Raw genomic sequence first — 57,671 nt, forward strand, 5'->3', positions numbered from 1 at the left:
CTGTAGTCGGTCCCAAGGGTTGGGCTGTTCGCCCATTAAAGCGGTACGCGAGCTGGGTTCAGAACGTCGTGAGACAGTTCGGTCCCTATCCGTCGTGGGCGCAGGAAATTTGAGAGGAGCTGTCCTTAGTACGAGAGGACCGGGATGGACGCACCGCTGGTGTACCAGTTGTCTTGCCAAAGGCATCGCTGGGTAGCTATGTGCGGACGGGATAAGTGCTGAAAGCATCTAAGCATGAAGCCCCCCTCAAGATGAGATTTCCCATAGCGTCAAGCTAGTAAGATCCCTGAAAGATGATCAGGTTGATAGGTCAGAGGTGGAAGCATGGTGACATGTGGAGCTGACTGATACTAATCGATCGAGGACTTAACCAAGTCAATAATATTAGCGAACTCATTCTTACGAATCTTCTTCTGTATTATCTAGTTTTGAGGGAATGAACCTCAAATAATATAGTCCGGCGGTGATGGCGAGAAGGTCACACCCGTTCCCATACCGAACACGGAAGTTAAGCTTCTCAGCGCCGATGGTAGTTGGGGCAGGCGCCCCTGTGAGAGTAGGACGCTGCCGGGCTGTTTTATTTAAATAATTTTTATTATCGCGGGGTGGAGCAACGAGCGTTTCTTCATCGAATAGTCTGCGAGTTGTACCGACTGAACTGCTGCTTGAATATGCATTCTGAAGTCGGAACAGTCCTTGTCACTAAGGGCATGAGTTAAACTTTATAATTTTCTATTATCGCGGGGTGGAGCAGTCCGGTAGCTCGTCGGGCTCATAACCCGAAGGTCGCAGGTTCAAATCCTGCCCCCGCAATTTGGTCTGGTAGTTCAGTTGGTTAGAATGCCTGCCTGTCACGCAGGAGGTCGCGGGTTCGAGTCCCGTCCAGACCGCCACTTAAATAAAAAAGCAGGTACGAAACATTGTTTCGGCTTTTTTTATTTTAAAAAACAATTTTTATATATTTTACATACTAAATTATTCTCCTTAGGAAACATCCTAAGGTTTTTTTGTATAAAAATAAGGTAAAATGAAGATATAGATTTTTTAAGTAAAATAGGTGATTAGATGGCCGAATATGAATTAAAAACAAGGAATTCTGATGAGACATCCCAATTTGCAGAAAGACTGGCTGCCTTTTTACAGCCAGGGGATGTTATTGCCCTTGAAGGCGACTTAGGGGCAGGTAAAACAACTTTTACTAAGGGGTTAGCTAAAGGACTGGGCATTAAGAGGACTGTAAATAGCCCGACTTTTACAATTATCAAAGAGTATCAGGGAAGACTGCCTTTATTTCATATGGATGTATATCGGGTAGCAGATTCATTAGAAGACCTCGGGTTTGATGAATACTTTGAGGGTAATGGTGTCACAGTAGTGGAATGGGCACATTTAATTGAAGAGCAGCTGCCAGGCGACTTGCTGACTATTTATTTATACCATGAAGCGGAAGGGCAGCGGAAAATTGTTCTTGACCCAAAAGGTCCAAGATATGAGCAATTATGTAAGGAGATTTTTCAATGACAATTTTGGCGATTGATACTTCTAATAATCCATTAGGAGTAGCGCTTATCGAAGAAAATCAAGTGCTTGGTGAATATATTACAAACTTAAAAAAGAACCATTCGATTCGCATCATGCCGGCGATTCAGACAATTATGGAAGATTGCGGGAAAAGTACGGCAGATTTAACGAAAATCGTTGTAGCAAAAGGACCGGGGTCTTATACAGGAGTCAGAATTGGCGTGACGATTGCTAAGACATTGGCATGGTCTTTAAATATTCCACTTGTCGGTATATCCAGTTTAGAGGTGCTGGCTGCCGGCCCTGCCAGGCATTTTGAAGGGTATGTAGCGCCAATATTTGATGCTAGAAGGGGACAAGTCTATACTGGATTGTATCAGTATCAAAATGGCAGCCTAACAGCTGTTGTACCGGATTTGCTGACGATGTCAGTGGATTGGGCATCCAAATTAGCAAATCTGGACCGGCCAATTTTATTTGTTGGAAATGATATACCGCTTCATCGAGCTGCATTTGAGGAGCAAATGGGGGATAACGCTGTTTTTGCCAATGCAACTGAGCAAAACCCGCGTCCGTCAGAACTGGCCTGGTTAGGGAAAGATAAGCCGGGGGAAGACGTACATACTTTTGTACCGAATTATATCCGCTTAGCGGAAGCGGAAGCAAAATGGTTAGAGAAACAGGGAAAAATTTAAAATGGATAGGACTTAGAAAGATGGAAGATTCATATATTTTTCGCTATATGCGGGAAGAGGACATTGATCAAGTATTAGAGGTTGAGCATGCATCCTTTACTTTGCCATGGAGCAGGGAAGCTTTTTATAATGAATTGCACACTAATAAATTTGCTGTTTATATCGTGCTCGAGCATGACAATAGGATCATCGGCTACTGCGGTGTATGGATTGTGATTGATGAGGCACATGTGACCAATGTGGCCGTTCTTCCGGAATATAGGGGAAAAAAATTGGGGGATGCAATGATGCGAAAGCTGATTGCTGTCTCCCGTGAAATGGGTGCAAGAAGCATGACGCTGGAGGTTCGTGTGACAAATCATATTGCCCAATCGCTGTATCGGAAGATGGGATTTCAAAATGGCGGCATTCGGAAAAATTATTATTCGGATAATCAGGAAGACGCCTTAGTTATGTGGGTGAACTTATGAAAAAAGATCAGTTAATTTTAGGAATAGAAACAAGCTGTGATGAAACGGCTGTGGCCATTATTAAAAACGGGCAAGAAATTGCCGCAAATGTCGTGGCATCGCAAATTGAAAGCCATAAGCGTTTTGGCGGGGTAGTACCAGAGATTGCTTCAAGGCATCATGTCGAACAAATCACGATTGTTTTGGAAGAGGCGCTGAAACAGGCGAATGTGACAATGGCTGAAATTGACGCGATTGCAGTGACAGAAGGCCCCGGCTTAGTGGGAGCCCTTTTAATAGGAGTGAATGCGGCAAAGGCACTGGCGTTTGCCCACCAAAAGCCGCTTGTGCCGGTCCATCATATTGCAGGTCATATTTATGCGAACTGGCTTGTGACAGAGCTTCAATTCCCGCTGTTAGCGCTGGTCGTGTCTGGAGGACATACCGAGCTGGTATATATGAAGGAACATGGGCATTTCGAGGTAATTGGAGAAACGCGTGACGACGCTGCTGGAGAGGCTTATGACAAGGTAGCAAGGGTATTAAATATGCCGTACCCAGGCGGTCCTCATATTGACCGTTTAGCCCACGAAGGCAGCCCAACGATTGATTTACCGCGGGCATGGCTTGAGGATGGCTCCTATGATTTCAGCTTCAGCGGTTTGAAATCAGCGGTAATCAACACGGTTCATAATGCGGAGCAGCGCGGTGAAACAATTCCCCCTGAGAATCTTGCCGCAAGTTTCCAGGCAAGCGTAATTGACGTTTTAGTCAAAAAAACTATGGATGCTGTTGCTGAATATAGGGTAAAACAGGTAGTAGTCGCCGGTGGTGTAGCGGCCAATAAGGGCTTGAGAAGCGCTTTGGAAGAGGCATTTTCAGGTTCTGAGATTGATTTAGTAATACCGCCGCTGTCTCTTTGTACGGACAATGCCGCAATGATCGCAGCGGCAGGAAGTGTAATGTTTGAAAAGGGCATAAGAGCCGGGATGACTTTAAACGCAAACCCTGGGCTGGATATTCAAATATTTAACCATGACGACCTTTCCTAAGCAGGGGAGGTCTTTTTTTAACTAAACGTTTGTTTGAAAATGGATATGTTTTGCTGAAAAATTAAACGAACGTTTATTTGAATGGTTGGAAGCCTTGGTAACTATGGAAATTAGGAGTTAAACGAACGTTTGGTTGAATTTATTGGAAAACTAAACGAATGTTTGATTAAACAATAGATGAAGCCAATTAAACGAACGTTTGAATAATCAGATGATCCATTTTTTGTGGATAATTTTTTTTAAAAAAAACATGACACTGTGGATAACTCCTATATTAATGTGTGTAATGTGGATAAGTTAAGGGTTTATTGTGGATAATGTGGAAAACCGTGTTGACATCTGTTATTTAGCTATCCTAAATGTGCATAAGTTTGTGAGTAAGTTTATCTTAAAAAAATCATAAAACAAAATCTACGAAAAAAATGAGGCAAGAGAACCGTCCTCTGCCTCATTTATCATTATTCTGCCAGCTCAGCCCATTCTTCCATCAGTTGTTCGAGCTCAGCCTTGGCCTTTTCATTGTTTTGATTAATCTCTATGACTTTTTCATGATTCTGAAAAACCTCGGGATCGCATAAAAGCTGTTCAAACTCCTGGATTTGCTCTTCTAATTCCTCAATGCGCAGCTCAATCTCTTCTAATTTACGCTTTCGCTGGCGCTCCAATTTTTTCATTTCCTTATCTTGCTGATAATTAGCCTTTTCAGAACTCTCCAAACTAGTTGCTTTTTTCTCCGAAGCGACCTGCGCTAATGCAGCCAGCTCCTCCTGCTCCAATTTTTTATCCACATAGTAATCATAGTCACCGAGGAACTCAGTACTTCCCTCACGGCTAAGTTCAACGACTTTTGTCGCAATGCGGTTGATAAAATATCGGTCATGGGAAACAAATAATAGCGTCCCAGGATAATCAATTAAAGCATTCTCGAGTACTTCCTTGCTGTCGAGATCAAGATGGTTCGTCGGTTCGTCCAAAATCAGCAGATTGGCCTTCTCCATCATCAGCTTAGCTAAAGCAAGCCGCGCCTTCTCACCGCCGCTTAATGACGAAACGTTTTTTAGCACGTCATCACCGGAAAAAAGAAAATTACCTAACACGGTCCGGATTTCCTTCTCCGGTCTGAGCGGGTATTCATCCCAAAGTTCATTCAGGACTCGCTTATTGGAGGTTAAGTTGGCCTGTTCCTGGTCGTAGTAGCCTATAGATAAATTTGTGCCGTACAGAACTTCCCCGGCAAGCGGCTCGAGTTTTTTTATAATTGTCTTTAAAAGCGTCGATTTGCCAATTCCATTTGGACCAACAAGGGCAATGCTGTCGCCGCGAAACACACGGAACGAAATGTTCTCCGATACTTTCTCGCCATTGTATCCAACCGCCAGTGAGTTAATCGATAACACATCATTGCCGCTTTGTTTTTCAATTTCAAACGAAAAATGAGCGGATTTTTCATCGCCTAATGGGCGGTCCATGATTTCCATTTTTTCGAGTTTTTTACGACGGCTTTGGGCTCGTTTGGTGGTAGTGGCCCGGGCGATGTTGCGCTGGATAAAATCCTGCAATGCAGCGATTTCCTGCTGCTGTTTTTCATAAAGCTTCATATCCCGGTCGTAATTAGCTGCCTTTTGCTCCAAATAGGCGCTGTAATTGCCGGTAAACCGTTGAATGCGATTGCGCGATAGTTCATATACTTGTGTGACAACTTTGTCTAAAAAATAACGGTCGTGGGAGACAATTAGAATAGCCCCATCATACCCTTGTAAGTATTGCTCCAACCATGAGAGCGTTTCGATATCAAGATGGTTGGTCGGCTCGTCCAAGATTAAAATATCGGGCTTCTTTAACAAAAGCTTACCGAGGGCAAGACGTGTCTTTTGACCGCCGCTCAGGCTGGATATCATCAGTGAGTGATCCCGAAAATTAAGCCCATGAAGGACGGAACGAATATCCGCTTCAAATTGATAGCCGCCAAGCTCTTTAAACTGAACCTGCAGCTGATCATATTCGTGCATAATTCGTTCATATTTTTCCGAATCGTTAAAAATACCTGGGTCTGCCATTTGTTCTTCTAGCTTGCGCAATGATTGCTCCATAACTCGGAGTTCATCAAAGACACTCAGCATTTCCTCCCAAATGGATAAATTTGATTCCAATCCTGTGTTTTGGGCTAAGTAGCCGATGGTTACATCCTTCGGTTTAATGATTTCACCGCCGTCATAAGACAGATTTCCTGCGATGATCTTCAATAATGTTGATTTACCGGCTCCGTTTCGGCCGACAAGGGCAACACGGTCCCGGGATTGTAATTCTAGCTTTATATTCGATAAAATAAGGTCAGCACCATAAGATTTTTGTAATTGATTAACTTGCAGTAGAATCATTTTTATTCACCTCTATACTAGGACTAGTGTACCGTATTCCCAGTAGGTCGGCAATAAAGAGGTTTTTTCTTCCAACCTCAAAGAAATAAGCAGGAAGGACTTGCTAGTATAAAAAAATATACCGATAGTTCAAAGTTTCACACACATAGGGATGAAAATATAGTATATTTGGAAGGTAGGAGGCATTTAAATGGCTGAATTTACGCATTTTAATGAAGAGGGAAGAGCTAAGATGGTGGATGTCAGTGATAAGCCGGAAACAGCACGGACGGCACTTGCACAGTCCAGCATCACGGTCAGTGAGGAAATTTATCAGAAGATAACCAACCATGAAATGAAGAAAGGCGATGTACTGGCAGTGGCCCAGGTAGCTGCGGTCATGGCAGCAAAGAAAACGTGGGATATCATCCCGATGTGTCACCCGATTCCTTTAACGGGTGTGAATGTCAGTTTTTCATGGGAGCCAGTTGAAGAGAATCAATATCGCCTGGAATTTGCGGTATCGGTCAAAACAAAAGGGAGCACGGGTGTTGAGATGGAAGCGTTAACAGCTGCTTCAGTGTGTGCTCTAACTGTCTATGATATGTGTAAAGCTGTGGATAAAGGTATGATTATTGGACCAACTTATTTAGTAGAGAAAACCGGCGGCAAAAACGGTGATTTTAAACGAGCAGAAAAGATTTAAATGAATTGGATGCCCCAGTCACATAACGAACAGTGGTCATTGGGTGACAGGGCTGGACTATATTAAAAGCGGGGTGTAGGAGAGATGACGAATGAAACGACCAAAATCCCACAGGCAACCGCCAAGCGACTGCCTTTATATTACCGGTTTTTAAAAAACCTGCATTCATCCGGCAAGCAGCGGGTTTCATCTGCTGAGTTAAGTGAAGCGGTGAAGGTAGATTCAGCGACCATCCGCAGGGATTTTTCTTATTTTGGAGCCTTAGGGAAAAAGGGATACGGCTATAATGTCAATTATCTGTTAACCTTCTTCCGGAAAACCTTAGACCAGGATGAATTAACAAAGGTTGCACTGGTCGGTGTTGGTAATCTCGGAACAGCATTTTTAAACTATAACTTTTTGAAAAATAATAATACAAAAATTACCTGTGCCTTTGATGTCGATCCTAATAAAGTCGGGACATCAATCGGTGATGTGCCGGTGATCGCGATGGATGATTTGGAACAGCATTTAATCGAGGAAGATATCACGGTTATTATCTTAACCGTGCCGGCTCAGTTTGCCCAGGTGATTACCGACCGCGTTGCCAAAACAAACGTAAAGGGAATCTTAAACTTCACTCCAGCAAGACTAAGTATTCCGCCATCCATTCGTGTTCATCACATCGACCTCGCCGTCGAACTACAATCACTAGTCTACTTCTTAAAGCACTACCCAAATGTGGGAGAATTAGAAGAAACAATCGCAGAAACAGTGGAAGAAGCGGCGGAAGAATAAGAAAAGACGGGTGCCTGGCACCCGTTTATTTTTTTGATTGATTCTTATATTTAAAGTGGAAAGCGATCATTTTAAAGCCAGCGCCGAAGTCGAAGGTGGCTAGGATGACGAGGAGGTAGCTGAGGAAGCCCCAGCCGTTTTGCTGGACCTCGTCGATGGCGAAGTAGGTGAATAGTGCGCCTAATACAAAGTATATAAATCCGGAAAACAAGGGTGAACGTCTCATAAGAATCCTCCGATAAAGTTTTGAATCGCTTCAAGCTCTCGCTGCAATCGTTCGATATCCTCCCGGTAAATAGATTGGACCAAAACGACCATGGTATTCATCGTCACATGAGCAAAAATTGGGACGATAATCCGATTGGTTTTTACATATAGAAAGGCGAACGTCAGCCCCATAGCGGTATAAATGATGATATGCTGGAAGTCCATATGGGCTGCCGCAAAGACAAGCGAGCTGATGAGTGCTGAAATAAAGAAATTAAAGCGGCCGTAAAGACTGCCAAAAATAATTTTTCGAAACACGATTTCTTCCAAAATAGGGCCAATGATGCTGGTGACAATCATTGTCAGCGGAAGGAGATCGATGATTTTTAAAATTTGCTTTGTGTTCTCAGAACCTGGTTTAATCCCTAATAGCTGCTCAATAATGGCGGCGACATATTGGGAAAACAACGCTAAGAAGAAGCCTAAAAATGCCCACATTATTGACTGGCTGACAGAACTTTTCTTATTGCCTCTAAGACCCGGGGCATGTCTTTCCTTTCGTAATATAAAAAGAATAATGATCAAAGCAACAGTAAAGCTGAAAACCAGCCAGGCTGGACCTGCTAAAATGATGTTCTTCCCCAAATTTTGAAACCCGAATTGAAATAAGGGCTGGCCGATAAAGATTGAAAACTGCATCACAATATAAACAATTAAGATAATCCAATAATCCTTTTTCAATATGTAGTCTCCTTTGCATGTACTCCATAGGTACTATTTTACCTTTAATATAAACCCCATTCAATTTTGAAAACTTTTGTTAACTTAATACGTATAGAACGTAATGTTTTTCCTATACTTATTAAGGTGGAAAAAAAAGAGAAAATTCTTTTAAATATTTTATGCATCTGACTTGCAAAAGATTTTAAGATTCATTATTATAATAATTGTGTTAGCACTCATCTTACCCGAGTGCTAATAATGATCGAATACACATATTTGAGGAGGTTGTTTTAAGTGTTAAGACCATTAGGTGATCGCATTATCATCGAACTAGTAGAAACTGAAGAAAAAACTGCCAGCGGTATTGTATTACCGGATTCAGCGAAGGAAAAGCCGCAGGAAGGAAAAGTGGTAGCTGTAGGTACTGGCCGCGTGCTTGATAATGGAGAACGCGTTGCACTGGAAGTTTCTGTCGGCGATCGCATTATCTTCTCAAAATACTCTGGTACAGAAGTAAAATATCAGGGTGCAGAATACTTAATTTTACGCGAAAACGATATCCTTGCTGTAGTAGGACAATAGAAAAGCGGAAGCACCCGTTTAGCGGCGTATGGCCTCCTCGAAAAAGCTAATGCTTTTTCTTCGTGCGATGCCAATGCTGCCGAAGTATTTCTTGTGGAGCGCTTCGACTGAGATAAAGGAAACACGATGAGCAAAGCGAATCGATGTTGACTTATCGTAGGGAAAAGAGCGAAGGACACTAGACGCTGGGTGCTGGAGCTAGACAGTATAAGGTTAACAATCTAAAATAGCATTTTTTTAAACATATTGAGGAGGTTTTTGAACAATGGCTAAAGAGATTAAATTTAGTGAAGACGCTCGCCGCGCGATGCTTCGCGGTGTTGATACTCTTGCAGATGCAGTAAAAGTAACTCTTGGACCTAAAGGACGCAACGTGGTTCTTGAGAAAAAATTTGGTTCACCACTTATCACTAACGACGGTGTAACAATCGCGAAAGAAATCGAATTAGAAGATGCATTCGAAAACATGGGTGCAAAGCTTGTAGCTGAAGTAGCAAGCAAAACAAACGATGTTGCCGGTGACGGTACAACAACTGCAACTGTTCTTGCGCAGGCAATGATCCGCGAAGGCTTAAAGAACGTAACTGCCGGTGCAAACCCAATGGTTATCCGTAAAGGGATCGAAAAAGCAGTTGCTGCTGCAGTAACTGAATTAAAAGCTATTTCTAAACCAATCGAAGGTAAAGAATCCATCGCTCAAGTAGCTGCGATTTCCTCTGACGACAAAGAAGTCGGCCAATTAATCGCTGAAGCAATGGAGCGCGTTGGTAACGATGGTGTTATCACAATCGAAGAATCTAAAGGCTTCACAACTGAATTAGATGTAGTAGAAGGTATGCAATTCGACCGCGGCTACTCATCTCCATACATGGTTACAAATACTGATAAAATGGAAGCAGTATTAGAAAATCCATATATCTTAATTACTGATAAAAAGATTTCCAGCATTCAAGAAATCCTGCCTGTACTTGAGCAAGTTGTACAACAAGGCAAGCCATTACTTTTGATTGCTGAAGATATCGAAGGCGAAGCACTTGCTACATTAGTATTAAACAAACTTCGTGGAACATTCAATGCTGTAGCTGTTAAGGCTCCTGGCTTTGGTGACCGTCGTAAAGCAATGCTTGAAGACATCGCTGCATTAACTGGCGGTGAAGTGATCACTGAAGAGCTTGGCCGTGACCTTAAAACAACTACTATCACTTCTCTTGGCCGCGCTGCAAAAGTTGTTGTTACAAAAGAAAATACAACAATCGTTGAAGGTGCTGGCGCAACTGAAGACATTCAAGCTCGCGTAAACCAAATCCGCGTTCAATTAGAAGAAACTACTTCTGAATTCGACAAGGAAAAATTACAAGAGCGCCTAGCTAAATTAGCTGGCGGTGTAGCAGTAATCAAAGTTGGTGCTGCCACTGAAACTGAATTAAAAGAGCGCAAGCTTCGTATCGAAGACGCCCTAAACGCTACTCGCGCTGCTGTTGAAGAAGGTATCGTATCCGGTGGTGGTGTTGCCCTTCTTAACGTATACAGCAAAGTCGCTGAACTTCAAGAAGAAGGCGACGAAGCTACTGGTATCAAAATCGTTCTTCGTGCAATGGAAGAGCCAGTTCGCACAATCGCACAAAACGCTGGTCTTGAAGGCTCCGTTATCGTTGAGCGCTTAAAGCATGAAGAAGTAGGCGTTGGCTTCAACGCAGCAAGCGGCCAATGGGTAAACATGGTTGATGCTGGTATCGTTGACCCAACTAAAGTAACTCGTTCTGCACTTCAAAACGCAGCATCTGTTGCAGCTATGTTCTTAACAACTGAAGCTGTAGTTGCTGACAAGCCAGAACCAGCTGCACCTGCAATGCCTGACATGGGCGGCATGGGTGGCATGGGCGGCATGATGTAATAAGCCGTTCCAACCCTTGATATGACTAGGCTTTGTAGTAAGATGAGAGTGGTTTGCTAACATTTTGCTACCATTTCTCTCAAAAATCTAGAGGTTTCTCATGAGTTGCGCAAACTTTTGGGAAGCCTCTTTTTTCATTGGTTGAAGCGTTACTGATGTTAGGAGCGGATTATCTTTTTACCAGGGATGATGACAGGGGTTATTCTCTCAGGTTCAAGCCCATTAACAGCCATTAAATATCAAATAGCGATTATGTTAGGTATTACTGGAACGTTTTCTATTAGTATTATTTTATTCTTATATCTGGTTATCGATCATTTTTTAATGCTAGAGCGCAATTGGTAGTAACAGAGGAAAAGTAAGCCTTCTCACATTTAGTACCTTATTAAAGAAATTACACACTTTCATTTTACTAGTGGCATGTTGTATTATCATCCGACAGCTATTAGTCTCAAAAGATTATTTTATATTATTAGTAAAACCATTTCCTATAACAAAATAGGGAGTGGTTTTTTTGTTTGAATTTAGCTATCATCCATTCATACAAACGGTTTGTTTTTTTATCTTTTCTAAGAAAATTCTAAGATTGGCCGGTTATACTGTTCTCAGTAACAAATAGTGTTATTAGGAGGATTATCGTATGAAAAAAAAGGACAAAAAGTGGGTACTCCTTTGTTCAACAGCGGTTGCAGCTGTATATGCAGCAGGTTATTTTACAACGGAAACAAATGCTGCTCAGGGACAACCACTTCATATAGAGAATAAAATTCAAACATATAACACAAATAGTGACAACACAAGCAATACTCAAAAGGTCACTCAATCGAACAGGATATATAAAGAGGGAACATTTACAGGTTCCGGATGGAACAGACGCGGTTCGATTGGTGTTCAAGTAACGATTAAAAATGACACGATTACGGATGTTGAGATTAGCGATTTTGCCATGCATTATTCGGAAAGGGACGTGGTCGGTCTCCCTGATGAAGTACTTCAGGCTCAAAGTGCTCAAGTGACCAATGTATCCGGGGCAACTTATAGCACTCAAGCATTTGAAGATGCGGTACAGCAGGCGCTGGACCAGGCCAAAACCAATCAAGGTTAAAACGATGAAGAAAACCAAATTATATATGGACACTGTTGTAGAAATTGAAGTGATCTCTAGAAAACCATCGGAAGAAATAGAAGAAAAGATAAACCGTGCATTTGCAGCCTTTCAAAAAGTAGAGCAAACCTGCAGCCGCTTTACCGCTTCGAGCGAGTTGATGCTGGCATGCCAAAAGGCCAAAACACCTGTGGAAATTAGTCCGTTTTTATATGAGCCTCTATTTTTTGCGATAGAAGTGGCTAAATTAACAGATGGATTATTTGATCCTACGATAGGCAAAATCATGGAGAAGGAGGGATTTAATCGCCATTATTTAACAGGTGAGAGAATACAATCCATTTCAGACGAATCTGTTGATTATCAGGACATCGTTCTAAATCCTGAAACCCAAACAGTAACAATCAAAAAGCCATTGGTCATTGATTTAGGGGCTGTAGCCAAAGGATTTGCAATCGACTTGGCTGTTAATGAATTGAAGGAATTTGAAGGGTTTATTGTGAATGCCGGCGGTGACCTATTTGCAGGTGGAGCAGAAGAAAGTTATAACAAGTGGACAATAGGGATTCAGCATCCCTATCAAAAAGATCAAATCATTGAAACGATTCAAATTTCCAATGAAGCCATCTGTACCTCCGGCAGTTATGAGCGGGTGAGCCCATTGAATAAGGGGAAACATCATATTATGAATCCCAAAACGAAAAGCTCCCCAAATGAATGGGTTAGCTGCAGTGTTATTGCACCTTATACGATGATGGCAGATGCTTTTTCTACCGTTGCCTTTTTACCTGGAGGAGAAATCGTTATGCAAGAACTTGAACTAAAGGGATTACTCATGACACCAGAATTACAGATAAAGAGAATAGGAGGGTTTTAATTGGGAGCAAAGAAATGGATGAAAACACCTAAGGGATATGTTTCGATTGCCATGTCTCTTTATTTGGTCATCGCATCAATCGGTACAATAACCTGGATGGGTATCATAACTAGTTTGATTGCTGTTGGGACAGCTCTATTGACAGATTACATCTACTGCACCATCTTTAAACGAAAAAGCAGTCGTGACAGCACCGTTATTACTGGTTTAATTATTTCATTGATATTAAGTTTTACAACCTCATGGCCCGTTGTAGCCGCCACTGCCTTTTTGGCTGCTTTGTCTAAGCATCTATTAGTTTATAAGAAGAAACCCATTTTTAATCCAGCAGCATTTGGATTATTCCTATCCATCTTTATCTTTCAAACAGGACAAAGCTGGTGGGGAGCTTTTGGAGACTTGCCAGTATGGACGGTTATTTTTATTTTGATTGGCGGTTATTTTGTAACTGACAGGGTAAACAAATTCCCTCAAGTACTTGCCTATTTGGGAACATCTTTTGTCTTGCTATTTTTCATGGGCCTTCTTCATATCGGTGATGCATCTGATGCACTTCGTCCGCCATTTATCAATGCTGCTCTATTTTTTGCCTTTTTTATGCTTACAGATCCGCCAACATCACCAGCGAAAAATAAAAACCAGGTTATTTTTGGTATTCTTGCTGCGGTGTCAGGCACCATTGTTTATGGGTTGTTTGGAGGGTTAACTTATTTGTATATCGGGGCCTTTATCGGAAATCTTTATAGTTATTTAAATAAAAAATCAACTTCTGCAAAGTCTGCTGCTAAAATGCAAAGAGTCAATTCCAGACATAGAGTTCTTGGAAAATGAACAATATACTAACAATAAAGTTAGGAGATGATGGATAGTCATGCGGGTATTGGTTATAGAAGATGATTTACCCTTAAGAAGCATCATTTTAAAAATATTAGAGGAAGAGCAGTACCAAGTGGAACAGGCAAAAGACGGGGAAGAAGGCTATCTTATGGCATCACTAAATGATTACGATCTTATAACGCTTGATATCATGTTGCCAATTATGGATGGCTACACGGTTATGAAAAAATTACGAAGTGTAGGCTGCAAAACACCGACATTATTTCTTACTGCAAAAGACAGGATAGAGGATAAAGTTCATGGCCTGGATTTAGGAGCAGATGATTATATCGTTAAGCCCTTTGCGACGGAGGAGCTTTTAGCAAGGGTCCGGTCAATCTTGCGCCGTGCCGGTAAGATTGGAATTGAAGGTAAAATAACGTATGGTCCTATTCGGTTAGATACCAGCCAGCATGAGGGATTTATAAAAGGGGATGCATTAAAACTAACGATAAAAGAGTACGAATTACTTTATTATCTCATTCAAAATAAAGAGCAAATCTTAACAAAAGACCAGCTTTTTCAACGAGTTTGGGGACTTGAATCGGAGACAACTGATGCAATTGTAGAACTCTACATCCATTATCTTAGGAAAAAATTAGCTCCCTTCAATTATGATGGTTTAATTCGAACCGTTCGAGGCGTGGGATACATGTTGAAGGAGTAAAGCCCTATGTTTAAACGGACAAAAATGAGACTGGTTATCCTAAATTCCCTTGTGTTTTTCATTCTCCAAAATGCCTTTGGGGCCATGATATATTTTTACATGCACTACAGTTTATATCATCAGGTCGACGAAACAATATCTGAAAAGAAGACACATCTCCTAGGCGAACAAGAGAGACTGGGCAAAGAATTAAATCCAGAGAGGGAAGAGAATCATAGAATGGTTTATTTACTTTGGGACAAGAAAAATGAACTCTATAAAATACTTCCTCAACAATCCCTCTCAAAAGCAGATGTGGAAAGATTCTCCTCTTTATTGAATAAGGAAGGGATACAAACCATCACGATGGATGGAAACTCTTATAAATATTTAAATATGTCCTTGGAGCAGGATTCGGTAAAAAAGATACAAATTATCTACAATTTAAAACGTGAAAATGAAATGTTGTCCCATTTGCTCATGGTGATTGGGTTTGGTTCCCTAATAAGTGTGTTTATTGCCCTTCTTGGCGGGATCTATCTTGCTAACAAGGCATTGATACCGATCAGAAAGTCATGGGATAAACAGCAGCAATTTGTTGCTGATGCCTCCCATGAATTGCGCACACCGCTTTCCGTAATGAAGTTGAATTTAGAGCATTTATTTCGCCACCCAGACCGTAGTATTGAACAGGAAAGTGAGACCATACATCAAGCGATACAGGAACTAAACTATCTGTCCAAAATGTCCTCGGATTTACTGACATTGGCACGTTCAGATTCAGAAGGCTTACAAGTAGTTCAAGAGCCTTTCCAGTTAGATGAAGTACTCCAGCAAATTGTAAGAGACTTTAAAGCGCTGGCTCTTCAAAAACAAATTCAGGTAACGGCGGACATTCAGCCAATTAAGATCATCGGGGATAAGGAGAGAGTCAAACAGTTATTCGTCATTTTATTAGATAATGCGCTTAAATACACCAAAGACCAAGGAAAGGTTTCCATAAGTGGAACCGTTAAAAATTCACGTGCCGTAGTTGAAATTATGGATACTGGTATTGGGATTTCAAAGTATGACCTTCCCTATATTTTTGATCGTTACTATCGTGGAGATAAATCAAGAACAAGACATATAGAGGGCTCTGGTTTAGGTCTTTCAATAGCACAATGGATCGTTCAATCCCATTCGGGGAAAATTCAAGTGAAGAGTAAAGAAGGAGAAGGAACACAGGTTATGGTTCAATTTCCTATTAAAAAATACTGATTTCTAATGGAATTAGCCCTGTTTATTTTAATAAGCGCTATGGTGTTCACCCCAATAATGGCGAGTGAGAGAGGATATGTCCTTTTGAATCTTGAGGACATTGCAAAACTCGATAAAAAGGGGAAAATGGTTAACCAGGACATTAAATTGCCACCAGGTAAAAAACCAATGATATTATCGCAGGATGATGTTAGCTATTATGAATATATGAAAAATGATGGATTTGCCAAAAACTTAACACTTGATGCCAATGGAAATGTCACAAATACCTATGTAAATGAGAAGGGGAAAGCCGTACAAGGAGCTTATGATCTAGTTCCTATCGTAGATAACTTTGTAAAAAAACATCCGGATTTTTCTTACAAGGGAGCCAAAGGAATCATTTCGTTAACCGGATATAACGGAGTACTGGGATATCGAACCTCAGAGAGTGACTATGGTCCAAATAGTGATGAGCCTAATCCAAATTTCAAAAAGGATCAGCAGCAAGCGAAAAAAGTAGCTAATGCGCTGAAAAAAGAGGGATGGAGGTTTGCCTCTCATACTTGGGGACATCTTAATGCAAAGGAAGTATCTTTGGATCATTTAAAAAAAGATACATCTAAATGGAAAAAAGAGGTAGAACCAATTGTCGGACCAACAGACACGATTATTTTCGCTTTCGGTAGTGATATTGGAGACTGGAAACAGTATTCCAATGATAAATATCACTATTTGAAAAGCCAGGGCTTTAATTACTATGCCAATGTGGACGCATCAAAGGCTTACTGGTCTCAATTAGGTCCAGATTATTTCCGACAAGCTCGTATTAATGTAGATGGTTTACGGATGCGAGAAGCAATAACCGGAGAAAACAATGTATTAAAACAATTTTTCGATGTTAAACAGATATTTGACTCCTTACGGCCAACTGCCAAGAAACTTATTCTGAAGGGGAGCAGAAACAATTCGTGATATATGGCCATTTTGGTTATTCAGCTAATAATGTGATCGATCTAAATTCATTACATTTTTTCCGGTGTTATCGGTTCATTTTCAGGAAATGACCGAAAAAAACAGGAATCGTCCAACTCTTTGAAAAATCCGTATAACACTATTCAACTTAAGGGGGCTTATCTTGAAATAAGATTTAAGCAATGATCTTCAACAATCGGGCGCTTTTCTTGAATAAGGATCGAAAAAACGCTTGGTTTATCCAAGCGTTTTTATGTGCTAATATACAGTTATTTCATATGCTAAATCTATAATGATTTAACAAAGTAGTTCTACTGTTATTTTAACTTTTCTCCACCATATTGGAACTACTATTGTATGACAAATACCTTTTAATTTTGACCACGAAACATATATAACGGGATATTATTTCATTTTCTTTTTAGAACTACTGTTATAGAAGACGTAGAGAAAAAACTAGGAAATCCGGATAAGGCTGATTGGGTACCTAATGCTAAAGGAAATTATGCTGTCTTTTCAAAATACAATGTGGTATTTGGTTTCAACAAAGGGTCACAGATTTTTGAGGCGAGATCCTTTGATAAGAAATTAAATGAATTATCACTTTCTATGGTAAAGAAAGTATTTGGAACTCCGGCATATGATGTGGAAAGTAAGGGCGAGGAAATTATTGGGTATGTTGCAAATTCGGAATACAAGATTTTGTTAGTATTTCCTAAGCCTTCTAACAGCAACCGGGACCCGGTAATGGACCACTACTCCGTGCTTTACCCTAAGGGGACCGTTAATAATATGTCGAATGATACGGGAAGACAATGGTAATAATAAATGAAACAAAAAATAACGACTTCAAACGAGCCCCGTTAAAGGCGTAAACATAATAATTAACAACTTAAATAGAGGATGAAAGGATTATGATTTCATCCTCTGTAAGTTAAAGGCTTTCTTGAATGGATTTAAAACAATAGAAATAACCATCGGAAGTTGAACTCGAAAAAATGTGAAAAAAACGTTATAAAAGCTAAAAACGAAAAGTTAGAAAGGGAAATTGGAGTATGAAAAGACAAAGAAAATCTCGAAATAAACTACTTATTTTTACGATTCCACTTTTAATTTTAGCCTTAATCATTGGCGTTTATTATTATGCAATCAAAGAAAATAGTAGTGAACAGACTACCCAAGGTAAAGAAAGTCCAATTATTACTCAACCTTCCGAAACTCAAACTTCCGGTAAAAATACAGTGGATTCGAACAATGATCGGAATTCAAATCTTGAGAAATTAGTAGAGGAAACGTTTTCCTTATCTAAGGTGGGCAAGGTTCCGAACATTTCCTTTGTTTCTGGTAAAACACAATGGAAGGAAGTAAATCAAGAGTGGGGAAAATCAGAACATATTTCGGAAACTGCTAAAGGCAGATATGAGGAATACGAAAGTCATCATGCTACAATCGGCTATGCCGATCAGACTATTAATGATATACGATTGTATGATTCTAAACTGCAAACTATCTCGTTAAATGAAATTGAGAAAACTGGTGGACAACCCGATGCCATTCGATACTATAAAGATTCAACTGTTGACCAAATGATACTTGTCTATCATGCAACGTCTTCTACTGATTTATTATGGGTTTTACCAGTTAAAACAGAGCAGCAGCCAAATCCTAAAGTTGACCATATCTCACTCTTTACACAGATTGAAAAGGAACCAAATCAACAAACACAAGTTGGAAAACCGAATCAACAGGGAAATCAATCCATTTCAGAGGTGATTTCTAAACTGAGCTTAGAAGATAAAATTGGCCAGATGATTCTTGCTGGGGTTTCCGGGACTACAATCGATGCAAACGCAAAACAATTAATAGGCCAATTCCATGTCGGGGGAATCATTTTTTACAAATATAATTTTGAAACCCCTGCACAAGTCATTCAACTTGTGAATCAGCTGAAATCTGGAAATAGTTCGAGTCTACCGCTTTTACTAGGTGTTGACCAAGAGGGTGGACGTGTGACAAGATTGCCAGGTGGACTTATTAACTTTCCTCCAAATAAACAGATTGGACAGCTTAATAATCCCGATTTTTCTTATAAAGTCGGAACACTCCTAGGCAGAGAATTAAAAGAATTTGGTTTAAATCTCGATTTTGCCCCTGTTCTTGATATTAACAGCAATCCAAATAACCCAGTAATCGGGGATCGATCATTTGGAAACAATGCAGAAATAGTAAGTAAACTTGGAATTCAAACGATGAAAGGGATTCAGTCCCAAAACGTCATCACGACAATTAAGCATTTTCCTGGTCACGGAGATACATCGGTTGATTCCCATCTGGACCTTCCAATTGTAAATAAAAGCCTTAAGGAACTTAAAGAACTAGAGCTAATTCCGTTTAAACGTGCGATTAATCAAGGCGCAGATGTTGTGATGGTGGCCCATATCTTATTGCCTCAATTAGATAAAACGCATCCAGGGACCATGTCAAAAGCTGTCATGACGGATCTGCTTAGAAAACAACTTGGTTTTACAGGAGTCATCATAACGGACGATATGACAATGGGAGCTATAACAGGACATTATGATATTGGTAAAGCAGCGGTAGAATCAGTTAAGGCAGGAAGCGATATTATTTTAGTAGGGCATGACTATAATAATGTGGTAAAGATTATCTCCTCTTTAAAAACAGCTGTTCAAAATGGGGAAATTTCCGAACAAAGATTAAATGAAAGTATAGAAAGAATTATTCAACTAAAAAGGAAATATAGCATTAACGATACGAAAGTAGAAAATCCTAACATAAATGAAATAAATCACTCAATCAATAGTCTTCTGAATAATTATTTACATTAATTATTCATATTGGTTTGTGGTTAACCTTATAATACGAAAGGGTGCTTTACTTGAATAAGTGCAACATAAGAATCCAAAACTAGGTGTGATAACTCATGAATGGCAAAAATGGTTTTGTTTACGTCTTCTTGCAAATACTTTTAAAAAATGTTAAACTTTAGAAGAATTATTTTTGTTCGGTGTAAAGGATAGTATAAGATAACCTTTCGTCTTGATGATCACTGAGTGCAAGGATAGTAACACATTGTGTGTAAAGCACACAGCAGGAGGAAACAAAATGGAACAAGGTAAAGTAAAATGGTTTAATGCAGAAAAAGGTTTCGGATTTATCGAGCGTGAAGGCGGAGAAGACGTATTCGTTCATTTCTCAGCGATCCAAGGCGAAGGTTTCAAATCTTTAGACGAAGGTCAAGCAGTTACTTTTGACGTTGAGCAAGGTCAACGTGGAGCTCAAGCGTCTAACGTGCGTAAAGCTTAATAATAAGAACAAACTAAAGCAGGCTCTTTATAGAGTCTGTTTTTTTTTATTTCTTCTTTTAAAAACAAGGAGCCCCACTCACGAATGAGTAGGGCACATGTAAACAAGTAAATCAAATGGTAAACAAAGTGTATCACATAATAACGAAATGTCCTAATTATCTTTGAATAAAAATTTTAAAGTGCTTTCGTAGAGAGTGGGAATATCTTATATTGTTTCAAGTTTTACCGACTTTCCACTTAAAAGCATCTGATTACAGGTATCCTGACAGAAATAGGTAGCTTTTTTTATTTACTTTTTTTATACCCACCTTCTACAAATCTAATCATATCACGCCCTGAGATCTTTTCTGTTTCATGATAACCTTCTTCATCACGCAAACTCAAGTACCAGTTGCTATCGCCATCTTCATTTAGCCTATATAACTTATTGGTAAAAACATTTGTATAAAAATCTCCATTTCTTAGCCTCATAATATCCCACCTCTAATGTATATAAACTGTATTATGCCCAAGATATCCACCGTGAGCCATTAGACATATACAGTCAAAAATCCCATGGATATTCAATGAATAGACATGCCAATCAAGAGGAGAGGGACAGAACATGGAAAGTTAGAATTTTTCCTTCTTCAGCTAACTGAGCAGGATAGTTGAATAAGGTTAGTCATGATTAGGAGTATTTTACTTTGAATATTGAACTAGTTGAAATAAATAGAAAGTAGTTTATTCGAAAGCGAAAAGGACTATTATTTGGTATTATATACCTTGACTACTATCGATAATAAATCAGAGGAGAATAGATGAGACAATTTTTTAAAGATAATAAGTGGATTATTCCTATTTCATTATTGATTGTATTAATCCCTGTGGGTCTAAATATCTTTTATATATATGGTGATTTAAATACAGGTAAGGATTTAGGTAATGCCGAATGGTTGGCGTTTTGGGGGAGTTATCTTGGAGGGGCAGCAACCTTAATCGCAGTGTGCTTAACATTAAGCCAAAATATGAAGGTTATTAAACAAAATGAAAAGATTTTTATTCAGAATCAAGAAAATTTAAAATTTCAAGAAGAGCGCTCAAGGATAGCTCTTATGCCGTATATAGAAGTAATGGTATCTCTTGATGAAGATATGAGTTTGCATAAAACAAAACTTCATCCTCCTAATGGTTTTATAATCTTAAAAAACAAAAATGATGCCATAAGATTTAGTTCTGATTTCCCCGAAAAGTATCATCAAACTATTGAACAGTTATGTGAATGGGGAGAAAAAAACCGTAATAATTAACTTCTTTTGTATAGATAATGAGAACCCATTTGGAAACAGAGTGAGATTAATTCAGTATTTTATATTAGAGAACAGAAAACAGTTACCTAATTGGTAACTGTTTTCTGTTCTAATAGTCGTGCCAGTAATCCTGTAGTAAAAAGTAAAGAAGTTCTACTTATGTTACAACAGGGCAGAATCCCTATAGTAAATGGGTTAGCGTCAGGAAAATTCGGATTTCAACGTAAGTAGATTCCAAGGACGCTACCCCCGTTTTTAACTACATTAAGGAAGCTTTAATGGTCTTAAAGAATCAGTCGAGGCCATCTACTTCGAATTAAAATGGCCAAATCTTAGTACAACAATAAAATACCTTACATATAAGGTGTTATAAGCTGGTTTCCTCATTAAGAAGCCTCTTCTGGTTGTGCGATTTCAAATTCACCTTCTGCATACTCTTGCTCCGCATAATGGCTTCCCCATTGACAGAGCTCCTGCAAGATAGGTTTAAGAGATTCTCCAAGTTCAGTGGATGAATATTCAACCTTCGGTGGTACTTGATTATACATCTTTCTGCTCACAAGTCCACTGTCTTCAAGCTCTCTAAGTGTTTGAATCAGCATTTTCTGAGTTATATTTGGGACAATGCGCTTTAATTCACTCGTTCTCTTTGGTCCATTCATTAAAAAGTATAATACAAGACCTTTCCATTTTCCGCCAATAACTTCCTTTGTCACTTCAAAACCACAACTAAATTTTTTCAAGTCTAAACCTCTCCATTCCACATTTATTACTTTTTAGTTACTATATCACAAAAAAGTGGGTACTTCCGTTAATGTGCTTACTGAAGGATACTATATCTTGTAAGTTGTTCTTCAAATACTTAAAGGTATTAGACATAAAATAAAATTAATTCTAAAGGAGTGTTAAGTATGGGTAAATTTGAAGGTAAAATAGCACTTGTAACGGGTGGAACAAGTGGGATTGGTCTTGCTACAGCACAAAAGTTTGTAAACGAAGGTGCATATGTTTATATCACGGGACGCAGACAAAACGAACTTGATAAAGCTGTTAACCAAATTGGTAAGAACGTAACCGGTGTACAAGGGGATATTTCTAAGCTTGAAGACTTAGACAAACTATATGACCTTATAAAGCAGGAAAAAGGTAAGTTGGACATTCTTTTTGCTAATGCAGGAATTGGAAACTTCCTTCCATTAGGTGAAATTACTGAAGAGCAGGTTGATAGAACGTTCGACATTAACGTTAAAGGAACCATCTTTACTGTTCAAAAAGCGTTATCACTATTCCCGGACAAAGTAGGTTCTATTATTGTAACGGGCTCTACTGCTGGAACAATTGGCAACCCAGCGTTTAGTGTATATGGAGCATCTAAAGCAGCATTAAGAGCACTAGTTCGCACCTGGATTCTTGACCTAAAAGGTACTGAAATCCGTGTAAATGTGGTTAGTCCAGGAGGTATTCTTACACCTGCATACGATGAGCTTTTTGGTGATGCACTTGAAGAGGTACTGGAAAATAGCAGAAATACTGTTCCAGCTGGAAAAATTGGGACACCTGAAGAAGTAGCAAACGCTGTATCTTTCCTTGCTTCAGACGAAAGCAGTTACTTGACGGGTGTTGAATTGTTCGTAGATGGCGGGCTAGCACAGGTATAATTTCACTGCGCAGAGATTACAAATAGTCCCCAAAAAAGGTTAATGGGGAATGGTGTAACGGAATCGCCGCAAAATCTAAAATTTATAGGAGGAGTCAATATGACCAATCAACAAGTTCAACTCAATATTCGTTTTAAGGCTAAACCAGGGAAGAAAGAAGAATTCCGCAAGGAGCTATTTTCCCTAATTGAGGAGATGTCATCCGAAAAGGCATTTATTAGCGCTATTGTTTCGGATAATCTAGATCAACCGGATGAACTGCTCATTTATGAAACATGGAAAGGCACGAGAGATAGCTGGCTTGATGAAGAATTTATTAAACCATACCGCAAGGATTACGAAGTAAGACTGGATGATTTAATTGTGGAAAGAAGCGTTAGCTGGTTGCAACCTAACCGTGAATGGGGAAGGCATATAACGAATGCATATTAATTTTTATAAATGAGAAATAGCATCTACAGCTGTACAAATGGGCTTATCTTTTAAACATATAACAATTAGTTCGACCATCGCTAACGCGCTGGACATGAAAGAAAATTAATGATTCCTATATTCCTAATTACAGTAGAGTGAAAAGAGATTAATCATTTACTTCTCACATTGAAAGTGGCATCTTATCATTAATTATTTTTCAAATACTTGATAAAAATAATTATAAAATATTTCCTGATTTTATGTGTTTAAATTATTTGTTTCCTGTAATAATTATGATTATCTGATGGAGCAAATAAGCTTCTGGAAATAAGCTGCGTTTTTTACGATTCTACTTTTAATGTTTGCCTTAATCATTGGCGTTTATTATTATGCAATCAAAGAAAATAGAAGTGAACAGAATACCCAAGGTAAACGAAAGTAGGAAGTCCTAAGATAAATGAAATAAATCACTCAATCAATAGTCTTATGAATAATTATTTACATTAATTATTCATATTGGTTTGTGGTTAACCTTATAATACGAAACAAGCTAATAGAAGTTACTCAGTTATTCCGTTATAGGGCGCTTTAATGGAGCAACGAAAATCCTAATTTCTCATTTTATGCTGAGAAATTAGGCAGTTTAATAACGTTGTTAATCTTTCCTGACCTATCCCTATAAGAGTTTATGCGATGTACACTGAAAACTACAATACTAGGAGTAGATTTAATGAAGAAATGTTTTACCCTGATACCGATTTTGCTAATAATAGTTTTTATGGTAGGCTGTCAGGATCATAAATCAACAACGAATATAGCGAAAATACATTCTCATTCTAGCCAAAAGGAACACCATGACAAAAAATCAAAGCCTAACAAGATACAGGAAGAGAAAAATCAAAAAGAACAACTGTTAGCACAGGCCGAGTTTTCAGCAGAACAATATGATTACCAAAAATCTATAACCCTATTAAAACAATCAGAAATTTCCAAGGATGTAGACATTCAAAGTGCCATTGATACATACGAAAAACAAATGAAAAACCTTGTGACATGGCCAGACAATAGCCAGATCTCTCATTTATTTTTTCACTCATTAATTGTCGATCCATCCAAAGCATTTGATGGAGATAATATGACTCAAGGTTATGAAGATTACATGGTGACTATCAATGAATTTAAAAAAATTATAAATCAATTATACGAGAGAGGATATGTCCTTTTGAATCTTCAGGACATTGCAAAACTCGATAAAAAGGGGAAAATGGTTTACCAGGACATTAAATTGCCGCCTGGTAAAAAACCATTGATATTGTCGCAGGATGATGTTAGCTATTATGAATACATGAAAAATGATGGATTTGCCAAAAACCTAGCACTTGATGCTAATGGAAATGTCACAAATACCTATGTAAATGAGAAGGGAAAAGTCGTACAAGGAGCTTATGATCTAGTTCCTATCGTAGATAACTTTGTTAAAAAACATCCGGATTTCTCTTACAAGGGAGCCAAAGGAATCATTTCGTTAACCGGATATAACGGAGTACTAGGATATCGAACCTCAGAGAGTAGCTATGGTCCAAATAGTAATGAGCCTGATCCAAATTTCAAAATGGATCAACAGCAAGCGAAAAAAGTAGCTAATGCGCTGAAAAAAGAGGGATGGATGTTTGCCTCTCATACTTGGGGACATCTTAATGCAAAGGATGTATCTTTGGATCTCTTAAAAAAAGATACATCTAAATGGAAAAAGGAGGTAGAACCAATTGTCGGACCAACAGACACGATTATTTTTGCTTTCGGTAGTGATATTGGAGACTGGAGACAGTATTCCAATGATAAATATCACTATTTGAAAAGCCAGGGCTTTAATTACTATGCCAATGTGGACGCATCAAAGGCTTACTGGTCTCAATTAGGTCCAGATTACTTCCGACAAGCTCGTATTAATGTAGATGGTTTACGGATGCGAGAAGCAATAACCGGAGAAAACAATGTATTAAAACAATTTTTCGATGTTAAACAGATATTTGACTCCTTACGGCCAACTGCCAAGAAACTTATTCTGAAGGGGAGCAGAAACAATTCGTGATATATGGCCATTTTGGTTATTCAGCTAATAATGTAATCGATCTAAATTCATTACATTTTTTCCGGTGTTATCGGTTCATTTTCAGGAAATGACCGAAAAAAACAGGAATCGTCCAACTCTTTGAAAAATCCGTATAACACTATTCAACTTAAGGGGGCTTATCTTGAAATAAGATTTAAGCAATGATCTTCAACAATCGGGCGCTTTTCTTGAATAAGAAGGCGTCTCTTTGTAATGAGTAAGATTCTAGAACAATACATTTAAGGGATTGGATTATGTTAACATGAAATAAGAGAAGCCCCACTCAATTGAGAAGGGCTGAATACATTATTACATCTGAATGTGTTTGCTGTTGTCCTCCGATGTTTTATATTGCATTTAAAACCTTTAAGTCGGATTTTTTATAAATGTTGATTTAGAGCCTTTTTTATACACTATTTCTTTCTATTATATATGAAAATGAATGGGCGGCATGATGTAATCTGCCCCCTCAATCCCTTGATAGATAAGGATTTGTTGGTAAGATGAGAGTGGTTTGCTAACACTTTGCTAACATTAAGGAATATAAAGGAAGCTTCTCATAAGTTCACTGAACTTTTGGGAGGCTTCTTTTTTCATTGCTTGCGAGACGTGAAGAAATTGGAAAACTATTAAAGTAGAGAAGGAGCTCATCCTGCAACTTTAGCAGGAGAGGCTTGTTCACCTACACTAAGTGGGAAGAGCCTTTTTAATATTGCACTTTCGGGTGGATCAGAAAAATAGTGGAGGATTTTAACTTTTTATAGGTGGAATTATGGAAACATTGTAAAATCATATGAAAGGGGGAAAATTATGACTTCATTTATTAACGTAAAAAATATTTCAAAATCTTTTAAAGACCAAAAAGTTCTTAAAAAGATTTCATTTTCAGTCGAAGAAGGAAGCATTACAGGATTACTCGGTCCAAACGGTTCCGGTAAAACAACCATGATTCGGTTATTAAACGGTGTTATTCTTCCTACTGACGGCGAAATTGTTGTTGGAGGTTTCGATCCAAATAAGAATGGCGATGAAATACGAAAAATCTCAGGGATTGTTACGGAAAGCACCTCACTGTATCACGAGATGAGTGCTTATGATAATCTTATGTTTTTCTCTGAATTATACGGAGTAAAAGACGATAGCAGAATCGACTACTTACTTGAACAATTTGAAATGACAGAACATAAAGATAAGCTTGTAGGAACGTTTTCAACCGGAATGAAAAAACGAGTTGCTCTAGCAAAAGCATTACTTCATAGACCTAAAATTTTATTTTTAGATGAACCAACAAATGGTCTTGATCCGGAAGGGATTCAAATGGTGATTGGCTATTTGAAAAAAATTAATAAAGATGAAAATATAACCATCCTTATTTGTACACACGTGCTTCATCAACTTGAAACTATTTGTGACCATTATCTCTTTATCCAAAATGGTATGTTATTAGAAAGCGGAAATAGACGGGAGTTGGAAGAAAAATATTTAGGAGAAATCGATCTTGTTGTAGAAACGAATTTAATTCCAAGCGGAGAGGTCTATCACAACTTTCCTTATAAGAGAATAGACGAAAGCCATCTATCATTTAGATTAAATTCTAAAAAAGATGTTCCAAGTCTACTTCGTTTGATATTAAAAGAATCGGATGTATTTTCTTCTGCATTTGCCAATAGAGATCTTGAAACATTATATTTTGCTATTCGGGGTGAACAAAATGAATAATCGTATTCTAAAGGCAATGATTAAAAAAGAGATGAAATCGATTCTTTCCTCGAAAAAATTATGGATACCGATGATTATTGTCCCTTTACTTCTCTGTGTCATTTTGCCTATTGTAGTTTCTTTCTTAGGCACTCATAGTGGAGAATTAAAAACTATTGACCCTGACATTCAAAATACGGCAGATAAGTTTGTAGAAAAATTTCCAGACGGAGAAATAAAAACACAATTTTTATCACTTGATAATATGAATTTACAATTAACCTTTTTATTTTTCAATTTCTTAATTATTCCGTTTTTCTTACTAACCGCCATTGTAAACTCATCCTTAATTGCCGCTAATAGTTTTGTAGGTGAAAAAGAAAGAAAAACACTTGAAACGTTACTCTTTTCTCCTATTAGCATAAAGGAATTATTGATTAGCAAAATGATTGCTGCTTTACTTCCATCCATCGGAATTACCTATTTAGCCTATTTGTTATGCGGTATATTAGTAAATGTTATTGTTTTTCCATCGTTTCATTTTGTATTCTTTGTTTCAACAAATTGGATAATTTTTATGTTTATACTTGTACCTTTTTTAATCATATTTAATATTTTGCTAAATATCTTTATATCTGCAAAAGTAAAGACGCTCCAGGAAGCTCAACAATTCGGTGGACTTATGGTATTACCTATTATCGCTATCATTATTAGTCAAGTATCCGGTTTATTTTTCTTAAGTCCTGTTGTTATAGGTGTGCTGGGTGTTATATTGCTAGTTGCCGATCTTTTTATTTTCAGCCTGATGATAAAAAACATTCACCGCAATACATTATTTGAGAGTCAAATTCATTAAACTCTCAGCTTACGGGCGGCATGATGTAAGGCTTTTGAGCCTTGCAAAGGAGAAATTAGTAAAGGCTATTTCTCTCCCATTTTTCAACCTTTTTGAGAAGCTGTCGTGTAATTAATTATATTCAATAGCAATAACCACTTCCTAAAAAATGAGGGAGTGGTTTTTTGTGTTAATAAAGTAACGTTGTCCGAATAGTATTAATTTAGTAAGAATGTAAGAAGGGAAGTTTGAGCTTATTCTTAGGGGAGGTATGCATTTTATGGGGATTTCAGGTTTTATTGTATTATGTGGCTGTTATTGCTAATGAATAACGAGTGGGAGGAACATTTATGGAAGCAAAACATTCCAAAGGAAATTCTTTAACGCTTAATATGTTTGGGCTTCCCCTATGGGCATGGCTTGCTGGTTTGGCAATTCATGCGTTTGGGACAATGACGAACTCCTTCCATGTGAATTTTGTCGGCAGTATTTTACTTTTATTTGTTGTTGGATTTTCCTTTGGAAAGGTTGGGGACTCACTTCCGATTTGGAAAGACTACCTTGGCGGTGGTTCCTTGCTTACTTCCCTGGGGGCTTCTTTTTTAGTAAGCCAAGGAATTATTACTGAATCCGCAGCCACAGGCGTTAGAACGCTTTTCGATACGAGCGGAATGCTTGCCTTTTTTATTGCTGTTATTGTAACCAGTTCCATTTTGTCTATTAATAAAAAGTTTTTAGCCAAGGCAATCGGCGGGTTTATTCCTTTGGTTCTGGTTGGTACCCTTTGTGCATTTATCTTGGCCATCATAGGTGGATTAATTGTAGGTGTTCCATATAAAGAAGTCATCATAAATTATGCTCTTCCAATCATGGGCGGAGGTAATGGTGCCGGTGCCATCCCAATGAGTCAAATTTGGGGACAGGTTACTCACAAAGACCCGAAAATCTGGTATTCCTCTGCTATTGCCATCTTAACAATCGGTAATGTTTTCGCTATTCTGATTGGTGCACTTTTAAATGGTATTGGAAAGAAGATGCCAAAATGGACTGGCAATGGAGAGTTAATGAAAGTCCAAGGAACTCAAAAAACAGCTAGAGTCAAAAAGGTAAATATTGTTACAATAGAGGAAGCAGCTATTGGAATATTTACAGCCCTTGCCTTCTATGGATTAGGAAATCTCATCGGAACCGAATTACTGCCAAAAATCGGCCCTTTCTCCATTCACCCATATGCCTATATGATCATTCTGCTAATCATAGTAAACTGGCTTGACATCATTCCTGAAGGTGCAAAAGCAGCGGTTAAAAAAGTTAACGATTTTATATTGGGGAAACTATTATATGTATTTTTAGCAGGAGTGGGCATAACTTATACAGATTTTAATGAACTTGTCCAGGCATTAACCCTTCAAACCATTGTTATTTCTTTATTTACGGTTATAGGTTCTGTTATAGGATGTTGGTTTTTTGCTAAAGTAGTTAACTTTTATGAAATTGAAGCAGCAATTGCTGGCGGTCTTTGCCATGTTAACCGCGGGGGCACGGGCACCCTTGAAGTCTTAAGCGCTTCAAACAGACTTAATTTAATGTCTTATGCACAGCTTGCTACCCGTCTTGGTGGAGCACTTATCCTGATGTGTGCAGGTTTTATCTTCGAAATGTTGGCTAGATAGATACATAAATAAATGAAGCAAACAAGGCAGGGGTTTTACCTTTTACATTCTTGTTTTTTATGAAGGGGCTAATGGCAAAAATGGACCAATGTACTCTAAGACGCTTGCGCATGGTGATTTGGAAACGCTGGCAAAAGGTTAGAACCCGGTTTTATTGGAAATTGGGAGTCAACAAAAGAAAGGCATGAGATTGGGCGAACACAAGAAAAGGCTACTGGCGATTTGCCGGTAGCCATATTCTAAGTAAAACCATAACAAACGAACTTTTCAGAAGAGCAAAATACATTAGTTTTCTTAAGTATTATTAGTCTGTTAGAAATCTATTTTACTGGGGTTATTGGTTTGGAGACATTATGACTGTCGACAATTCCGAAAAAGATCAGTTTTATGATCGACAGTCTTTGTGTCATTAAGATGCAGAATTTTAGAATGGAATTGCACTCCTTTCCAAGCTCGGAATATTAAGATGAAATTAACGTTTAGTATGATTTACTGTTTTTTATTTGATTAAATAACACGAATTTGAATGTACAACTTGTTCATAAACAAATTTGATCAATAATTACCAGTGATTGCTTAGTAATAGCTTTGAGAGGTCCGCAGAGCTAAGACAATTCAAACATCTATGCTACTATAGCTGTTAACCACCGGTCTGTTTTTTCTTCAAGGTTGTACCTAGTATAATTAAGGCGACATAGAGTATGATGGCAATCGTATCTATAAAAGTATCTGTAAGTGCTGAATCGTCAAGTAATGCGGTTATGCCAAGAATAACCATTAGTCGGACGATCAGGATCGCAGCGATCATCCATGCGGCAAATTGGATCTTTGATCGCTCACTTTGGAATGACATGACAATAAATGCGATGCCGAAGATCAGATTTTCCGCCGTAATAATGTGCCAAACATACGTGAAGACCGTCCGGGTATCCATGGACATCGCCCCAATGTCGAGCGTCGGCAGCACGACGGATTGTCCGTTCCATGCATGCGTAACGGCAAACAGCAGCGCAAGAATGCCTGCAATCAGATAATAAAAATTCCTAACCTTGATGTTGACCACAACCCTTCTTGGAAATTCCCAATTCATCCTCTCGAAAGTCCTTGTAAAGCGGTCGCTGTCGTTATTAAAATGGCCATTTCTTATAAAAGCATTAAAATTCTCCCTCCCCGTTTATTACCTAATTTAATTTACAAGTAATTTAGAAAGCATGTTCCCATTTCAATAATTCTATTCACTAAATCCCCCCTTTAAGTTACATTTATTCATAATCTCACATCATTATTAACATAATTATCTAGTGTAGTTTGGAAGTCTTATTTCATTAAAGGGCCAAATTCATTAATAAGGATACATTAAACGATAGACGATGAGAAAAGTAAAATTTAGCAAGATTCCTTTTTGTTTTTAAAATAAAAAGGAAATTTACTATTTCTTTACATTCCTTCCTTCTCACCTAATTCTACTTTATTCCTACTTTTCTAAGCTGCAATTGAAAATATAATGAATTTTATATGTCTAATTATCTATAAATATCTCCATATATGAATGATACGCATCGTAAATATCCTTAAAAAGGTGACAAAATTACCAATTAATAAAAATAACAAAAACCTTACCTCATCCTAAAACTAAATTAACAAACGTCTGATAAAGTGTGGATAGTCAATATAGTTTAATACTTTCCTAGCGAACTTGATTTACTTCAAAAATTAAATCTACTAAGAATGAGAGGGGATTTCGATGAGTAATCAAAATGAAAACAAGGTTTTTAACAGAAGGGACTTTATAAAAGTAGGAGGGATGAGTACACTTGCCTTAACAATAGCGTCTGCTGGAATACCAGGTGTAAATTTATTAAGTACTGTTGCTCACGCAGAAACAAATGCTAATCCTAAATTGCAATTTAATTCAGATGGAAAGTTCAAAATTGTGCAGTTTAACGATACACAGGATGATGAGCATATTGATCAGCGAACGATCCAGCTGATGGAGAAAGTTCTTGATCATGAGGAGCCGGATTTTGTCGTGCTAAATGGTGACAATATTTCAGGTGGCTGTAATTCAGAGCTTGAAATGAGACAAGCAATGAACAATGTGGCCCAGCCAATGGAACAAAGAGGGATCAAGTGGGCTGTTACTTTTGGGAATCATGATGAAGATTCAACACCAAATGGCGGGCTGGATGAAGAAGCCATGCTTAAATTTTATATGGCATACAAATACAATGTTAATCAGCCAGGAGAAACTGACATAAATGGAACAGGGAACACGAACCTGCTTATTAGAGATTCTGCAGGCAAGAAAGCGGCCTTCAACCTTTGGCTTCTAGATAGCGGCAGGTATGCCCCTAAAACAATTGCAGGACAGGATTTCAGCGGGTATCCAACCTGGGATTGGATTCGATTTAATCAAGTAAAATGGTATTACGAGACTTCCAAAAAGTTAGAACAGCAAATGGGCTATAAAGTCCCTTCTCTTATGTTCATTCATATTCCACTTTGGGAACATCGATATATGTGGTTTGACAGTGTGGACAGCAGAACTGCGGCTGATCATGCACGCGCCGCAGCAAAGCATCAAATAGTTGGAGAAAGAAATGAAGATGAGTGCCCGGGCCCAATTAATAGCGGGATGTTTTCAGCAATGCTTGACAGGGGAGATGTCAAAGGGGTCTTTTGCGGCCATGACCATGTTAATACATATATGGGCAATTATTATGGGATTTTACTAGGTTATTCGGGCAGTGCGGGGTTTGGTGCTTATGGATTGCCTGGTGCGCAACGAAATCGATTACGCGGTGCCCGTGTATTTAATTTGGATGAGAATAAAGAGGGTGTTTTAGTTGAAACACATATGGTTTTTGCAAAGGATTATGGCATAGACCTTACAGCGAACGACCAAAGCACTGAACCAGCTCCGATACCTGAAAACAAAAAACAAGAACAAGTAATAAAAAAATAGAACTAAATAAGCTCATTGATCAGAAATGGTTCATTTAGTTTTGACAACACTGTGATAAAAAACATCCTCCACTGAATTATGAGTGGAGGATGTTTTTTTAATTTTCCTTTCGAGCTCCACCTTCTGTATCCTCTGTCAGTCCAACGATAGCTTTTCCTTTCACAAAATCAGGAGGCTGGATGCCGATCAGCTGGTACAAGGTAGGGGCAATGTCTAGAGTGCTAATTTTCGCTTCAATCGTTCCCTTTTTAATACCTTTACCAACGGCCAAAAATATGGGGCGCAGCTCTTTTCTTGAAGGATTGCCGCCATGATTCCCTAAATCCCCGGGTTTCATTACCACATTACCGTCGTCTTGGGCCATATAATATCCCTTTTTTGCAACTAGGATGATATCACCGGCGTTCGGATGATTGATCTGCCCTGTCTCATTGCGATTATAGCTCCCGTTTAGAATGACTTTGTCATAAGGATGGATTTTCTTATTGGAAAAGGTGATTTTTGCCATCTCCGCAAAGCTATTAAACGAACCTGGGAGTTCTTCATTGTTATGAAATATTTTTTCCCATAATTGAGTTGGAGCGATTGTGAAAAAGGTTGCTATAGGAATTTTTGTCTCATCTACTTCGATGCCATTGAATATATTAGCAATTTCTTTTTTGATATCTTCATATTGTTTTCGGTCGACTATGCCGCCATCTTCCCGCCCTTTTAAATTGATGTAAACGTGCGCTATTGTGCCGCTGGCTACGGCGAAGGCTTTCGATTTTTTGGTATTTACTTTCCCATTGTCGTATTTCACTAGGAACCCTTTTTTCTCCAATACTTCGTTTGGGGAAAGCCGTGAATGAACGGGCTCCATTCCGTGATCAGATACTAAGAAGAGCCGGTCATTCTGTCCCATTTCTCCTAAAACTTGTCCAAGCATTTCGTCCGCCAATTTGTAAGACCAATGAATGTAGCTTAAGTATTGTTTGGACTTTTCGCTTGAATATCCTGGCTGCCTTGGGTCGGAAAGCAGGTATTTATGTGACTCATGGTCAATTTGTGGATAATAGAAGAATAATAGATCTGGCTTGTACTTCTTTTTTATATACAGGGAAACATCTGTCGTCCACTGTGCAAACCTTGTGCTGATTTCTTCATATTCCTTTCTTGTAATCCACTTTTTATCCAAAGCTTTGTCATCATCTTGGATTGGAAAATACCCAAAATGCTTATAGATATCTTCCTTGAATTGTTCTGGACCTTTGACAACTCCGGAAGATACAGCAGTCCGATACAATTTAGCATCGGAAAGATCAGGTTTAGTCGCTTTAATTTTAAAAGAAAATCCGGCCATCTCTTTATCATGGGTTAGGAATGAAAGAGACCCCCACTCATTAAGGCCAACCTTCACTTTATTCTGCATGTTTTTATCAAGGGAAAGAAAAAACTCTCCAGGCGTTCCCGCCAAAACATACACCTTGAGATTATGGCCCTTTTCTATTTTCACAGGAAAAACAGCTAACTGCCGTTTTTTAGTGACTTTTTTAAACTCAAGCGAAATTAATTCACTTTCTGATAATGTCTTCCCATAATAAATCGAATAATCCGCCTGGTTACCGTATTTAGGGTTTGAACCTGGAAAAAGGATGGTGGCCGTTTTCTTTCCTTCCTTACGAATTGTGGACCAGATCGGTTCAGCGTCCAGCCCTGAATAGAAGGCACTTTCGCTATCGGTTAACCTTTTATTCGACTTATGAAGTTCGTTGCTTACCATGCCAGTAGTGTCCGAGGCAGCACCTGTTGCTATAGCAGCATGGGAGGAGGAGGTTAAAGAGGGAAATATTGTACGGATATTGTTAGCTATTTTTCCTCTGCTCGCTACCTCTTTAAAATGGGGCAATTGTTGTTGTGCCATATATTCTTCTAAAAAATCATGTCGCATACCGTCAAACGAAATCACCATATCGGTGGAATGATTGGTTTCAGCCCCCAAAACAATAGAGGGGATGGAAAGAAAAAGAATAGTAAGTAGAGACAGCTTTAATTTCATTATGATCCACCACCTGTTGTTACATATTTACTTGTATATTCCCGCTAATTACAGCAGGGAAACAAAGTAGATGGGGGGCTATCATTTTTAAGGAAATTCAAAGAGTAATAGAAATAGGATGTTTAATATAATAGAAGGCGGGAATATAAAGAGTGTAATCGAATTTAAGTAAAAAAATGGAGGGATTTTAAATGGCTGACAAAAAACGAAATAACCATGATGACGGAAAGATGACTGTAGAAGAAGCAGGACGCAAAGGCGGCGAGGCTACTGCACAAAACCACGGCAGAGAGTTTTATGAGGAGATCGGCCGTAAAGGCGGCGAAGCTACCGCTGAAAACCATGACAAGGATTTTTATGAGGAAATTGGCCGTAAAGGCGGCGAAGCCACTTCAAAAAATCATGACAGAGAATTTTACGAGAAAATTGGAGAAAAGGGCGGCGAAGCGCGTGCTAACCAACGCGACAACGATGATCGTGATGGGAAAATGAGCAAAGAGGAAGCTGGCCGTAAAGGCGGAGAGGCTCGTGCCAGAAAGCGTGACAACGATTAAACCGTAATAAACTTTTATTGAAATAACTTCGAGTGAGGATCCAAATGAAGCGGGTATGTCTTAGGTTCCTAAAAAATCAAGAAGCTGGTGAAAAACAATTCGTTTTTCGCCAGCTTTTTTTTTGTTCTTTTTGATAAATTTTAATTGATAGAAGATTTTCTTCCCTGTTGAAACGATAATTATTTTAATATATTCTATAGTTGGAATAAATTGCATCTCCTAATTTTGTAAATATTAATCCAATTGCTAACATATAATGATTCCAAAAGATAAATTAATTAAGAAAGTAAGGGGAAGAATTGAACGATCAAAATAGAATAAAGTGGATTGAGCAATTAATACAATCAACGATGAGAACGGTTGGAATAGATATTGAACTGAAGCAAACGTTTACTGGGGTGAATCTGAGCTATAATTTTATTCTCAACTATATAGGTTACGATGTTGATCGCATAGAACAAGCAATAAAGGAAATGCAGGCTCCAGTTTCTCTCGAATCGTATATTAAAGCTTTTACAATCCACGAGTTGGGGCATGCGTTAGATCGGAAGGCTTTAATGGACTCACTGACAAAAACGATCGAATATCACGAAATGAAAAAAACTCATACAATATACGAACAATACAATGATTACACTCTTCTTGCTATGTTAATCGAAGAGCATCAAATGAATATCGGATTTGAAGAAACAGCTTGGGCGAATGCTGCAAAATTGAATTTGGAATATGGTATTGTTGACTGGGAAAGCTTTGAAAAAGTGAAGGATCAAGGAATGTCGACTTATATGGATTTATATTTAAAAGATATGCAGCAATATAACAAGCTTTTAGCGGAACAAACCGGACAAATTGCTTAATGAGTGTAAACAAAAGACGAGAATTTGAACATCTACATTCCGAACCTAACATTAGAAGTGTTAGGTTTTTTTATGCACATAAAAAAATGATATGGGGAGGACGTTGAGTAGCGGTGAGCGGCTCCCTAAATAACTAAGTTTCCTTAAGAAAGGACTTATTTTGTTTCGTATCGCTAGGCGATATGCCACTTGAAATATATCTAAAAACCTTCGTATTAAGGAAATTCGATATGCGAGGGGGGAATTTCATGTATAGCGGGTATCGCTTTCAGTGGATTCTTCTAATCATTCTTTTTCGTTAATACAAGTCTTTAGCTGTATCTTCTAGTGGCTTGTCTATATTGCGTAACGCCATAAGCGCCAAAAATTCCTTTGTTTCGATTATTAGCATTCACTTTATTTCAAATTTCAACAAATTCCCGGGAAATATCTAAAAAATATGGGTAGATATCGACAAAATTCTTTTCAACCATTAAATAAATATGAAAGTTATCTTTTGCAAAATAACTTGGCATATTTCATTATAATAAGTAAGAAAAAATAAAAGAATAAATCAAGCAAATTAAGCAGGCTGTTAGCAAAAAAAATTGAGAAGAAGTGGTGAATGAAATGGGGGTAACAGTAAAAGATTTACTGCAATTGCCATCATTCAGAGGGGCAGAAGTGTTAACCGGAAAAGATAACCTTAATCGAACGGTCTCCTCTTTATCGGTATTAGAAGTATCTAATGTAGATTTTTTCTCCCAGAGCATCCAAACCGTTCAAGAAGAATGGTATGCCGAAGAACTTGTCATTAGCTCCTTTTATTCCATTAAAGATAGTGTGGAAAAACAATGTACAGCTATTCAACATTTACATGACCTAGGGGAATTAGGTCTTATTTTATATTATGTGGGAATTATCCTGCCTGAGATTCCAGAAGAGGTGCTCCAATTAGCAGACTCTCAAGGGTTTATTATTATTTGTATGCCAAAAAACGATTATTCCCTTCGTTATAATGAAGTAATTTATGAAGTAATGGAAGCGATTGTAAGTAATCAGGCTGTTAATGATAATTTTGTTAATGAATCCCTTGAAAAGGTTTCTTTGCTGCCAGAACACTTACGGAGTGTGGAAATTACACTTAAATTTTTATCTGATCGCTTGAAAGTTAATATCCTGATGACGAATGCTAATTTTGATATTATGAACCAAGTAATGTGGCCACGAAATTCAACTTTAGATGTTTTGAAATTAATCCAAGAATTTTCACCCTATATTAAGAACGGCAAAGAGAAAAAAGAGAAATTGGAAATCAATGATATACCCTGTTTTGTTGAATATAAAAGTCTTCACCAAAAAAATGGTGAGCTCCTTTATCTATTTTTGATTAAGGAGAATATGAAATTACCGGCTAAGACCATCGAAAAAACTGGCGAAGTGGTTCAAGTGGCTATGAATCTATGGGGAGACAAGCATGCTGAAGTTAGTGAATATGCTTTAGTCAAAGCGATTGTGAATGATGAAAGTGAAAAGATGCGAAGATTAGCCAATCTGCTTCATATTGATGTTTCAGCAATCGAAATGATGTGGTTAGTTTATATTAAGGATTTGTCAGATGAAAAGGAAATTAGAGAAGAATTGGCAGAGCAACTTTCAAAATATTATAAAACTGCGGTTATTCAAACGATCGATCATTGTACGATCGTTCTATTAGGCGATTACTCCTATAAATACCATGAGTTTGAAATTGCTAGGGAGTTTATCGAAACAACAAATTACTTCTCGCAAATTTCGGAAATTGTTTATTGTCCGAAAATGAGAAATACGCTAGATGTTCGTCGAATGTATCAGTTAGTAAATAATGTAGGAAAGAAAGTTCATACAGTTTATCAAATGCGTAAATTGTATACAGCAGCGGAAATCCGATCCATGAAGCGAGCCATGGATTTAAGTAAGCAAGGGGAAGAAACAATTGAAGAATGCTTGTCAATCATTGCTCCTATTCGGCACGACCAAGAGTCTTTGAGGACATTGATGACCTTCCTCTTAGATGCAAATGGGAGTTTTGACAATTGTGCAAAACTGCTATTTATTCATAAAAATACGGTTAAGTATCGGATCAAAAAAATTAGTGAGTTGATTGGATATGATGTAACCGTTTATTCCGAGTTTTACGAAGTTTATATAGCTTGTATGGTCTATCGATTAATTAATCGGTAAATTTATCCGACTTTTTGTCAAAAACAACAAAAAGTCGGATTTTTTTTTCATTTTTGAAAAAGACTCTCCTCTATTTTTCTTTTATAATAAGAAAAATCAATTTATTAAGAAACTTAGGAGGGGCTATATGGGAAATGATCGAAAAAATCAGTCATGGTTTAGTCTAGGAATTATCTGGGCTGGGGCGCTGGTTTGCATACCAAGCCTTTTAGTAGGAAATGCACTGATAAGTGGTATGAGCTTACCAAAAGCATTATTAGCAACGTTTGTTGGATACTCAATTATAGTCCTACTCATGATTCTGCAAGGGATTCAAAGCAGTGATTTAGGTAAGCCGACTGTTCAAGTTGCAGGCCAAGTTTTTGGTAAGAAAGGGTCACGGACCATAATATCCATTATTTTGGCAATTGCCTGCTTAGGCTGGTTTGGAATCCAGGCAAATGTTTGTGGGGCTGCGTTAGCTAGTTTGTTAGCCACATTTAATGTTATTATGCCAGTTCCATTAGCCTCTTTCCTTAGTGGAATGGTGATGGTAATATCGGCTATTTATGGAATTAAAGTACTAAAGGTATTAAGTTATATTGCCGTACCTTTATTAGTTGTCATTTGTGTGTATGGTTTGGTTCAAACATTGACAGGAGATCAATTACAGGTAATTCAGAATTACAGACCTAAAGGGAATATGAGTTTTATGGATGGGCTGGCTGTAACGATTGGTTCCTTTGCATTAGGTGCGGTGATTGCAGGCGATTATTCCCAATTTACAAAAAAACGTTCAGATGTTATGAAAGCAGCAATCTTTGGAATTATTCCAGCTGGAGTCCTTATGATTGGAGTAGGAGCTGTTTTAACAATCGCCTACCAAACAAGTGATATAACAGCTGTCTTTTTAAAAATCGCAACTCCATTTGTTGGTGGTGTCGCTTTAATTTTAGCTACATGGAAAACAAATCTGGTAAATGCCATTTCGGGTGGATTCGCCTTGATAAATGTTTTTAACATTTCTAAAGAAAAGGAAAAGTTGGCAGTCGGTGTTGCTGGAACAATTGGGACCGTGTTGGCTGTAGTTGGCATATTAAATTACTTCACACCTATTATGTCCATCCTTTCTGCCATGATTCCGCCAGTAGCCGGTGTCATGATTGCTTCTTATTGGGTAATGAATAAAGGCAATAAAGATTGTTGGAAGGAAATTGAAGGCATAAATCGTTTAGGCGTTTTTTCTTGGCTTGTTGGAGCAGTAATTGCGAGTCTTCCCGTTGTTTTATCTTTATTCCCAAGTTTGCCGCGAATATCTAATCAGCCACTGATTGGGATTATCATTTCATTTGTTATTTATTATGTTGGACATCATTTTACTGCTCAAAAAACAGTTATTTTGGAGGAAAATAGATGAGATATTTAGATAAAGAGGCTATTGAAAATATCGCGGTTGGTGCTGCATTTTTAGGTACAGGTGGGGGAGGAGACCCCTATATAGGGAAATTAATGGCTCTTTCTGCAATTGAAAAAAATGGACCTGTACAGTTATATTCTGTTGATGAAATTGAAGATGAGGAATTTTTTATTCCCGCAGCGATGATGGGGGCGCCCTCTGTTTTAGTAGAGAAATTTCCAAAAGGGGACGAGTTTGTTAAAGTTTTTCAAAAGCTCGCTAAGTATTTAGGAAAAGAGAAAATTGCAGGAACCTATCCGATGGAAGCAGGCGGAGTAAATTCCATGGTTCCAATTGTAGTGGCAGCACAGCTTGGATTACCACTAATTGATTGTGATGGTATGGGAAGAGCATTCCCAGAATTGCAAATGGTAACATTTCACTTAGATGGGATCTCAGCTACACCAATGGCGATTACAGATGAAAAAGGAAACATAGGGATTTTTGAAACAATTAATAATAAATGGACAGAACGTATAGCCCGGTCAGCTACTGTTGAGATGGGAGCGAGTTCTTTGGTTAGTTTGTATCCAACGACTGGTGCTCAGATCAAAAAGAGTGGGGTTCATCATATTATTACGCTCTCTGAAAGGATTGGTGAAATTATTTCTTCAAAAGGCAGAGAGGCGAAAGAAAAACTTCAAGAATTGTTAAACCTGGTTTCTGGCTATCAATTATTCCAGGGGAAAATTGTGGATGTCATTCGTGAAACAAAGGGAGGATTTAACCTTGGGAAGATGAATCTTGAAGGAATTGACGTGAATAAAAACGAAAATATGAAGGTTCATTTTCAAAATGAAAATCTAATAGCAGAAAAAAATGATCAAGTAGTGGCTATGACCCCGGATTTAATTTGTCTAGTGGATTATGAAACATTATTACCAATTACAACTGAAAGTTTAAGATATGGAAAACGTGTCCGTGTGCTTGGATTACCAGCTCATGAAAAATGGAGAACAGAAAAGGGGATCGAAACAGCAGGCCCGAAATATTTTGGATATGATTACGATTATGTCCCGATTGAGGAACTAGTTAAAAAGGTGGTTGCAGAACATGTATAGAATTGGAATAGATGTTGGCGGAACGAATACAGATGCCATTATCTTAGATGAAAATCGTCAAATAATTCATAGTGTAAAATCTCCAACAAGTTTAGATATTAAAACGGGCATTGAAACAGCTTTACGAAATTTATTAAAAGAAGCAAACATTGATAAGTCGAAGATAACTCACGCAATGTTAGGAACTACGCAGTGTACAAACGCTATTGTAGAACGTAAAAAGTTAGCCAAGGTCGGTGTAATTCGTTTAGGATATCCTGCAACTGCTTCTGTCCTTCCATATACTGCCTGGCCGAAAGATATGGTTGAAAGACTATCAGGAAATTATGCTTTAGTTCATGGCGGTTATGAATACGATGGTCAATTATTAAGCGAACTTGATGAGGGTGAGATTAAAACACTTCTAGAGGAATGGCTGGAAAAAGTGGAATCAATAGCGATTGTTGGGGTTTTTTCCTCCATTAAGAATGATCAAGAACTCAGAGTTCGAGATCTTATACACGAAGTATATGGAGAAGAATTTCCTGTTTCTTGCTCTTCATTGATTGGTTCTGTAGGTTTAATTGAACGTGAAAATGCAACCATTTTAAATGCAGCGTTATGCAAGGTAATTGAAACGACAACCGAAGGGTTTGTTCATGCATTGGAAGAAGAGGGAATTAGCAACGTAGAAGTGTATTTATGCCAGAATGACGGAACATTAATGTCGATTGAATATGCTAAACAATTCCCTATATTAACGATTGCATGCGGACCAACAAATAGTATACGAGGTGCTTCTTATTTAGCACAGATCAAAAATACGATGGTTCTTGATGTTGGCGGTACGACTTCCGATATTGGGGTCTTACAAGATGGGTTTCCAAGGGAGTCTTCTGTAGCGGTCGAAGTAGGTGATATCCGAACAAATTTTAGAATGCCAGATATAATTTCTGTTGGACTAGGCGGAGGAAGTATTGTTCGTGTAGACAATGGCAGAATTACTGTTGGTCCCGAAAGTGTTGGATACAAGATCGGCCAGGAAGCACTTGTCTTTGGCGGGAATACACTCACTACAACAGACATCGCTGTTCGCCTTGGCTTGGCTGATGTGGGTGATAAGAGTTTAGTAGCACATATTGATGAAGAGTTTGCCAAAGGTGTTCAATTGAAAATATCAACTTTAATTGAGCAGGCCATTGATAAAATGAAAACATCCTCGGAAGATGTTCAACTGGTTTTAGTAGGTGGGGGCAGTATTATTATTCCAAATTCTATTCCCGGGGTCTCCAATATTATTAAAGCTGAAAATGGGGATGTAGCAAATGCGATTGGTGCATCCATTGCTCAAATCAGCGGGCAATATGAACAAATCTATATTTATTCTAGAGAACCACGTGAGGAATCATTGAAAGACGCACAAGCAAAAGCAGTGAAACAAGCTGTATTAGCTGGAGCGCTTTCTGATACGATTGAATTAGTTGAAGTGGAAGAAACTCCACTTGCTTATCATCCAGAAAACGCAACAAGATTAAGAGTAAAAGTTGTCGGAAGAATGGAATAGATTTAATAGTATGCATCATAAGCCTCATTTTATAAAAATAGTCGTATAAACAACTTATTTCAATAGGAAAAGCCACTAAGAAAATCCATACAGAGAATAGAGAGTGACCCACTTTCTTTATTTATTTATCAAAACAGTGGTTACCCATATGTTAAGCAACATATGGGTATTTTCTTTTTTATAAAAAAAGTGAAAGAGGAATGCGATGATAACAGGAAACGATTTATAAGATTGAAAGATTAAGCTAAAGGAATGCGTTTTTGTGATAAGCAGGAAAGCTGTACGGTTGTTTTTGAACAGTAGTTTAGGCCGTAAGGAGTCTCTAATAAAAACAAGTTTATACTAAATAGTATTCCATAAGAAAGGATTGAAGGAAGTCTACATATCGCTAGGCGATATGACCCTTGCAAATAATTCTAAAAACCTTCATAGTAATAGAAAAGGAGGTTCGATATGCGAAGCGATATAAAACCGAATGAACAAGCTTTCTCTACCAAAGAAGTAGCAGAAGAAGTAGGGATTGCAACTCCCACTGTACGGAAATATAGCCAAATCTTAGAGCGGAATGGATATGAGTTTTTGAAGGATGGGGATCGACGTATCTTTGTTCAATCAGACATCGTTGCGCTTATAGCGTTACGCGATACGGACAAGCCGCTGGACGATACAGCTAAAGAGCTTGTATATCAACAAAGAGAAAGATTAGAAGAATCTACTGATACAGGGATTACAATACCCGATACATATGAAAATTTACCTCAAGATTCTAATCAATTAAAAGAGGCCTTAATGTTCTTAGTTAAAGAACTCGCAGTTACTCGTGAAATGAATGACCGGCTGACAAACGATATGGCACAGCTCAAAACAACCGTTTCCCGACTTCAGCAGGATCATCATGTAATAAGTTCTACTATTGGAAATTCAGCTCAAAAAACGAATGCTAGAATTGAAAAATTAACCGAACAACAAAATACCAACTATGAAACCTTGCTGCAACTGGAAAAACAAAAAAGTGAACTCTTACAAAAAGAGATACAAAATATGAGGGAAGAACAGAAAAAGGAATGGAGTTCACAAAATGATTTTAATAAACGATTGGAAGAAGCGATACAAAAGTCTAAAGAAAAACGGGGATGGCTTTTCTCCCTATTCCGAAAATAAATTAATTGAGGCAGTTGATAACCCCATTCAATAATAATAGTCATCTTTAAATAGAATAGCACAGGAATGGGGCATATCAACCTTATTTTTTACTGCGTATCGGCAGGCGATATAACCTGTAAATAAATCCCTAGAACATTCAACTTTAAGAAAGATGACGCGACCGATTTGATATACATAAGGGTAAGTTGGAGTATCTTCCAATGTGGCGGCGAACTTATACTGTTCGAGAGTAAGACAAATCTTAGGGTGAAGGGGATATGAGTTATAAAAGCTGGTGATTGGCTTATCATTATTCATTCAGACATCTAAGTGCATGTATCGTTAGGCGATACATTCCAATTGTTAGGTTCACTATTTTTCAAATTTCAACAAATTCCCGGGAAATATCTACAAAATATGTGTAGATATCGACAACAAAAGCACTTAAATAATTTTGAAAAAGCGGGATTGCTCCCGCCCGTTTATTTTCCGTCAAACTTAAATATCCACACTTCCCCGTCTTCGGTTAGGTTCAACACTCCATTCTCAAAGGTTTGTACCTTGAAATCAAACTTTCTCTTTTCACCGGATAGAGGTTTTCCTAATGGTTCTGCTTTTACTTCTTCAACATTTAGTACAAGGCTTTTTGCAGTTACATTGTATTGATATTTGCCTGTGTAAATCCGGTGTTTGGTATTGTCTATATCCATGTAGAATGTTCCATCTTTTTTCAAGGAGAGAACCACATCTTTTTTCTCATTAATCCAGTATCCTTCTAAATTAGAAAGAGATAGTTTAAGACTGGTGGATGGTTCAGGCGATTTAGCTGCTATATCTTTTTGGGCTGCTTTACGGTTATCGTCAAGTTTACTATATCGGAAGGTTTGTTGAGATTCTAAGTCAAACAGTTGGATGCCTTTATCATCAAAGCGTTGAAGTTCCATATTCATCTTCTTGCGGAACTCTCCTTCCTTTTGGGCAGCACCTTTACGGAAGGATTCATTGTGATGGAACGTGACTGTCACTTTTATGTAGTTCCATTCCCATGTTCCGCCAAAGTAGTCCTTTTTACTTGGGTAACTGCCGTTTCCATAGCCTTCATAACGGCCATCTTCGTGTAAGACAATGCTGACGTTTTGTGTGCCGTTATCGTTCATAAATCCCCATTTTCCAAAAAGCTCATGCCCATCTTTGGATACATTAAGAAGAACGCTGTCCCGGTCAATTCCAGCATTTTTATCCAAGTCCTTTAAGTCCTGTGAATCAATTGTTCCATCGCTTCCTTCTACTGGTATCGGATTATTAATGGAAAGCAACCTGAACGCATGATTCCAATAGTCTTGGCCTTTTATCATATGTTGTAAGGCTTCATCGTCTTTCTTTCGATCTTCATGTTTAATCTCCTCGACATACAAATCCATCGCTTTATCAAACTCATCTAAAGCCACATTGATTTCTTCGCCAATTTGCTTTTTGTCATCAGGCGGTGCGATTTTACGGAATTCTTTAATGACTCCCCGGATCGCATCCACTTTTGCATAATAGGCTTTTTGCCACTCGCTTTGCTTCATCTTGGCATCTTGTCGAACATTCCCAAACTCTTTGATTTTTGCTGAGAAATCAGAACGCAATTTTACCGCTTGTTTGGTGTATTCCTCAAGTGACAATTTTTCAGCTTTCACTTTCTGCTGTTCTTGTATTTTCTGAACGGCATGTTTTTCAGTTTCAGTGTTTGCACTACAGCTGGCCATAAGTGCAATTGGTAAGACCATCCCCATGATCCATTTTGATTTGTGTTTCATCCCATCCACCCCAATTTTTTACTCTTTTTGTAGCAATACTAAATATTAAAGAATCTTGGTTATGTTTTTTCCAGTATATTGCTTTCGCGAAGGGAATCTTCACGACAATTAATATGCAGTTAAAACAGTCATATTCCCTCGCTCCCTATAATTGGTTATAATGAGTATATAAAAATATGGTTTATGAGAGCGAGGGGGATTGGCAAAATGCATACGGTTCTTACATATGTAGTTTCCCTTTTTGTGATTGTCATTTCAGTATTTATTACTCTTTGTGTCAAATATGAACTGGAACGTCTGTTTCACGAAAAGAAAGATGTGGCCCCTTTTCATATATGTAATGTGGTTATTATTTTGATGGTTTCTTTTGCAGCACATGCTGTAACGAATAATTACTTCCTTGGGAATGAATTCAAATTGGTCATGCCGTTATTGATTCTCACGATTATGATCATACCAATTTATATTTTTGGACACTTTGCCTTTGAAAAATATAAATCAGCTTATCGAAAATACGATACCGTTGAGAACGGGAAGGTTCTTGTGCTTAATGAAAAGTACGTGAAAAAGAAAAAACTGCCTGCAAAACTAAAGAATTATAATGCCGCTTCAAAAGAAAAATAAAAAATAAGGGGTTTTCCTTGAGTTGAATAAACTTTCGGAAAGCCTCTTTTTAATTTCTCAAGGGATTGAGCTTAATGCAGCAATCATCAAGAAGGAGATTAAAATTACCAAGCCAAAGCCGGTTTTTAGGATGGATGTCTTTCCAAAGGAAGAAGGCTGGATATCAGCGGCTTGAAAGTGTGTGCTAATGGTTAAACTTGGTGATTTCAAAAAAATGAAAAAAAAGTCCCATGTTTTAAAATGTTTATCCACTTTTTTGAGTGCGAAATCACTAAATTTGGTATCTGTTACCTATGAAATTTTTCGAAAACATAGGTAAAAAAGCCCAAAAGCAGCTGTCTTTAGATCAATTAAACAGATTTGAAGAATTTGGTAACCTATGGTAAATACATAATAGGAAGTATCTAGGATGATCTGTTCATTCTATTTTTAAATGTGAAAATGATTGAAGGAGATGGAGAAACATGGCAGGACAAATTCGTATGACCCCGGAAGAATTGAAAGCAAAGGCTACACGATACGGGCAAAGCGGGCAGCATATTGAACAAATCTTAAGGGATTTAAACAATTTGCAGAATGAACTTCGTGGTGAGTGGGAAGGCCGCGCTTTCCAAAGATTCGATGAGCAGTTTGAACAATTAAGACCAAAGGTGCAAAACTTTGCTCAATTAATGCATGACATTCATGATCAATTGAATAAAACGGCTGATGCAGTTGCTAGAAATGACGAGGAATTATCTCAAAATTTCGGGCTGCGCTAATCCATTCTTAATCATCATAAATGGAGTATTGCAAAAATAGAAATTTTGGAGTTACTTCCAAAGTGAATGCCACGCGACATTTGTTGTGTGGCTTTTGTTCATCAATAAGACAAGACAGATAACGTATCACAATATTATTTTAAAGAAATTTAGTAAAAAATCGGAATTATTTATATTATACATTGTTGCAAAATTTAGGTGGTGGTACGGATGAAAAGGTTTAAGCAGGGGCTGTTGTTGTTTTTTGTGCTTGTAATCGCGTTATCCTCAGGCATTTCTTATTTAGCCCTTAATAAAGCTGCAAAAACAAACGATGAGAAGAAAAACCAAAAAATGACCATAGCCCTGGTTAATCAGGATCAAGGGTCCGTTTTAAATGGAAAAACCTATGACTTTGGTAATGAATTTATCAAAAACATTGAAAAGGATGATCAACATAACTGGTACGTCATCAGCCGCGGTGTCGCGGAAAATGGGCTGGCTCGTAATGCCTATAATATGATGATTGTCATTCCTGATGATTTTTCAAAGAAGGCTTTATCATTAAATTCAAAAGACCCGGAGAAAGTCGTATTGAATTACAAAGTCAATACATCCGGCAATAGTACGATGAAGGTGGAAGCAGATAAAACAGCAAGCACTATTCTGGGGAATTTCAATCGGAAAATCATTGATGTTTATTTTGCTAGTGTAATAGGAAATTTACATGATGCCCAGGACCAAATCGGCTCTATTATAAAACAAGAACAAATCTACACAAACGTCTATAATAGTTCAATTCATCAGCCATTGTCGGGCTATACTTCCCAATTCGGTACGGTGCAAGAAAACGCCAATCTATCAATGGAAAGCTTTCAAGGACTTCAAGAGATTTTAAAGGGATTTGAGAATAGTCTTGGAGAAGGGGTAAAAACCGGAAGTACATACCAAACCAATTTTCTCGACTTTAAAAAAATGCAGGACACTAATCGTCTTTTAGTAAATGGTTTTTCGGATCAGCTTCGTTTATTTGATAATGGCTTGAACCATGGTGATGTCACATAGCAATGGAATGAATTATTGGCTGCGAACGAGGCTATTAATAAACAATTTGAACAAAATGACAATCAAAGCATAACGATTTTGTCAGGGGCGAGAGCTCTCCAAGAGCATCTAAAGACTACAAAGGAAAAGGTAGACCAATTAGATGCTGATTTAGCGGCTCAATTAGAGTCAGATATGCAAGGGTCCATTGTCAGTCAGTTGAAACAGGCGCTGAAAAATTCATCTGGGGAAGAGAAGACTATTAAATTATCGAATATCTTTTCGAAACCTGACGAAAATGCCCAAAAATATATTCAAAATCAAATCGATAAATTGCCTACATTAGATATGACCGAAGTTGACAAGTTAGATTTATCTGAACCAACAAAAATTCAACTGAAAAATACAATTGCTGTAGCAAATAAATATAATCGCGAGTTTGGCTATAGCCCAAATACTGCTTCAGGAAGTCTTCCTTTGGCTAATCAAATTAAAGCAATAAAAGAGAGACTGAAGACAGATGGTACCGTATTGATCGATTCAGTCTATTTACCGGGAACAAAGAAAAAAGGGCAGGAATTTACTGTATCGATGCCAAACGATTTTGCCATATCAGAACTATCGTTAACACTACCAAACCACGAAGAGATCGTTTCTAAAGAACCAACGTTGAAGCTTCCTGCAACAAATGAAGGTCAATCCGTTATAAAACTTAAAGTGAATTTAAAGGATGAGAACGCAAAGCTTGATGTGTTCCAGCCTATCACGTGGGATTGGAATTTAGTTCAAAAGGATATCACCGATGTTGATTATCCAGAACCGCCCGAAGTTGAACCAATTCCTGGTGACGGTGAAACAGACAATGGGGGCAGCGTAGAAACCCCAACACCTGAAGCACCGGCGGAAACACAGCCCGGTGATGGCATTAACCAAACGCCAACACTTGCCGCATCATTGGAAGCGGGGTCTGGTGACGGCAGTAAAGCCGCTGGAAACAGCGTGGAAGCAACAAACTCAGAACCGCCGGTGGAAGCAGATCCTGGCGAAGGTGAAAAGGGCGATGAAAATAACCCAGAAGCGCCGAACCCTGAGCCGCCAGCGACAACAGATCCTGGAAACGGAAATGGAAACGGTGGTTCCGAAAAGCCGCCAGGTAAAAAAGTTACAATCATCAATAACCAGATCATGCACAGTGTGATGTCACCGCTTATCGATGACTCGACAAGTATATTAATGAAAGGTGCGATTGACTCCGTTAGTGCCTACCATCAGATGCAAATGCTTTTTGGTCTTTATTTTGGATTGGGGAATGTTCAATTTACTTCCTCTAATTTACAAACAGAGCTTGCTAATACGGATTTAAAGGATTTGGCGACAAATGGATCACTTTATTCCTTATTTAACAAACAGGACGTTGTTGATGTATTAGCAGATTATGTAGCAGGACAAATCACGGAAGAGGTCCGCCACAAGACAGAAGATTTAAAAGGAAAAATAGATGGGTACCTTCATTTGGTAGATCAAGCAGTGGCAAATTCCGATAAAATGGCTGTAACGATTCAGCAAACAACGGAACAAGCAAAAAATTTAAATACGAATCTTACCAAGAGCTTAGAGAACCTGGCTTTATGGAGGGAAAACAGTCTTAAATTGCTGGAGGACGAAGCGAAGATCTCTACCAATTATGGTAATGAACAAAATATGGTTGTTTCATTAGATGGTGATTTTCAGTCATTGCTAGCCGAAAGTCAATCACTAGCAGAACAGTCAAAAAGTAATTTGAACTCAGCAGAGGGAGTTTATAAGACGTTTGATGCGATTGATAAACAGGCAGAAGCCATTAAAGATAGCGGAGCTGATCTGATTAAGGATGCCGATCATCTATCCAATAATTTAACGAGTAAATTATTGAATGATCAAAAATTTGCCGAGAATTTTGCATCCGTCCTTGCAAATAGCCGGGTTGGACAGCGGCCAAATGAAAATCTCCTAGGCTTTCTTTCTAATCCTGTAAAAGTACAGAATTCCGGCGTCATATCAGCTGCTGCCGCAGACGTATTTACACCCTATTTTGTTGTGTTAATTTGCTTTATTATGGCGTTCTTTACAGCCTATGCTTTATCAACTAATGAGAGAAAACGTCTATTAAAGGATTCTTTTGAGGAAGAAGGTACATTAATAAAGCGGAATTTGCCAATCAGCATGCTGACAGTTCTCATTGGTTTGATTGAAGGGGTGCTGACCGGGCTGTTATCCGGATACTTCTTGGAAATCAGCCAAGGGAAGTTAATGCAATGGACCGGCTTAATCATGCTTATTGTTTTAACATTATTACTAGCTGCGACTTATTTACTAAGACAACTAAGAATGATTGGTATGTTCATTTTATTAGTATGCTTAAGTATATATTTGTTCTTTACCAAAGCACTCGGGCTTCATATCGATCAACAATCGTTCTTAGCAAAAATCCAAGACTTTTCGCCGTTACATTATATTGAAAAGTTAGTGACCGGGTTTATTGAAGGTGGGGCAGAGGAACCGCTGATTCTTCTGGGTTTACTAGTAGTCAGTGTTATTAGTCTGATTGGTCATTTGTTTGTTGTCAATGGTTCCAGGCAAAGCGAGGAGTTGATTCAGGATGAAATTAGTGAAGCGCACTAGTATAATCACTGTCTTTCTTTTAGGGGTGTTGTCAGTTTTCACACTGCACCCCTTGGCGGAAGACCCCTCAAATCAAAACAATGACGGCAAAATCCGCATCGAGGTTGAACGGATTGGTCAAGAAGACAAAGAAACGCAAGATTTAAAAGAAACCGAGTTAGAGAAAACTCTGCCTGATTTGTTCAAAGAACAAACTCAGGCAGTAATTAAACAAAAGCAAGACGAGACAAATAAATCGATGGAGCAGCTCCAGCAAACTATTTTTGAGGCTCCAATCAAGGCTGATCGTACAACGGCGGAGCTCAAAACAGCACTATTTTCTGACGACAATATGCTTAAGTATGCGGATGCTTCCAAACAGAATAAAGAACTAAAGAATGAAAAAGGAATTAACTCTAAAACAATGGCTGCCCTTTTTGGGTCGGTATTGCTGGTAAGCGGGACGATTCTTGTTAGGATGAGACAAATGTTTAGTTAAGGGGGCTTTTTAGAAGGTGCTTAGGGGAACACATATTAATGTAACGGTGGACTTTTGCCAATGGGATCAAGGGCAGTATGATGTAAGAATCCCCGTTCATCAGCCGATTAAACAGTTATTGGGAAACTTAGTGGAGGCTTTAGGCCTGGATGTGTCAAAGGCAAGCCTCTTTGCTATTAAAATACCTGCAAAAGAGCTTCTCTTAACGGACGATGATCGGCTTGCTGATTATCCAGTAACGAATGGTGATATTTTACTAGTTTTATAAGCTAGAAGATTTCCCTTGTATGAGTCCGGCGAAAGACAAGTGTAACTTAGAAAAGGAGTCAATAGAGAATGAACGACAAGACCATCCAAATGGATTCCATGGCATATCATTTTTCCATACACGATGATAATTGGGAGTTAAAGCTTGCAAAGTCACAAACACGTGTTAAGGATCAACGCCAATTAGCGCTTCTAAATGAAAATACTGACCTGTTTGTACCGGTAACGGTGACGACAGAAGATGATCAATTTACTTTCTCCTTTACCGTTAGCGGTAAGGCTAAGAAATGGGAGGATGTCCGTAAGCGTGGCCGAAACGATAAACTGCGCTTGCTATGTAATCTGGCTCGTTTTCGAAAATTATTAACCACACGTATGACTTTCTTCTTGCATCCGGATAATCTGCTATTTGATGATAATCTCCTGGCCGCACTCGTATATCGCGGAATCCGGGATATAGTTCCCCCATTCGAGATCAATGAGGAATACTTCCTCCTCCAATATAAATGTTTAACTGTTGCATTATTTTCAAAAAAATACAGCTTTGATGAACTCTATTCCGGATCATTAAAACAGGCAAATGACACTGAATTTGAGCGGCAGGTCGGTGCTATCAATGATTTAGATGCACTAATTAAACTGTTGGAAGCTAGTTATCAGAAAGAACAGCTGGAAACAGAAAAAAGGATGCAAATCGTACCAAAGAAACGGTTCCGTCTTTTTAAACAACTGACCTTCTCCATGCTTGCTCTCGTGGTTATTTTAGCAGCGCCATTGATTTATGTTAGTTTTAACAAAATTCCCTATCAAAATCATCTGCTGAAGGCGCACCGGCACTTTCTAGCGGTTGATTATGGAAATGTCATCAACGATCTTGAGAGCGTAAATCCTGAAAAACTAACGGATACAGGAAAATACATTCTTGCTTATTCGTATATTCAAACGGAACCGTTAGATGCGGCTCCAAAGGATAATATATTGAAGAATATCAGTTTGAAAAGCGACAGCAGTTATTTATTGTATTGGATTTATAATGGCCGCGGTGACTTCGACAGGTCCATTGATTTGGCGAAATATATCGATGATCCGACATTGATAATGTATGGGTTCGTTAAAAAGATTGAACAAGCAAAAAATGACCCTAATTTGAGCGGTACTGAGCGGGAAAAGGAAATTCAGGACTATCAAGAGCAATTGAAAGCATACACAGATAAATATGGATTAAACCCCATTCTAAATAAGGAAAACAATGAATGATTTGGGCACAGAGAGGGAGAGAAAAATGGCACAACGATTATTACTGCTGGATGACGGTGAACAATTACATAAATGCCATTTAAGAACCAATAAACCGAAGACGATCACAATCGGTGAGGATTGGTCAAATACCATAACGTTTCAACAGCTCCAACCGCCGGTTTCAGTGGAATGGAATGGGGAGTGCTGCAAGATTGGTGAAACTCACTTACTCGAGGGTGAACAGTACACATTGGAACATGGGGATTCCCATTTGCACTTTTTTCTAACAGGGGAATCGTCCGTTTTGACCTTCGATACGATGCAGCATAAAAGTATTACATTTGGATCAAACGATTATGATGATGTAATGATTGCGAACGCAGCAGTCCATCTTCTTCTTTATCGTGAACAGCTTGGCGAACCTTTTAAGCTTGAAGTATACAGCGGTGTAGTCTATCACAATTTTCTCAGGACGATGGGGGAAGTGGTACTAAAGCCTGGTGATCAGCTTTATTTTGATGGTCTGATGGTTATAGCCGGTAAGGATGATATGAAGATCCATGAATCAACGTCATTTACTGGAACAAAATTAGCCCGTTTGTATGATCAAGAACAAAGATATGGTGCTGAGTATCCTGCTTACCATCGCTCTCCGCGTATTATTTACCGAGAGCCGGTTGAAAAGCGGAAAATAGCCCAGCCATCGGCAAAGCCGGTAAAACCGAATGAGCAGCTGGCGCGAGTCATTGTACCGCCGTTAGTCATGATTGCGGCCATGGTGATTGTTTCCATTTTTCTGCGGAGTGGTTTTTATCTAATTGTCATGTTGTCGATGACCATTGTGACAGTTATTTTTTCGATTACTTCTTATTTGAAAAGTCTAAAGCAATACCGTTTGGACATAAAGGAACGGGATAAAAGTTATCGGGAATATTTGAAGCAGAAGACAAAGGAATTATATGAAGCAAGCAATGAGCAGCACCATGCTTTAACCTATCATTATCCAAGTGTGGAACAATTGCGGCAAATGGCGCTTAACGTTGATTCGCGGATCTATGAAAAAACAATGTTTCATCACGACTTTTTGATGTATCGCGCCGGGCTGGGGCGTGTTGATACAAGTTTTGAAATTGAATTCAATATGGAGGAGTTCACCTTAAAGAAGGATGAGCTTGTGGAAGCTGCACGGGAGCTGCGTTCGCAGTACTTGAATTTGGATGATGTACCAGTGGTGACCTCATTGGCGAAGGGGCCGGTTGGTTACATTGGACAGCGTCATCTAGTATTGGAACAATTACAATTGCTTGTCATGCAGACTGCACTGTTCCACAGTTATTATGATGTACAGTTTGTGACCATTTTTCCTGAGGAGGAGAAGGATAAATGGGAGTGGATGAGGTGGCTCCCTCATGCAAGCATACGCAATCTAAATGTACGGGGATTTGTTTATCACGACCGGTCAAGAGACCAAGTGCTAACCTCTGTCTATCAAATATTAAAAGAGCGGAAGCTTGCCATTGATGAGAAAAGCAATAAGAATGAAAAGCTTTATTTCTCGCCGCATATCATCGTACTTATTACGGATGAAAAGCTGATTTTGGACCATCCGGTTATGGAGTACTTTAATGAAGACCCAAGCGAACTTGGTGTGTCGCTAGTTTTTGTTCAAGATGTGATGCAGTCATTACCGGAACATGTAAAAACGGTCATCGATATCCGTGATGCCGCAAACGGAAATATTATGCTGGAAGAGGGAGAACTGGTTAATCGTAAATTTAAACCGGATCATTTCCCACAGGCGTTTAATAAAGAAGATATTTCACGCAGTTTGGCGGCCCTTCATCATTTGCAAAACTTGAAAAACTCCATTCCGGAAAGTGTCACTTTCCTTGAAATGTACAATGTGGAGAGGGTGGAAGAGCTCGGAATTCTGGAACGCTGGAGCAGGAACGAAACGTATAAAAGCCTTGCGGTTCCACTCGGGCTGAGAGGAAAAGATGATATGGTCCAGTTAAATCTGCATGAGAAGGCACATGGGCCGCATGGTTTAGTTGCCGGAACAACAGGTTCGGGGAAATCGGAGATCATTCAGTCGTATATTCTTTCACTTGCTGTGAACTTTCATCCTTATGAAGTCGCGTTTCTGCTTATCGATTATAAAGGCGGCGGGATGGCGAATTTATTTAAACATCTCCCTCATTTATTGGGGACGATTACGAACCTGGATGGAGCTCAATCGATGCGCGCACTTGCTTCCATTAAGGCAGAATTACAAAAACGCCAGCGCTTGTTTAATGAGCATAATGTCAACCATATCAATCAATTTCAAAAACTATATAAATCAGGTGAAGCGAGTGAGCCGATGCCTCATTTATTCCTGATCTCGGATGAGTTTGCTGAGCTAAAATCAGAGCAGCCGGAGTTTATGAAAGAGCTAGTCTCAACAGCCCGGATTGGTCGTTCGCTTGGAATTCATTTGATTCTTGCAACGCAAAAACCGAGTGGTGTCGTGGATGATCAAATATGGTCCAACTCTAAATTCAAACTGGCCCTTAAGGTGCAAAATGCCAGTGATTCGATGGAAATGCTGAAAACCCCAGATGCAGCAGAAATTACCTTGCCAGGTCGCGCCTACTTGCAGGTCGGGAATAATGAAATTTATGAGCTGTTTCAAAGTGCCTGGAGCGGTGCCGATTACCGTCCTGATAAAGGTGATCAAGAGACAACCGATACGACCATCTATGCAATCAATGAACTGGGCCAATATGATATTATCTCCGATGATTTAAGCGGTTTAGCCAACCAGAAGGAAATTTCCAAAGTTCCAACTGAGCTCGATGCGGTCGTGGATTATATTCGAGACTATGCAGCAAGTAAGGGGATCGTGGAACTTCCGCGGCCTTGGCTGCCGCCGCTGGAGGAAAAGATCTTCCTTTCAGATTTACACGATGTAGCTTACAAAACATCTTGGCTGGAGGAGAAAAAGCCATTAGAAGTTACATTTGGCTTTTTAGACATTCCGGAAACGCAAGCACAAGAGCCGGTATGCTTAAATCTTTCTAAAGATGGCCATATGGCTGTCTTCTCAAGTCCGGGCTACGGCAAGTCAACCTTTTTGCAAACGGTTGTCATGGATTTGGCGAGACAGCAGAGTCCGGAAAGATTGCATATTTACCTGATTGACTTAGGAACAAATGGCTTGCTTCCGTTAAAGGAATTGCCACATGTAGCAGACACGATCATGGTGGATGAGGAGGTTAAATTAGGCAAGTTATTCCGCCGTCTAAACACGGAAATGAAGCAGCGGAAGCAAAGATTAAGCAAATATGGAGTCGCAACAATGGAAATGTATGAGCAGGCAAGCGGAGAGGAAGTTCCGGCGATTATGCTCATCATTGATACCATTGATTCTATTGGTGACGCGGTATACCGAGAGGAATTTGAAAAGATGGCCGCGCAAATTGCCAGGGAAGGTGTCAGCGTAGGCATTCATTTAGTGATTAGTGCGGGGCGTCAAAATGCCATGAGACCTCCATTATTGGCGAATATAAAACATCAAATTTCTTTATATATGATTGATGACATTGAAACAAGAAATATTGTCGGGCGAACAGATTTAAGAATAGAGGAAATTCCAGGACGGGGCTTAGTTAAATTAGAGCAGCCTCTGCTTTTCCAAACAGCACTTCCTGTAAAAGGGGAAGATACGCTGGCCATTATTCACCGCCTTCAAGAAGAGTGCCGGGAAATGGCTGCCCATTGGAAAGGAAAGCGTCCATTAGCAATCCCGATGGTTCCGGAAACACTTCCATTCATTGATTTTATTCAAAGTGCAGAAGCTCAAACCATGTTAACCAAAGGCTCTATTCCATTTGCAGTTGATTTTGAACAGGTTGAACCGGTGGCATTAACTGTGGTTGAAGATAAAAATATCGTCATTTTGGGCGAGCAAATGGATGCAGTAGAACAAACATTTTCAACAGTAATTTCGAGTATAGCAATGAATGAAAAGGTTGATATAGGATTAATCGACAATGCTTCTTCAGGACTGAGAGGATACAAGGAAAATGTAAATATTTACGCGGATACTGCCTCCAGTATGGAGGAATTCGTCGAAAGGCTGCAGCAATTATTTGAAACAAGAGAAGATGCCTTCCACCAGATACAGGCGGCAACAAACGGGCAAGCGGCATTATCAGACTTTCTAAAGGAAATTCGTCCAATGATTGTTCTAATTACGGATATGTCCTTTATCATTGACACCTTGTCCTTTACTGCACAAGAGACACTGGCAAAATTGATTGAAGCGGGAGCGAGAGCTGGAATTTACTTTGTTGTCGGGGCGGTATATGGGGCGCTCGAGAGAAAATATGATGACTTGGCTTCCAGTGTGAAAAAACAAAAGACCGGCGTCTTGATTGGCAGAATCAGCGATCAAAACATCCTCGAGGTGTTAAATCGCCCATATAAAGAGCAGAATTTGCAAGCCTATGAAGCTTACTATATTAAACATGGTAAGGCAGAAAAGATAAAAATAGCTGCCCCTAGCCAAAGGAGAGAGGGAGTGAACATAGGTGTTTAATTGGTTCAAAACAGGAACAGAGATAAAAAGAGATGAGTACCTCAAGCTTTATGAAAGGTTAGCTGACGCGGTCTCGGAACATGATAAAAAAGTTTCTGAGGCTAGTTCCGCATACAGGTCTTATACTGGTACGGTTCCTAATCTATCAAATAGCAAAATTCCCTCCAATGATTTCGACAACAGCCGAGAAAAGCTGAATGCAAAGCTGCAGCGTTATTTTCAGCAGGACCAAGACAAACGCAGTTCACTCGTTACAGCCAAAAATCAGGCATATTCAAGATATGTCTATTATAAAAACTTAGCGATTCATGAAGCACAAGAAAAGGCCCGAAAAGAAAGGGAAGAGCGTGAGAGAGCGAAGAAGAGGTGATGGATAGATGGGGAACGTAAAAATTGATGGAGATAAGGTGAATGAGGCAAAATCTGCGGCAAAGGCGTTGGAGCAATCCATTGATCAAACATATGAGCAATGTGAACAATTGATTGCTTACGTTCATTCCGCAAAATGGAGTGGAAAATCACGGGACGCTTTTCTAAGCTATCTTGAAATCATTCATAAATATCATAAGGATATGAAGTCAGCTGTAAAAAAACAAACGAAGGCATTAAACAACTACAACGGTTATGTAGGGGATTTTCTTCGCGACAGTTCGGTAGCAGAAGTGAGGAATCTGTGATGAAGGCATCAACAGAAGCGTTTTCTGTTTCCGAATTATATTTGTTGGCAGCGGCTTTTGGCGGAAATG

Annotated in this window: 52 protein-coding genes, 2 tRNA genes, 2 rRNA genes and 1 pseudogene (2 of these 57 only partly in view); 49 read left to right on the forward strand and 8 right to left on the reverse strand. The window is 38.7% G+C overall.

Features of this window, described 5'->3' with window-relative positions; genetic code table 11:
• The 8 genes from A6749_RS14120 to tsaD all read left to right on the forward strand — a co-directional run.
• A 23S ribosomal RNA gene (locus A6749_RS14120) occupies nucleotides 1–374 on the forward strand (it extends 2,562 nt beyond the left edge of the window).
• Nucleotides 375–456: 82 nt separating this feature from the next.
• Nucleotides 457–573: ribosomal RNA gene (gene rrf / locus A6749_RS14125) — 5S ribosomal RNA — on the forward strand.
• A 166-nt stretch (nucleotides 574–739) separates the two neighbouring features.
• Nucleotides 740–813, forward strand: a tRNA-Met gene (locus A6749_RS14130).
• Between the two features lie 3 nt (nucleotides 814–816).
• A tRNA-Asp gene (locus A6749_RS14135) sits at nucleotides 817–893 on the forward strand.
• A 172-nt stretch (nucleotides 894–1,065) separates the two neighbouring features.
• Nucleotides 1,066–1,521 carry a tRNA (adenosine(37)-N6)-threonylcarbamoyltransferase complex ATPase subunit type 1 TsaE gene (tsaE, locus tag A6749_RS14140; RefSeq protein ID WP_066390565.1) on the forward strand — a complete coding sequence of 152 codons (456 nt, stop codon included), beginning with the start codon at nucleotides 1,066–1,068 and terminating at the stop codon, nucleotides 1,519–1,521.
• On the forward strand, nucleotides 1,518–2,216 hold the full coding sequence (gene tsaB, locus A6749_RS14145; protein WP_066390568.1) for a tRNA (adenosine(37)-N6)-threonylcarbamoyltransferase complex dimerization subunit type 1 TsaB: 699 nt from the start codon (nucleotides 1,518–1,520) through the stop codon (nucleotides 2,214–2,216). Before tsaE ends, tsaB begins: the two co-directional genes overlap by 4 nt.
• 20 nt (nucleotides 2,217–2,236) lie before the next feature.
• Nucleotides 2,237–2,686, forward strand: a complete 450-nt coding sequence (rimI, locus tag A6749_RS14150) for a ribosomal protein S18-alanine N-acetyltransferase (RefSeq protein WP_066400965.1) — start codon at nucleotides 2,237–2,239, stop codon at nucleotides 2,684–2,686.
• Nucleotides 2,683–3,717, forward strand: coding sequence for a tRNA (adenosine(37)-N6)-threonylcarbamoyltransferase complex transferase subunit TsaD (gene tsaD / locus A6749_RS14155; protein ID WP_066390571.1), 1,035 nt, complete (start codon nucleotides 2,683–2,685; stop codon nucleotides 3,715–3,717). Before rimI ends, tsaD begins: the two co-directional genes overlap by 4 nt.
• A 458-nt stretch (nucleotides 3,718–4,175) precedes the next feature.
• Here the strand turns inward: tsaD and A6749_RS14160 are convergent, their stop codons facing one another.
• Nucleotides 4,176–6,095 (reverse strand): ABC-F family ATP-binding cassette domain-containing protein, encoded by a 1,920-nt coding sequence (locus tag A6749_RS14160; protein WP_066390574.1) that lies wholly within the window; start codon nucleotides 6,093–6,095, stop codon nucleotides 4,176–4,178.
• Nucleotides 6,096–6,285: 190 nt separating this feature from the next.
• Here A6749_RS14160 and moaC point away from each other — a divergent pair, with 190 nt between their 5' ends.
• Both moaC and A6749_RS14170 read left to right on the forward strand, forming a co-directional pair.
• Nucleotides 6,286–6,780 carry a cyclic pyranopterin monophosphate synthase MoaC gene (gene moaC, locus A6749_RS14165; protein ID WP_066390582.1) on the forward strand — a complete coding sequence of 165 codons (495 nt, stop codon included), beginning with the start codon at nucleotides 6,286–6,288 and terminating at the stop codon, nucleotides 6,778–6,780.
• A gap of 84 nt (nucleotides 6,781–6,864) precedes the next feature.
• Nucleotides 6,865–7,557, forward strand: coding sequence for a redox-sensing transcriptional repressor Rex (locus A6749_RS14170; RefSeq protein WP_066390586.1), 693 nt, complete (start codon nucleotides 6,865–6,867; stop codon nucleotides 7,555–7,557).
• 25 nt (nucleotides 7,558–7,582) lie between these two features.
• On the opposite strand, the gene A6749_RS14175 is transcribed toward A6749_RS14170, so the two are convergent.
• A complete protein-coding gene (locus A6749_RS14175; RefSeq protein ID WP_066390588.1) occupies nucleotides 7,583–7,783 on the reverse strand; it encodes a YdiK family protein in 201 nt (66 codons plus the stop codon).
• Nucleotides 7,780–8,505: a CPBP family intramembrane glutamic endopeptidase gene (locus A6749_RS14180; protein WP_066390591.1), complete on the reverse strand. Its 726-nt coding sequence runs from the start codon at nucleotides 8,503–8,505 to the stop codon at nucleotides 7,780–7,782. The genes A6749_RS14175 and A6749_RS14180 overlap by 4 nt, the downstream gene beginning before the upstream one ends.
• Before the next feature lie 276 nt (nucleotides 8,506–8,781).
• On the opposite strand from A6749_RS14180, the gene groES reads away from it, so the two are divergent.
• From groES to A6749_RS14235, 12 genes and pseudogenes are all read left to right on the forward strand, one after another.
• Nucleotides 8,782–9,069: a co-chaperone GroES gene (gene groES / locus A6749_RS14185; RefSeq protein ID WP_066390594.1), complete on the forward strand. Its 288-nt coding sequence runs from the start codon at nucleotides 8,782–8,784 to the stop codon at nucleotides 9,067–9,069.
• A 265-nt stretch (nucleotides 9,070–9,334) separates the two neighbouring features.
• The gene (gene groL / locus A6749_RS14190; protein ID WP_066390599.1) at nucleotides 9,335–10,963 is read left to right on the forward strand and encodes a chaperonin GroEL; all 1,629 of its coding nucleotides are present in this window, start codon (nucleotides 9,335–9,337) and stop codon (nucleotides 10,961–10,963) included.
• A 168-nt stretch (nucleotides 10,964–11,131) separates the two neighbouring features.
• Nucleotides 11,132–11,325 (forward strand): annotated as a pseudogene (locus A6749_RS27680) (ABC transporter permease); the annotation flags it as partial.
• Between the two features lie 278 nt (nucleotides 11,326–11,603).
• Nucleotides 11,604–12,068, forward strand: a complete 465-nt coding sequence (locus A6749_RS14195) for an FMN-binding protein (RefSeq protein ID WP_066390603.1) — start codon at nucleotides 11,604–11,606, stop codon at nucleotides 12,066–12,068.
• A 4-nt stretch (nucleotides 12,069–12,072) separates the two neighbouring features.
• Nucleotides 12,073–12,945 carry an FAD:protein FMN transferase gene (locus tag A6749_RS14200; protein ID WP_084797828.1) on the forward strand — a complete coding sequence of 291 codons (873 nt, stop codon included), beginning with the start codon at nucleotides 12,073–12,075 and terminating at the stop codon, nucleotides 12,943–12,945.
• Nucleotides 12,946–13,776 (forward strand): RnfABCDGE type electron transport complex subunit D, encoded by an 831-nt coding sequence (locus tag A6749_RS14205; RefSeq protein ID WP_153043026.1) that lies wholly within the window; start codon nucleotides 12,946–12,948, stop codon nucleotides 13,774–13,776.
• 40 nt (nucleotides 13,777–13,816) lie between these two features.
• Complete coding sequence (locus tag A6749_RS14210; protein ID WP_066390614.1) at nucleotides 13,817–14,488, forward strand: response regulator transcription factor; 672 nt, start codon at nucleotides 13,817–13,819, stop codon at nucleotides 14,486–14,488.
• A 6-nt stretch (nucleotides 14,489–14,494) separates the two neighbouring features.
• On the forward strand, nucleotides 14,495–15,727 hold the full coding sequence (locus tag A6749_RS14215) for a sensor histidine kinase (protein WP_066390616.1): 1,233 nt from the start codon (nucleotides 14,495–14,497) through the stop codon (nucleotides 15,725–15,727).
• 57 nt (nucleotides 15,728–15,784) lie between these two features.
• A complete protein-coding gene (locus A6749_RS14220; RefSeq protein ID WP_236719668.1) occupies nucleotides 15,785–16,681 on the forward strand; it encodes a polysaccharide deacetylase family protein in 897 nt (298 codons plus the stop codon).
• A gap of 402 nt (nucleotides 16,682–17,083) precedes the next feature.
• Nucleotides 17,084–17,503, forward strand: a complete 420-nt coding sequence (locus tag A6749_RS29395) for a YjgB family protein (RefSeq protein WP_407937531.1) — start codon at nucleotides 17,084–17,086, stop codon at nucleotides 17,501–17,503.
• Nucleotides 17,504–17,736: 233 nt separating this feature from the next.
• Nucleotides 17,737–19,530 carry a beta-N-acetylhexosaminidase gene (gene nagZ, locus A6749_RS14230; protein WP_066390624.1) on the forward strand — a complete coding sequence of 598 codons (1,794 nt, stop codon included), beginning with the start codon at nucleotides 17,737–17,739 and terminating at the stop codon, nucleotides 19,528–19,530.
• A 277-nt stretch (nucleotides 19,531–19,807) separates the two neighbouring features.
• A complete protein-coding gene (locus A6749_RS14235) occupies nucleotides 19,808–20,008 on the forward strand; it encodes a cold-shock protein (protein ID WP_066390627.1) in 201 nt (66 codons plus the stop codon).
• 287 nt (nucleotides 20,009–20,295) lie between these two features.
• On the opposite strand, the gene A6749_RS14240 is transcribed toward A6749_RS14235, so the two are convergent.
• Nucleotides 20,296–20,481, reverse strand: coding sequence for a hypothetical protein (locus A6749_RS14240; protein WP_066390630.1), 186 nt, complete (start codon nucleotides 20,479–20,481; stop codon nucleotides 20,296–20,298).
• Nucleotides 20,482–20,810: 329 nt separating this feature from the next.
• On the opposite strand from A6749_RS14240, the gene A6749_RS14245 reads away from it, so the two are divergent.
• Entirely contained in the window at nucleotides 20,811–21,299 is a 489-nt protein-coding gene (locus A6749_RS14245) for a hypothetical protein (RefSeq protein ID WP_007085799.1), read from the forward strand.
• Nucleotides 21,300–21,685: 386 nt separating this feature from the next.
• Here the strand turns inward: A6749_RS14245 and A6749_RS14250 are convergent, their stop codons facing one another.
• Nucleotides 21,686–22,042: a winged helix-turn-helix transcriptional regulator gene (locus A6749_RS14250; protein WP_007085798.1), complete on the reverse strand. Its 357-nt coding sequence runs from the start codon at nucleotides 22,040–22,042 to the stop codon at nucleotides 21,686–21,688.
• A gap of 168 nt (nucleotides 22,043–22,210) precedes the next feature.
• Here A6749_RS14250 and A6749_RS14255 point away from each other — a divergent pair, with 168 nt between their 5' ends.
• The 6 genes from A6749_RS14255 (at nucleotide 22,211) to A6749_RS14280 (ending at nucleotide 29,690) form a co-directional block, all read left to right on the forward strand.
• A complete protein-coding gene (locus tag A6749_RS14255; protein ID WP_066390633.1) occupies nucleotides 22,211–22,957 on the forward strand; it encodes an SDR family NAD(P)-dependent oxidoreductase in 747 nt (248 codons plus the stop codon).
• Between the two features lie 99 nt (nucleotides 22,958–23,056).
• Nucleotides 23,057–23,389, forward strand: a complete 333-nt coding sequence (locus A6749_RS14260; protein ID WP_066390635.1) for an antibiotic biosynthesis monooxygenase family protein — start codon at nucleotides 23,057–23,059, stop codon at nucleotides 23,387–23,389.
• A 712-nt stretch (nucleotides 23,390–24,101) separates the two neighbouring features.
• Nucleotides 24,102–25,463 (forward strand): polysaccharide deacetylase family protein, encoded by a 1,362-nt coding sequence (locus tag A6749_RS14265; protein WP_066390637.1) that lies wholly within the window; start codon nucleotides 24,102–24,104, stop codon nucleotides 25,461–25,463.
• Nucleotides 25,464–26,294: 831 nt separating this feature from the next.
• Nucleotides 26,295–27,203, forward strand: coding sequence for an ABC transporter ATP-binding protein (locus tag A6749_RS14270; protein WP_066390639.1), 909 nt, complete (start codon nucleotides 26,295–26,297; stop codon nucleotides 27,201–27,203).
• On the forward strand, nucleotides 27,196–28,038 hold the full coding sequence (locus A6749_RS14275) for an ABC transporter permease subunit (protein ID WP_066390640.1): 843 nt from the start codon (nucleotides 27,196–27,198) through the stop codon (nucleotides 28,036–28,038). Before A6749_RS14270 ends, A6749_RS14275 begins: the two co-directional genes overlap by 8 nt.
• 329 nt (nucleotides 28,039–28,367) lie before the next feature.
• Entirely contained in the window at nucleotides 28,368–29,690 is a 1,323-nt protein-coding gene (locus A6749_RS14280) for a 2-hydroxycarboxylate transporter family protein (protein ID WP_066390642.1), read from the forward strand.
• A 640-nt stretch (nucleotides 29,691–30,330) separates the two neighbouring features.
• Here the strand turns inward: A6749_RS14280 and A6749_RS14285 are convergent.
• Nucleotides 30,331–30,780: a hypothetical protein gene (locus tag A6749_RS14285; protein WP_236719669.1), complete on the reverse strand. Its 450-nt coding sequence runs from the start codon at nucleotides 30,778–30,780 to the stop codon at nucleotides 30,331–30,333.
• A 654-nt stretch (nucleotides 30,781–31,434) separates the two neighbouring features.
• Between A6749_RS14285 and A6749_RS14290 the strand changes: the two genes are divergently transcribed.
• Complete coding sequence (locus tag A6749_RS14290) at nucleotides 31,435–32,655, forward strand: metallophosphoesterase family protein (RefSeq protein WP_066390644.1); 1,221 nt, start codon at nucleotides 31,435–31,437, stop codon at nucleotides 32,653–32,655.
• A 97-nt stretch (nucleotides 32,656–32,752) separates the two neighbouring features.
• On the opposite strand, the gene A6749_RS14295 is transcribed toward A6749_RS14290, so the two are convergent.
• Nucleotides 32,753–34,693, reverse strand: a complete 1,941-nt coding sequence (locus A6749_RS14295) for an alkaline phosphatase family protein (RefSeq protein ID WP_066390646.1) — start codon at nucleotides 34,691–34,693, stop codon at nucleotides 32,753–32,755.
• 191 nt (nucleotides 34,694–34,884) lie between these two features.
• Between A6749_RS14295 and A6749_RS14300 the strand changes: the two genes are divergently transcribed.
• From A6749_RS14300 to A6749_RS14330, 7 genes are all read left to right on the forward strand, one after another.
• Entirely contained in the window at nucleotides 34,885–35,247 is a 363-nt protein-coding gene (locus A6749_RS14300; protein ID WP_066390655.1) for a KGG domain-containing protein, read from the forward strand.
• 299 nt (nucleotides 35,248–35,546) lie between these two features.
• The gene (locus tag A6749_RS14305) at nucleotides 35,547–36,104 is read left to right on the forward strand and encodes an integrase (protein ID WP_236719670.1); all 558 of its coding nucleotides are present in this window, start codon (nucleotides 35,547–35,549) and stop codon (nucleotides 36,102–36,104) included.
• Between the two features lie 609 nt (nucleotides 36,105–36,713).
• Nucleotides 36,714–38,306 carry a PucR family transcriptional regulator gene (locus A6749_RS14310; protein WP_066390657.1) on the forward strand — a complete coding sequence of 531 codons (1,593 nt, stop codon included), beginning with the start codon at nucleotides 36,714–36,716 and terminating at the stop codon, nucleotides 38,304–38,306.
• A 127-nt stretch (nucleotides 38,307–38,433) separates the two neighbouring features.
• Nucleotides 38,434–39,702: a cytosine permease gene (locus tag A6749_RS14315; protein WP_066390659.1), complete on the forward strand. Its 1,269-nt coding sequence runs from the start codon at nucleotides 38,434–38,436 to the stop codon at nucleotides 39,700–39,702.
• A complete protein-coding gene (locus A6749_RS14320; RefSeq protein WP_066390661.1) occupies nucleotides 39,699–40,802 on the forward strand; it encodes a DUF917 domain-containing protein in 1,104 nt (367 codons plus the stop codon). The genes A6749_RS14315 and A6749_RS14320 overlap by 4 nt, the downstream gene beginning before the upstream one ends.
• Entirely contained in the window at nucleotides 40,795–42,345 is a 1,551-nt protein-coding gene (locus A6749_RS14325) for a hydantoinase/oxoprolinase N-terminal domain-containing protein (RefSeq protein ID WP_066390677.1), read from the forward strand. Before A6749_RS14320 ends, A6749_RS14325 begins: the two co-directional genes overlap by 8 nt.
• A gap of 453 nt (nucleotides 42,346–42,798) precedes the next feature.
• Nucleotides 42,799–43,506, forward strand: coding sequence for an SH3 domain-containing protein (locus A6749_RS14330; RefSeq protein ID WP_066390687.1), 708 nt, complete (start codon nucleotides 42,799–42,801; stop codon nucleotides 43,504–43,506).
• Nucleotides 43,507–43,970: 464 nt separating this feature from the next.
• On the opposite strand, the gene A6749_RS14335 is transcribed toward A6749_RS14330, so the two are convergent.
• A complete protein-coding gene (locus A6749_RS14335; RefSeq protein WP_066390691.1) occupies nucleotides 43,971–45,290 on the reverse strand; it encodes a DUF3994 domain-containing protein in 1,320 nt (439 codons plus the stop codon).
• A gap of 207 nt (nucleotides 45,291–45,497) precedes the next feature.
• Here A6749_RS14335 and A6749_RS14340 point away from each other — a divergent pair, with 207 nt between their 5' ends.
• The 12 genes from A6749_RS14340 to A6749_RS14385 form a co-directional block, all read left to right on the forward strand.
• Nucleotides 45,498–45,914 (forward strand): hypothetical protein, encoded by a 417-nt coding sequence (locus A6749_RS14340; protein ID WP_066390696.1) that lies wholly within the window; start codon nucleotides 45,498–45,500, stop codon nucleotides 45,912–45,914.
• A 22-nt stretch (nucleotides 45,915–45,936) separates the two neighbouring features.
• Entirely contained in the window at nucleotides 45,937–46,089 is a 153-nt protein-coding gene (locus tag A6749_RS28425; protein ID WP_161487146.1) for a hypothetical protein, read from the forward strand.
• A 289-nt stretch (nucleotides 46,090–46,378) separates the two neighbouring features.
• Nucleotides 46,379–46,675 (forward strand): WXG100 family type VII secretion target, encoded by a 297-nt coding sequence (locus tag A6749_RS14345; RefSeq protein WP_066390702.1) that lies wholly within the window; start codon nucleotides 46,379–46,381, stop codon nucleotides 46,673–46,675.
• Between the two features lie 210 nt (nucleotides 46,676–46,885).
• Complete coding sequence (gene esaA / locus A6749_RS27685) at nucleotides 46,886–47,719, forward strand: type VII secretion protein EsaA (RefSeq protein ID WP_084797832.1); 834 nt, start codon at nucleotides 46,886–46,888, stop codon at nucleotides 47,717–47,719.
• Between the two features lie 15 nt (nucleotides 47,720–47,734).
• The gene (locus tag A6749_RS14350; protein WP_084797833.1) at nucleotides 47,735–50,359 is read left to right on the forward strand and encodes a hypothetical protein; all 2,625 of its coding nucleotides are present in this window, start codon (nucleotides 47,735–47,737) and stop codon (nucleotides 50,357–50,359) included.
• Nucleotides 50,337–50,837, forward strand: coding sequence for a type VII secretion protein EssA (gene essA / locus A6749_RS14355; protein WP_066390703.1), 501 nt, complete (start codon nucleotides 50,337–50,339; stop codon nucleotides 50,835–50,837). The genes A6749_RS14350 and essA overlap by 23 nt, the downstream gene beginning before the upstream one ends.
• 16 nt (nucleotides 50,838–50,853) lie before the next feature.
• Entirely contained in the window at nucleotides 50,854–51,105 is a 252-nt protein-coding gene (locus A6749_RS14360; RefSeq protein WP_066390705.1) for an EsaB/YukD family protein, read from the forward strand.
• A gap of 68 nt (nucleotides 51,106–51,173) precedes the next feature.
• Complete coding sequence (gene essB / locus A6749_RS14365) at nucleotides 51,174–52,361, forward strand: type VII secretion protein EssB (protein ID WP_066390707.1); 1,188 nt, start codon at nucleotides 51,174–51,176, stop codon at nucleotides 52,359–52,361.
• A gap of 25 nt (nucleotides 52,362–52,386) precedes the next feature.
• Nucleotides 52,387–56,925 carry a type VII secretion protein EssC gene (essC, locus tag A6749_RS14370; protein WP_066390710.1) on the forward strand — a complete coding sequence of 1,513 codons (4,539 nt, stop codon included), beginning with the start codon at nucleotides 52,387–52,389 and terminating at the stop codon, nucleotides 56,923–56,925.
• The gene (locus A6749_RS14375) at nucleotides 56,918–57,295 is read left to right on the forward strand and encodes a hypothetical protein (protein ID WP_066390714.1); all 378 of its coding nucleotides are present in this window, start codon (nucleotides 56,918–56,920) and stop codon (nucleotides 57,293–57,295) included. Before essC ends, A6749_RS14375 begins: the two co-directional genes overlap by 8 nt.
• Before the next feature lie 7 nt (nucleotides 57,296–57,302).
• Nucleotides 57,303–57,602: a WXG100 family type VII secretion target gene (locus tag A6749_RS14380; RefSeq protein ID WP_066390720.1), complete on the forward strand. Its 300-nt coding sequence runs from the start codon at nucleotides 57,303–57,305 to the stop codon at nucleotides 57,600–57,602.
• Nucleotides 57,602–57,671, forward strand: partial view of a DUF5081 family protein gene (locus A6749_RS14385; RefSeq protein ID WP_066390727.1) — the start only. 638 nt of this gene lie beyond the right edge of the window; only the first 70 of its 708 coding nucleotides appear in the window; the start codon lies at nucleotides 57,602–57,604; the stop codon falls past the right edge of the window. Before A6749_RS14380 ends, A6749_RS14385 begins: the two co-directional genes overlap by 1 nt.

Origin of the sequence: Neobacillus mesonae, assembly GCF_001636315.1 — a bacterium.
Classification (GTDB): Bacteria; Bacillota; Bacilli; order Bacillales; family Cytobacillaceae; genus Neobacillus; species Neobacillus mesonae.

What these genes read in the sequence shown, in the direction of transcription:
- A6749_RS14270 (WP_066390639.1), top strand. Translation starts at nt 26,295, where the DNA reads ATGACTTCATTTATTAACGTAAAAAATATTTCAAAATCTTTTAAAGAC.
- A6749_RS14260 (WP_066390635.1), top strand. Translation starts at nt 23,057, where the DNA reads ATGACCAATCAACAAGTTCAACTCAATATTCGTTTTAAGGCTAAACCA.
- essB (WP_066390707.1), top strand. Translation starts at nt 51,174, where the DNA reads ATGAACGACAAGACCATCCAAATGGATTCCATGGCATATCATTTTTCC.
- A6749_RS14290 (WP_066390644.1), top strand. Translation starts at nt 31,435, where the DNA reads ATGAGTAATCAAAATGAAAACAAGGTTTTTAACAGAAGGGACTTTATA.
- A6749_RS14160 (WP_066390574.1), bottom strand. Translation starts at nt 6,095, where the DNA reads ATGATTCTACTGCAAGTTAATCAATTACAAAAATCTTATGGTGCTGAC.
- A6749_RS14200 (WP_084797828.1), top strand. Translation starts at nt 12,073, where the DNA reads ATGAAGAAAACCAAATTATATATGGACACTGTTGTAGAAATTGAAGTG.
- tsaE (WP_066390565.1), top strand. Translation starts at nt 1,066, where the DNA reads ATGGCCGAATATGAATTAAAAACAAGGAATTCTGATGAGACATCCCAA.
- esaA (WP_084797832.1), top strand. Translation starts at nt 46,886, where the DNA reads ATGAAAAGGTTTAAGCAGGGGCTGTTGTTGTTTTTTGTGCTTGTAATC.
- A6749_RS14235 (WP_066390627.1), top strand. Translation starts at nt 19,808, where the DNA reads ATGGAACAAGGTAAAGTAAAATGGTTTAATGCAGAAAAAGGTTTCGGA.
- A6749_RS14170 (WP_066390586.1), top strand. Translation starts at nt 6,865, where the DNA reads ATGACGAATGAAACGACCAAAATCCCACAGGCAACCGCCAAGCGACTG.
- A6749_RS14215 (WP_066390616.1), top strand. Translation starts at nt 14,495, where the DNA reads ATGTTTAAACGGACAAAAATGAGACTGGTTATCCTAAATTCCCTTGTG.
- A6749_RS14295 (WP_066390646.1), bottom strand. Translation starts at nt 34,693, where the DNA reads ATGAAATTAAAGCTGTCTCTACTTACTATTCTTTTTCTTTCCATCCCC.
- tsaD (WP_066390571.1), top strand. Translation starts at nt 2,683, where the DNA reads ATGAAAAAAGATCAGTTAATTTTAGGAATAGAAACAAGCTGTGATGAA.
- A6749_RS14195 (WP_066390603.1), top strand. Translation starts at nt 11,604, where the DNA reads ATGAAAAAAAAGGACAAAAAGTGGGTACTCCTTTGTTCAACAGCGGTT.
- A6749_RS14335 (WP_066390691.1), bottom strand. Translation starts at nt 45,290, where the DNA reads ATGAAACACAAATCAAAATGGATCATGGGGATGGTCTTACCAATTGCA.
- A6749_RS14280 (WP_066390642.1), top strand. Translation starts at nt 28,368, where the DNA reads ATGGAAGCAAAACATTCCAAAGGAAATTCTTTAACGCTTAATATGTTT.
- A6749_RS14220 (WP_236719668.1), top strand. Translation starts at nt 15,785, where the DNA reads ATGGCGAGTGAGAGAGGATATGTCCTTTTGAATCTTGAGGACATTGCA.
- essC (WP_066390710.1), top strand. Translation starts at nt 52,387, where the DNA reads ATGGCACAACGATTATTACTGCTGGATGACGGTGAACAATTACATAAA.
- A6749_RS14255 (WP_066390633.1), top strand. Translation starts at nt 22,211, where the DNA reads ATGGGTAAATTTGAAGGTAAAATAGCACTTGTAACGGGTGGAACAAGT.
- A6749_RS14340 (WP_066390696.1), top strand. Translation starts at nt 45,498, where the DNA reads ATGCATACGGTTCTTACATATGTAGTTTCCCTTTTTGTGATTGTCATT.
- A6749_RS14320 (WP_066390661.1), top strand. Translation starts at nt 39,699, where the DNA reads ATGAGATATTTAGATAAAGAGGCTATTGAAAATATCGCGGTTGGTGCT.
- A6749_RS14330 (WP_066390687.1), top strand. Translation starts at nt 42,799, where the DNA reads ATGCGAAGCGATATAAAACCGAATGAACAAGCTTTCTCTACCAAAGAA.
- A6749_RS14285 (WP_236719669.1), bottom strand. Translation starts at nt 30,780, where the DNA reads ATGAATTGGGAATTTCCAAGAAGGGTTGTGGTCAACATCAAGGTTAGG.
- rimI (WP_066400965.1), top strand. Translation starts at nt 2,237, where the DNA reads ATGGAAGATTCATATATTTTTCGCTATATGCGGGAAGAGGACATTGAT.
- A6749_RS14345 (WP_066390702.1), top strand. Translation starts at nt 46,379, where the DNA reads ATGGCAGGACAAATTCGTATGACCCCGGAAGAATTGAAAGCAAAGGCT.
- A6749_RS14300 (WP_066390655.1), top strand. Translation starts at nt 34,885, where the DNA reads ATGGCTGACAAAAAACGAAATAACCATGATGACGGAAAGATGACTGTA.
- moaC (WP_066390582.1), top strand. Translation starts at nt 6,286, where the DNA reads ATGGCTGAATTTACGCATTTTAATGAAGAGGGAAGAGCTAAGATGGTG.
- A6749_RS14315 (WP_066390659.1), top strand. Translation starts at nt 38,434, where the DNA reads ATGGGAAATGATCGAAAAAATCAGTCATGGTTTAGTCTAGGAATTATC.
- groL (WP_066390599.1), top strand. Translation starts at nt 9,335, where the DNA reads ATGGCTAAAGAGATTAAATTTAGTGAAGACGCTCGCCGCGCGATGCTT.
- A6749_RS14245 (WP_007085799.1), top strand. Translation starts at nt 20,811, where the DNA reads ATGAGACAATTTTTTAAAGATAATAAGTGGATTATTCCTATTTCATTA.
- A6749_RS14265 (WP_066390637.1), top strand. Translation starts at nt 24,102, where the DNA reads ATGAAGAAATGTTTTACCCTGATACCGATTTTGCTAATAATAGTTTTT.
- nagZ (WP_066390624.1), top strand. Translation starts at nt 17,737, where the DNA reads ATGAAAAGACAAAGAAAATCTCGAAATAAACTACTTATTTTTACGATT.
- A6749_RS14210 (WP_066390614.1), top strand. Translation starts at nt 13,817, where the DNA reads ATGCGGGTATTGGTTATAGAAGATGATTTACCCTTAAGAAGCATCATT.
- A6749_RS14175 (WP_066390588.1), bottom strand. Translation starts at nt 7,783, where the DNA reads ATGAGACGTTCACCCTTGTTTTCCGGATTTATATACTTTGTATTAGGC.
- essA (WP_066390703.1), top strand. Translation starts at nt 50,337, where the DNA reads ATGAAATTAGTGAAGCGCACTAGTATAATCACTGTCTTTCTTTTAGGG.
- A6749_RS14380 (WP_066390720.1), top strand. Translation starts at nt 57,303, where the DNA reads ATGGGGAACGTAAAAATTGATGGAGATAAGGTGAATGAGGCAAAATCT.
- tsaB (WP_066390568.1), top strand. Translation starts at nt 1,518, where the DNA reads ATGACAATTTTGGCGATTGATACTTCTAATAATCCATTAGGAGTAGCG.
- A6749_RS14275 (WP_066390640.1), top strand. Translation starts at nt 27,196, where the DNA reads ATGAATAATCGTATTCTAAAGGCAATGATTAAAAAAGAGATGAAATCG.
- A6749_RS14240 (WP_066390630.1), bottom strand. Translation starts at nt 20,481, where the DNA reads ATGAGGCTAAGAAATGGAGATTTTTATACAAATGTTTTTACCAATAAG.
- A6749_RS14310 (WP_066390657.1), top strand. Translation starts at nt 36,714, where the DNA reads ATGGGGGTAACAGTAAAAGATTTACTGCAATTGCCATCATTCAGAGGG.
- A6749_RS14325 (WP_066390677.1), top strand. Translation starts at nt 40,795, where the DNA reads ATGTATAGAATTGGAATAGATGTTGGCGGAACGAATACAGATGCCATT.